The organism is Lysobacter sp. S4-A87, assembly GCF_022637455.1.
Taxonomy (GTDB): domain Bacteria; phylum Pseudomonadota; class Gammaproteobacteria; order Xanthomonadales; family Xanthomonadaceae; genus Lysobacter_J.
On record NZ_CP093341.1, the window covers coordinates 513641 to 569904 of the forward strand.

The 56264-nt window shown below is 64.5% G+C and carries 56 protein-coding genes and 1 pseudogene (2 of these 57 running past the window's edge); 42 read left to right on the forward strand and 15 right to left on the reverse strand.

Features of this window, described 5'->3' with window-relative positions:
• Window positions 1–995 carry the 5' portion of a site-specific integrase gene (locus MNR01_RS02330; RefSeq protein ID WP_241919379.1) on the reverse strand. It extends 121 nt beyond the left edge of the window, so only the first 995 of its 1116 coding nucleotides appear in the window; the start codon lies at window positions 993–995; its stop codon lies beyond the left edge, outside the window.
• A 78-nt stretch (window positions 996–1073) separates the two neighbouring features.
• Between MNR01_RS02330 and MNR01_RS02335 the strand changes: the two genes are divergently transcribed.
• The 10 genes from MNR01_RS02335 to MNR01_RS02380 all read left to right on the forward strand — a co-directional run bounded on the left by MNR01_RS02335 (window position 1074) and on the right by MNR01_RS02380 (window position 9758).
• The gene (locus MNR01_RS02335) at window positions 1074–1934 is read left to right on the forward strand and encodes a DNA-binding protein (RefSeq protein ID WP_241919380.1); all 861 of its coding nucleotides are present in this window, start codon (window positions 1074–1076) and stop codon (window positions 1932–1934) included.
• Window positions 1935–2071: 137 nt separating this feature from the next.
• Entirely contained in the window at window positions 2072–2374 is a 303-nt protein-coding gene (locus MNR01_RS02340; protein ID WP_241919381.1) for a hypothetical protein, read from the forward strand.
• On the forward strand, window positions 2371–3864 hold the full coding sequence (gene hxsB / locus MNR01_RS02345; protein ID WP_241919382.1) for a His-Xaa-Ser system radical SAM maturase HxsB: 1494 nt from the start codon (window positions 2371–2373) through the stop codon (window positions 3862–3864). The genes MNR01_RS02340 and hxsB overlap by 4 nt, the downstream gene beginning before the upstream one ends.
• Window positions 3864–5051, forward strand: coding sequence for a His-Xaa-Ser system radical SAM maturase HxsC (hxsC, locus tag MNR01_RS02350; protein ID WP_241919383.1), 1188 nt, complete (start codon window positions 3864–3866; stop codon window positions 5049–5051). The genes hxsB and hxsC overlap by 1 nt, the downstream gene beginning before the upstream one ends.
• The gene (gene hxsA, locus MNR01_RS02355) at window positions 5048–5632 is read left to right on the forward strand and encodes a His-Xaa-Ser repeat protein HxsA (RefSeq protein ID WP_241919384.1); all 585 of its coding nucleotides are present in this window, start codon (window positions 5048–5050) and stop codon (window positions 5630–5632) included. The genes hxsC and hxsA overlap by 4 nt, the downstream gene beginning before the upstream one ends.
• Window positions 5629–6048 carry a hypothetical protein gene (locus MNR01_RS02360; RefSeq protein ID WP_241919385.1) on the forward strand — a complete coding sequence of 140 codons (420 nt, stop codon included), beginning with the start codon at window positions 5629–5631 and terminating at the stop codon, window positions 6046–6048. The genes hxsA and MNR01_RS02360 overlap by 4 nt, the downstream gene beginning before the upstream one ends.
• 454 nt (window positions 6049–6502) lie before the next feature.
• Window positions 6503–7012 carry a TIR domain-containing protein gene (locus tag MNR01_RS02365; protein WP_241919386.1) on the forward strand — a complete coding sequence of 170 codons (510 nt, stop codon included), beginning with the start codon at window positions 6503–6505 and terminating at the stop codon, window positions 7010–7012.
• A 17-nt stretch (window positions 7013–7029) separates the two neighbouring features.
• Window positions 7030–7884: a macro domain-containing protein gene (locus MNR01_RS02370; protein WP_241919387.1), complete on the forward strand. Its 855-nt coding sequence runs from the start codon at window positions 7030–7032 to the stop codon at window positions 7882–7884.
• A 625-nt stretch (window positions 7885–8509) separates the two neighbouring features.
• Complete coding sequence (locus MNR01_RS02375; RefSeq protein WP_241919388.1) at window positions 8510–9406, forward strand: BRCT domain-containing protein; 897 nt, start codon at window positions 8510–8512, stop codon at window positions 9404–9406.
• Window positions 9407–9491: 85 nt separating this feature from the next.
• Entirely contained in the window at window positions 9492–9758 is a 267-nt protein-coding gene (locus MNR01_RS02380; protein ID WP_241919389.1) for a hypothetical protein, read from the forward strand.
• Window positions 9759–9821: 63 nt separating this feature from the next.
• Here MNR01_RS02380 and MNR01_RS02385 read toward each other — a convergent pair whose 3' ends face one another.
• Window positions 9822–10058: a hypothetical protein gene (locus MNR01_RS02385; protein ID WP_241919390.1), complete on the reverse strand. Its 237-nt coding sequence runs from the start codon at window positions 10056–10058 to the stop codon at window positions 9822–9824.
• Between the two features lie 192 nt (window positions 10059–10250).
• On the opposite strand from MNR01_RS02385, the gene MNR01_RS02390 reads away from it, so the two are divergent.
• From MNR01_RS02390 to MNR01_RS02405, 4 genes are all read left to right on the forward strand, one after another.
• Window positions 10251–10934, forward strand: coding sequence for a hypothetical protein (locus tag MNR01_RS02390; RefSeq protein WP_241919391.1), 684 nt, complete (start codon window positions 10251–10253; stop codon window positions 10932–10934).
• Between the two features lie 296 nt (window positions 10935–11230).
• Window positions 11231–11500 carry a hypothetical protein gene (locus tag MNR01_RS02395; protein ID WP_241919392.1) on the forward strand — a complete coding sequence of 90 codons (270 nt, stop codon included), beginning with the start codon at window positions 11231–11233 and terminating at the stop codon, window positions 11498–11500.
• Window positions 11501–12240: 740 nt separating this feature from the next.
• Window positions 12241–12738, forward strand: coding sequence for a 3'-5' exoribonuclease (locus tag MNR01_RS02400; RefSeq protein WP_241919393.1), 498 nt, complete (start codon window positions 12241–12243; stop codon window positions 12736–12738).
• 256 nt (window positions 12739–12994) lie between these two features.
• Window positions 12995–13324, forward strand: coding sequence for a hypothetical protein (locus MNR01_RS02405; RefSeq protein WP_241919394.1), 330 nt, complete (start codon window positions 12995–12997; stop codon window positions 13322–13324).
• A gap of 998 nt (window positions 13325–14322) precedes the next feature.
• On the opposite strand, the gene MNR01_RS02410 is transcribed toward MNR01_RS02405, so the two are convergent.
• Window positions 14323–14790 (reverse strand): DNA-binding protein, encoded by a 468-nt coding sequence (locus MNR01_RS02410; protein WP_256451861.1) that lies wholly within the window; start codon window positions 14788–14790, stop codon window positions 14323–14325.
• A gap of 620 nt (window positions 14791–15410) precedes the next feature.
• Between MNR01_RS02410 and MNR01_RS02415 the strand changes: the two genes are divergently transcribed.
• Complete coding sequence (locus tag MNR01_RS02415; RefSeq protein WP_241919396.1) at window positions 15411–16526, forward strand: mechanosensitive ion channel domain-containing protein; 1116 nt, start codon at window positions 15411–15413, stop codon at window positions 16524–16526.
• Between the two features lie 2 nt (window positions 16527–16528).
• Here the strand turns inward: MNR01_RS02415 and MNR01_RS02420 are convergent, their stop codons facing one another.
• Together MNR01_RS02420 and MNR01_RS02425 are read right to left on the reverse strand one after the other, a co-directional pair.
• The gene (locus MNR01_RS02420) at window positions 16529–16837 is read right to left on the reverse strand and encodes a hypothetical protein (RefSeq protein WP_241919397.1); all 309 of its coding nucleotides are present in this window, start codon (window positions 16835–16837) and stop codon (window positions 16529–16531) included.
• A 992-nt stretch (window positions 16838–17829) separates the two neighbouring features.
• On the reverse strand, window positions 17830–18219 hold the full coding sequence (locus MNR01_RS02425; RefSeq protein ID WP_241919398.1) for a VOC family protein: 390 nt from the start codon (window positions 18217–18219) through the stop codon (window positions 17830–17832).
• A 276-nt stretch (window positions 18220–18495) separates the two neighbouring features.
• Between MNR01_RS02425 and MNR01_RS02430 the strand changes: the two genes are divergently transcribed.
• Both MNR01_RS02430 and MNR01_RS02435 read left to right on the forward strand, forming a co-directional pair.
• Window positions 18496–18975 (forward strand): EF-hand domain-containing protein, encoded by a 480-nt coding sequence (locus tag MNR01_RS02430; RefSeq protein ID WP_241919399.1) that lies wholly within the window; start codon window positions 18496–18498, stop codon window positions 18973–18975.
• Window positions 18976–19175: 200 nt separating this feature from the next.
• Window positions 19176–19583, forward strand: a complete 408-nt coding sequence (locus MNR01_RS02435) for a cupin domain-containing protein (protein ID WP_241919400.1) — start codon at window positions 19176–19178, stop codon at window positions 19581–19583.
• Window positions 19584–19596: 13 nt separating this feature from the next.
• Here MNR01_RS02435 and MNR01_RS02440 read toward each other — a convergent pair whose 3' ends face one another.
• The 3 genes from MNR01_RS02440 to MNR01_RS02450 all read right to left on the reverse strand — a co-directional run bounded on the left by MNR01_RS02440 (window position 19597) and on the right by MNR01_RS02450 (window position 21686).
• Window positions 19597–20601 (reverse strand): alpha/beta hydrolase, encoded by a 1005-nt coding sequence (locus MNR01_RS02440; RefSeq protein WP_241919401.1) that lies wholly within the window; start codon window positions 20599–20601, stop codon window positions 19597–19599.
• A gap of 180 nt (window positions 20602–20781) precedes the next feature.
• On the reverse strand, window positions 20782–21228 hold the full coding sequence (locus tag MNR01_RS02445; protein ID WP_241919402.1) for a cupin domain-containing protein: 447 nt from the start codon (window positions 21226–21228) through the stop codon (window positions 20782–20784).
• A 17-nt stretch (window positions 21229–21245) separates the two neighbouring features.
• Complete coding sequence (locus MNR01_RS02450) at window positions 21246–21686, reverse strand: carboxymuconolactone decarboxylase family protein (protein ID WP_241919403.1); 441 nt, start codon at window positions 21684–21686, stop codon at window positions 21246–21248.
• A 210-nt stretch (window positions 21687–21896) separates the two neighbouring features.
• On the opposite strand from MNR01_RS02450, the gene MNR01_RS02455 reads away from it, so the two are divergent.
• Window positions 21897–23336, forward strand: coding sequence for a PLP-dependent aminotransferase family protein (locus MNR01_RS02455; RefSeq protein WP_241919404.1), 1440 nt, complete (start codon window positions 21897–21899; stop codon window positions 23334–23336).
• A gap of 40 nt (window positions 23337–23376) precedes the next feature.
• Here the strand turns inward: MNR01_RS02455 and msrB are convergent, their stop codons facing one another.
• Window positions 23377–23826, reverse strand: coding sequence for a peptide-methionine (R)-S-oxide reductase MsrB (msrB, locus tag MNR01_RS02460; RefSeq protein WP_241919405.1), 450 nt, complete (start codon window positions 23824–23826; stop codon window positions 23377–23379).
• A gap of 249 nt (window positions 23827–24075) precedes the next feature.
• Here msrB and MNR01_RS02465 point away from each other — a divergent pair, with 249 nt between their 5' ends.
• Both MNR01_RS02465 and MNR01_RS02470 read left to right on the forward strand, forming a co-directional pair.
• Window positions 24076–24912 (forward strand): AraC family transcriptional regulator, encoded by an 837-nt coding sequence (locus MNR01_RS02465; protein WP_241919406.1) that lies wholly within the window; start codon window positions 24076–24078, stop codon window positions 24910–24912.
• A 122-nt stretch (window positions 24913–25034) separates the two neighbouring features.
• Window positions 25035–25172, forward strand: coding sequence for a hypothetical protein (locus MNR01_RS02470; protein WP_241919407.1), 138 nt, complete (start codon window positions 25035–25037; stop codon window positions 25170–25172).
• A gap of 72 nt (window positions 25173–25244) precedes the next feature.
• Here MNR01_RS02470 and MNR01_RS02475 read toward each other — a convergent pair whose 3' ends face one another.
• Complete coding sequence (locus tag MNR01_RS02475) at window positions 25245–25688, reverse strand: SRPBCC family protein (RefSeq protein ID WP_241919408.1); 444 nt, start codon at window positions 25686–25688, stop codon at window positions 25245–25247.
• A 227-nt stretch (window positions 25689–25915) separates the two neighbouring features.
• Between MNR01_RS02475 and MNR01_RS02480 the strand changes: the two genes are divergently transcribed.
• From MNR01_RS02480 to MNR01_RS02490, 3 genes are all read left to right on the forward strand, one after another.
• Window positions 25916–26221, forward strand: a complete 306-nt coding sequence (locus MNR01_RS02480; protein ID WP_241919409.1) for a hypothetical protein — start codon at window positions 25916–25918, stop codon at window positions 26219–26221.
• A 241-nt stretch (window positions 26222–26462) separates the two neighbouring features.
• A complete protein-coding gene (locus tag MNR01_RS02485; protein WP_241919410.1) occupies window positions 26463–27005 on the forward strand; it encodes a DUF4136 domain-containing protein in 543 nt (180 codons plus the stop codon).
• A 120-nt stretch (window positions 27006–27125) separates the two neighbouring features.
• A complete protein-coding gene (locus tag MNR01_RS02490) occupies window positions 27126–28694 on the forward strand; it encodes a methyltransferase regulatory domain-containing protein (protein WP_241919411.1) in 1569 nt (522 codons plus the stop codon).
• Between the two features lie 3 nt (window positions 28695–28697).
• Here the strand turns inward: MNR01_RS02490 and MNR01_RS02495 are convergent, their stop codons facing one another.
• Window positions 28698–29603: a LysR family transcriptional regulator gene (locus MNR01_RS02495; protein ID WP_241919412.1), complete on the reverse strand. Its 906-nt coding sequence runs from the start codon at window positions 29601–29603 to the stop codon at window positions 28698–28700.
• Between the two features lie 131 nt (window positions 29604–29734).
• Between MNR01_RS02495 and MNR01_RS02500 the strand changes: the two genes are divergently transcribed.
• Together MNR01_RS02500 and MNR01_RS02505 are read left to right on the forward strand one after the other, a co-directional pair.
• A complete protein-coding gene (locus tag MNR01_RS02500) occupies window positions 29735–30472 on the forward strand; it encodes an SDR family oxidoreductase (protein WP_241919413.1) in 738 nt (245 codons plus the stop codon).
• Window positions 30473–30557: 85 nt separating this feature from the next.
• Window positions 30558–31457, forward strand: a complete 900-nt coding sequence (locus MNR01_RS02505; RefSeq protein ID WP_241919414.1) for an SDR family oxidoreductase — start codon at window positions 30558–30560, stop codon at window positions 31455–31457.
• 51 nt (window positions 31458–31508) lie between these two features.
• On the opposite strand, the gene MNR01_RS02510 is transcribed toward MNR01_RS02505, so the two are convergent.
• Window positions 31509–32186, reverse strand: coding sequence for an alpha/beta family hydrolase (locus tag MNR01_RS02510; RefSeq protein ID WP_241919415.1), 678 nt, complete (start codon window positions 32184–32186; stop codon window positions 31509–31511).
• Window positions 32183–32908 (reverse strand): DUF72 domain-containing protein, encoded by a 726-nt coding sequence (locus tag MNR01_RS02515; RefSeq protein WP_241919416.1) that lies wholly within the window; start codon window positions 32906–32908, stop codon window positions 32183–32185. Before MNR01_RS02515 ends, MNR01_RS02510 begins: the two co-directional genes overlap by 4 nt.
• Before the next feature lie 25 nt (window positions 32909–32933).
• On the opposite strand from MNR01_RS02515, the gene ligD (MNR01_RS02520) reads away from it, so the two are divergent.
• The 4 genes from ligD (MNR01_RS02520) (at window position 32934) to MNR01_RS02535 (ending at window position 38345) form a co-directional block, all read left to right on the forward strand.
• A complete protein-coding gene (gene ligD, locus MNR01_RS02520) occupies window positions 32934–35648 on the forward strand; it encodes a DNA ligase D (RefSeq protein ID WP_241919417.1) in 2715 nt (904 codons plus the stop codon).
• Between the two features lie 18 nt (window positions 35649–35666).
• Window positions 35667–36569 carry a Ku protein gene (locus MNR01_RS02525; RefSeq protein ID WP_241919418.1) on the forward strand — a complete coding sequence of 301 codons (903 nt, stop codon included), beginning with the start codon at window positions 35667–35669 and terminating at the stop codon, window positions 36567–36569.
• Between the two features lie 6 nt (window positions 36570–36575).
• Complete coding sequence (locus tag MNR01_RS02530; protein ID WP_241919419.1) at window positions 36576–37391, forward strand: tetratricopeptide repeat protein; 816 nt, start codon at window positions 36576–36578, stop codon at window positions 37389–37391.
• Between the two features lie 129 nt (window positions 37392–37520).
• Complete coding sequence (locus MNR01_RS02535) at window positions 37521–38345, forward strand: alpha/beta hydrolase (protein WP_241919420.1); 825 nt, start codon at window positions 37521–37523, stop codon at window positions 38343–38345.
• Between the two features lie 36 nt (window positions 38346–38381).
• Here the strand turns inward: MNR01_RS02535 and MNR01_RS02540 are convergent, their stop codons facing one another.
• Together MNR01_RS02540 and MNR01_RS02545 are read right to left on the reverse strand one after the other, a co-directional pair.
• A complete protein-coding gene (locus MNR01_RS02540) occupies window positions 38382–38813 on the reverse strand; it encodes a DoxX family protein (protein ID WP_241919421.1) in 432 nt (143 codons plus the stop codon).
• Between the two features lie 161 nt (window positions 38814–38974).
• On the reverse strand, window positions 38975–39895 hold the full coding sequence (locus MNR01_RS02545) for a LysR family transcriptional regulator (protein WP_241919422.1): 921 nt from the start codon (window positions 39893–39895) through the stop codon (window positions 38975–38977).
• A gap of 111 nt (window positions 39896–40006) precedes the next feature.
• On the opposite strand from MNR01_RS02545, the gene MNR01_RS02550 reads away from it, so the two are divergent.
• The 13 genes and pseudogenes from MNR01_RS02550 to MNR01_RS02610 form a co-directional block, all read left to right on the forward strand.
• Entirely contained in the window at window positions 40007–40708 is a 702-nt protein-coding gene (locus tag MNR01_RS02550) for a pirin family protein (protein WP_241919423.1), read from the forward strand.
• 329 nt (window positions 40709–41037) lie between these two features.
• Window positions 41038–41433: a hypothetical protein gene (locus MNR01_RS02555; RefSeq protein WP_241919424.1), complete on the forward strand. Its 396-nt coding sequence runs from the start codon at window positions 41038–41040 to the stop codon at window positions 41431–41433.
• Between the two features lie 119 nt (window positions 41434–41552).
• Window positions 41553–42398: pseudogene (ligD, locus tag MNR01_RS02560) on the forward strand (non-homologous end-joining DNA ligase); the annotation flags it as partial.
• A 20-nt stretch (window positions 42399–42418) separates the two neighbouring features.
• On the forward strand, window positions 42419–42847 hold the full coding sequence (locus tag MNR01_RS02565; RefSeq protein ID WP_241919425.1) for a low molecular weight protein-tyrosine-phosphatase: 429 nt from the start codon (window positions 42419–42421) through the stop codon (window positions 42845–42847).
• A gap of 263 nt (window positions 42848–43110) precedes the next feature.
• Window positions 43111–45519 (forward strand): UDP-N-acetylglucosamine 2-epimerase, encoded by a 2409-nt coding sequence (locus MNR01_RS02570; protein WP_241919426.1) that lies wholly within the window; start codon window positions 43111–43113, stop codon window positions 45517–45519.
• Window positions 45520–45646: 127 nt separating this feature from the next.
• The gene (locus tag MNR01_RS02575; RefSeq protein ID WP_241919427.1) at window positions 45647–47905 is read left to right on the forward strand and encodes a polysaccharide biosynthesis tyrosine autokinase; all 2259 of its coding nucleotides are present in this window, start codon (window positions 45647–45649) and stop codon (window positions 47903–47905) included.
• A gap of 4 nt (window positions 47906–47909) precedes the next feature.
• On the forward strand, window positions 47910–49358 hold the full coding sequence (locus MNR01_RS02580) for an asparagine synthase-related protein (protein WP_241919428.1): 1449 nt from the start codon (window positions 47910–47912) through the stop codon (window positions 49356–49358).
• Complete coding sequence (locus MNR01_RS02585; protein WP_241919429.1) at window positions 49342–50445, forward strand: right-handed parallel beta-helix repeat-containing protein; 1104 nt, start codon at window positions 49342–49344, stop codon at window positions 50443–50445. The genes MNR01_RS02580 and MNR01_RS02585 overlap by 17 nt, the downstream gene beginning before the upstream one ends.
• Before the next feature lie 270 nt (window positions 50446–50715).
• Window positions 50716–51939: a right-handed parallel beta-helix repeat-containing protein gene (locus MNR01_RS02590; protein WP_241919430.1), complete on the forward strand. Its 1224-nt coding sequence runs from the start codon at window positions 50716–50718 to the stop codon at window positions 51937–51939.
• A gap of 275 nt (window positions 51940–52214) precedes the next feature.
• Window positions 52215–53378: a glycosyltransferase family 4 protein gene (locus tag MNR01_RS02595; protein ID WP_241919431.1), complete on the forward strand. Its 1164-nt coding sequence runs from the start codon at window positions 52215–52217 to the stop codon at window positions 53376–53378.
• 5 nt (window positions 53379–53383) lie between these two features.
• Window positions 53384–54688 carry a polysaccharide biosynthesis C-terminal domain-containing protein gene (locus tag MNR01_RS02600; RefSeq protein WP_241919432.1) on the forward strand — a complete coding sequence of 435 codons (1305 nt, stop codon included), beginning with the start codon at window positions 53384–53386 and terminating at the stop codon, window positions 54686–54688.
• A gap of 38 nt (window positions 54689–54726) precedes the next feature.
• Window positions 54727–55896 carry a polysaccharide pyruvyl transferase family protein gene (locus tag MNR01_RS02605; protein ID WP_241919433.1) on the forward strand — a complete coding sequence of 390 codons (1170 nt, stop codon included), beginning with the start codon at window positions 54727–54729 and terminating at the stop codon, window positions 55894–55896.
• Window positions 55893–56264: the 5' end (the start) of a glycosyltransferase family 2 protein gene (locus tag MNR01_RS02610; RefSeq protein ID WP_241919434.1), read on the forward strand. It continues 471 nt past the right edge of the window; 372 of the gene's 843 nt are visible here — the first part of the coding sequence; the start codon lies at window positions 55893–55895; its stop codon lies beyond the right edge, outside the window. The genes MNR01_RS02605 and MNR01_RS02610 overlap by 4 nt, the downstream gene beginning before the upstream one ends.

Here is a 56264-nt window from a genome sequence, read left to right on the forward strand (position 1 = left end):
TGCTCGGTCATGGCCATCACTTCGCCCAGCGGCACGCCCTGGCGCCCGGCCTCGGTCACGAAACCGGAGCGCAGGCTGTGGCCGCCCCAGTCGCCGGCCAGGCCGGCCAGGCGCGCGCGGCGCTGGACGATACGCGCGACCTGGTCGGCGCCAAGTGCGGTCGTGCCGACATGGCCACCACGCTGCAGCCGGCGGAACAGCGGCCCGTCGCGCAACTGCGCCGCGGCCAGCCACGCCGACAGTGCCTGCGCGGCCGGGCCGCGCAGCGGCTTCTCGCGGCGGTCGCCGCTGCTGTCGGTCTTGGTCGCGCCCAGTGCGTAGACCCAGGTGTCGGCGTCGAGCGCGCGCAGGTCGCCGACCTGCAGCGCGACGACTTCGGAACGGCGGCGGCCGCCGCCGCCCCAGGCCAGCGACAGCAGGGCACGGTCGCGCACGCCGCGCAGGCCGTCGTCGTCGCAGGTCGCCAGCAACGCCTGCAGCGGTTCCAGCGCCAACGCGGTCTTCTTACGGGTGCGGACCCCGGCGCGGGCCTGGGCCTTGCGTGCATTGACCAGCAGGGTCTGCAGGACCGCATGGTCGCTGGGGCTGGGCCAGCCGTGCAGGCGGTGCCACTTGCTCAGCACCGCCAGGCGGTGGCCGACCGTGGCCAACGCGAGCGGTCCGCGCCGGGCTTTGGCGCCATGGGCGACCAAGGCCGCATCGACCGCGTCGGGCAGGGCGAAGCTCCCGCGCGGCGGCAGTGCGAGGTGGTCGACGGCGAACTGCACCGCCATCGGCGCCGGCAGTGGCGCCTTGCCCAGCGCCCAGCCGTAACGCAGGGCGCACCAGGCCACCCAGTAGCGCAGGGCAGACGCGTAACTGCGCGCAGTGTGGGCGGCGGTGCCGGCGGCGACGAACGCGGCGACCGCTTCGGTCGCGGCCGCATCGAGTCGGGCCGGGTCGAGTGCGGGCACGCTCGCCAGTGGCCGCAGGGAGGTGGATTCTTTTACGTTCACCGTAGTGATTCCGTCGTTTCCGACCAATCAGGTCGGATAATCTGCCCTTATCGTACCTAATTCAGAGGAACACGCCCGATGCCCGTAGGAGTGCCCGAAACCGAGGTCTTTGCCGCCGCCGACCGGGTCCTGGCCCGCGGCGAACGACCGACCGTGGAACGCGTGCGCCTCGAGCTCGGCCGCGGCAGTCCGGCCCGGGTCGGGCAGTTGCTCGAGGTCTGGTGGGACGCGTTGGCCAAGCGCTTATCCGGGCATGCCTCGTTGCCGGCCTTGCCGGCGACGGTGGCGAGCGCGTTTGCCCAGATCTGGGAGCAGGCCGTCGCCGCCGGCCGCACCGCCGCGGAACAGGAGGTCACGGCCGAGCGCGCCGCACTGGCGGCCGTAATGCAGTCACTGCAGAAGGAGGCCGAGCAGCAGGTTGCCGCGCTCGCGCAGGCCCAGTCCGAAGCGGCCGACGCCCGCGCAGCCGCGGAGCTGGCTGGCCAGCGCTTGGCCGACCTGGAGCGGCTGCTGGCGCAGCAGGCGCAGGAACTGGCCGACGTGCGATCGCAGCGCGACGCGGCGCAGGCGCGGGCGGCAATGCACGAAGCCGGCGTGACGGAATTGCGCGCGGAGCTGGCAGCGCAACTGACCGAGGCCCAGGCCGAGCGGGCAGGGTGGGGCGCCCAGATCCAGGCGCTGGAGGACCGTGCTCACCGCGAGATTGATCGGGCACGGCAGGAGCTCAAGGCGACCAAGCTCGAGGCCGCGACTGCAACGAAGGCCGCGCAACGTAGGGAGCAAGCCTTGCAGCAGGCGCTGGACAAGGCCGAGCGGACCATCGCCACCGTGGAGGCCAAGTTGAGTGCCCTTGCCGCCAAGGCCTCAACGCGGCCGCGATCCGAAGCAAAGAAGCCGACGGCGGCGAGGCGAAAGGGTGGGAAAGCCCGCAACACATAAGCGCGGGCAGTGAACCCCAGCGCCAAGCGAGAACTTTTCTCGGTGTTCGCCTAGCTCAATGTGGCGGATGCTCGTGGGCGTACGGCTTAGTCTTAGACTACCGGGGCTCGAACGCTGCGGCCGGGGGGACGCGGAGCATGGACACAGCCGAATTAGAGATGGATCGGGCGCTGTTTTCAGCCGAGGTGCTGGCGCGAACCGCACACCGTTACACCGACGAGTATTACGTCGATCTGCAGGTCGACGCTGACATCATCCGTGTCCGCTTGACACCCAAGCGAGCCGACATTGAAACACGCGACCTGGCGCTTCGCTTCCGCAACGATGCCCTCGACGATCGGCTGCGTGCGGCCGTGGCCATCCAGACCGGTGATCTTCAGACCGCATTGGTTCGCGCCGCCCTGGCCGAAGCCCGTCCGCGCGGGCAGACCGCGGCGTGAAGTTCCAACCCCCCGAGGCCTTTGTTAGCCCGACGCCGGGCTACCGATTGTTGCCCATGCGCTTCCGAAGACTGCCGTGGGATCCGGAGCGGGTGCTGGTGACGTCGATCGCTGGCGATTGGCTGTTAATGCCCCGCGTGCAACTCGACGATGTCGTGAGCGGGACGCTCGATCCACGCTCGTCGTTGGCCGCCGACCTTGAGGCTCGCCACATCATTAGTTCGGACCCGGCCCGCAGCACGCTCGTGCCGGTGTTGTCTCAGCTGCGTACCCGCAAGCGCTATCTGGACGGTGGGCCAGCCCTGCACATCTTCGTGGTGTCGCTGCGCTGCCATCACACGTGCGCCTACTGCCAGGTCTCGCGCCAGGACCTGACGCAATCGGCCTTCGACATGGCCGAACGCGCCGCAGAACTGGCCGTGGAACGGCTATTCGAATGGCCATCGCCGACCCTGACCGTCGAATTCCAGGGCGGCGAACCACTCCTGCACTTTGCGCGCCTGCGGGCCATAACCGAGCGCATCCAGGCTCGCAACGTTCTCGAGCGGCGTGAGCTGAAGTTCGTCGTCGCCTCGACGCTGCACGACCTGACCGACGAGCAACTGGCGTTTTTCAGCGAGCACAACTTCCAGCTGTCTACGTCGCTCGATGGCCCCGAGTGGTTGCATAACGCGAACCGACCGCGGCCTGGACGCGACAGCTACCGCCGCACGGTGGAGGGCATCGAACGGGCCCGCCGCCACCTAGGCGAAGACTCAGTCTCGGCGTTGACGACGCTTACACAGCGGAGTCTCTCGGCGCCGCGAGAGATCGTGGACGAATACCGCAAGTTTGGATTCCGCTCGATTTTTCTGCGCCCGCTGAGTCCCTACGGCTTCGCACGCAAGACAGGGCCGCGAATCGGCTACACCCTGCCCGAGTTCTTCGCGTTCTATCGCACGGCGTTCGACCACATCCTCGCGACCAATCGCAGCGGCTACGCAATGGAGGAGGTGTACGCCAGCCTGATCTTGTCGCAACTGCTCACACCCTTCAGTCACGGCTATGTCGACCTTCGGTCGCCGACGGGGGTGGGACTCGGTACCGTGGTCTACGATTACGACGGACAGGTCTATCCGTCGGACGAGGCCCGCATGCTCGCGGCGATGGGGGATCACACCTTTGCACTGGGACGAGTCGAGCAGCCGGTTTCCGACTGGCTGGCGTCCCCTGCGATGGCACGCGTGCTCGACGCCGGCGTGGCCGAAGCGCTTCCGAGCTGCAGCGATTGCGCCTTCGTGCCGCTATGCGGTGCCGATCCGGTCGATCACTACGCTCGCCAGGGCGACACGGTCGGACACCGCCCCAGCTCGGACTTCTGCGCCAAGCAGATGGGCTTCTTCGACTTGCTGCTGGAACTTCTGGAAAAGGCACATCCTTCGGAGCGCCGCATCCTGGAAAGCTGGACCTTGCCGCAAGCGGGCAGGGTGCCAGCCGTCGAGGCCGCCTGATGCTCGCGCTCGATGCAAAGGCAGTCTTATCGGGCTGGCAGCCCCGATCGCACCAGCTGAAGGTGGCCGGTCTCGCAGAATTCGCGGCTGGCGCCGTTCCTCTAGAGCGCATGGTCCTGGATCTTCGCCAACAGGCGAGTGGCCCCGATCTGTCGGCGTTGACCGGGATGCCGTGGGCTGGATTTCTGATCGACCATGGAGGGCACGCGCCCGCCGGCCGACCATGGCTCTCTTTGCAGGGCGACCCGCGAACCATGCGCGCGGGCGACGTCGTCGAACTGCAGCCGCTCACCAGCAAGGTGGCGGTTCGCTATCGGCGTGGCGGCAATGGCAACGTCCTTTTCGCCACTGAGCGATGCAACAGCTACTGCCTGATGTGCTCCCAGCCGCCGCGCGCCATCGAAGACGACTGGCGATTGATGCAGCTGTTTGAGCTCGTCGAGCTGATCGACCGCGAGGAAGCCTCTTTAGCCATCAGTGGAGGCGAACCGACGCTAATGGGCGAGGGTTTGCCGCACCTGATCGGCCACTGCGCGCAGCAGCTACCGAAAACGAATCTGCACGTACTATCGAATGGCCGCACGTTCGCGGATGCTCGGTATGCCGAGCGCTTCCGCGTTCTGCATCCGGCACTGAGCTGGGGGATCCCGCTGTACGGCGACCACTTCGCGCTGCACGATTACGTCGTGCAACGCGCAGGTGCATTCGCCGAAACGTTGCGTGGCCTGTATGCCTTGGAAGGATCGGGCCAGCGAATCGAGATCCGAGTGGTGCTGGTGCGTCCGACGGTCGAGCGCCTGGTCGACTTGGCGCGATTCATCTGCCGGAACTTGCCGTTCGTTGAGCACGTCGCCCTGATGGGAATTGAGCCGATCGGCTTTGCCAAGGCCAACCACAAGACACTTTGGATTGATCCGATCGATATGGCAGCTGCTTTGACAGAAGCAGTGGAGTACCTCGCTGATCGAGGCATTCCCGTTTCCATTTACAACCTGCCGCTTTGCACGCTGCCCGAAGCGATTTGGTCGTATGCCCAGCGCAGCATCTCCGACTGGAAGCAAGACTACCTGCCTGCCTGCGCGGGCTGTGCGGTCAAAGATCGATGCGGCGGGTTCTTCTCGTGGGTCAATCAGGATTGGCAGAGCCGGGCGATCGTGCCCATCATGCAGATTGAGGGGGCGGAATGAGCAAAGTACTGACGCTGACCACGGCGGCCTTGAGCAGCCTGCATCCGGGGCAGGATCCGGGGCAGGGTTGGCAGGCCGCACTGATGACTCAGGCGTTTGATGACGCCCGCTTCGCGGTCACGCTGGTCGAACCGCTCAATGCCGATATTCACAACATGTATGCCGGCCATCGCTCGCACAGCTCGCATCGCAGCCACAGCTCGCACCGGTCACATAGCTCGCACTATTCCGGTAGCGGCGGCACCTATCGCTCCTACACGCCGCCGCCGGACCCTTCACCTTACGTACCGATTGCGCCGAGTAGCAACGAAACCCCGGGGTCCTCATTGGCACCTGCACCGAGCGGAAACACCTATGTAAGCCCGACCTCGCGCGCGAGCCAAGATCAGCTACAGCTGATGATCATGCGCGTTCAGGCCGCGCTATTCGCTCGCGGGTACGACCCCGGTGGCATCGATGGCACGCTTGGGCCCCAAACTAGAATGGCGCTGGAGCTCTTCCAAAGTCGTCTTGGCCTCCCGGTCACCGGGACCATGTCGTCTGAGACGTTAAGCGCCCTTGGCATTACGCTATCACCATGAACGGAATGACCGCCTTGGGGGAGAAGGCCAGCATGGCCCAGAGCTTGAGCGGTCGGCGATTGCTTTGCTTAACGACGGCCATCACTGTAATTCTGGCATCCGGATGTCAGCCGCTCGGGATATACACCCAAGGCGACATCGATGAGCAGCAGTCTGAGATCGACGAGAAGGACGAGCGAATTGCCGAGTTGGAGGCCAAGCTGCAATTGGCCAACGAACACGCGGACGAGCTAGAGAGCCGATTGGAGGATCTGCAGAGTGCATCTGACGACCTTCAATCCAATGTCCAACGATTGCAGTATGAGAATTGGCGGGACGTTGTTCCCGACATTGAGGACGCATCCGACACCGTTGCGTCCTTTCAAACAGATGCGGCCTCGGCTGCAGAGGACTTGTCGTCGACCCTGGACCAGTGAACCCAACATTAAGGGGACGCGGGAGGCTTTGATGGCGACGATGCTGTGCGAACAATCGCCAAGTTGGAGGGAGTTGAGTGCACCACCTAATGACCGAACGCGTTCACGTCAGGCAAAAACAAAGCTATCGCGGCGAAGCGATCCGCTGGCAAACCACGCGACAAGTAGGTGCCGGTGCCGGACCGTCAACGTTGAACAAGAACTTTTCTCAGTGTGGCCGATCTCGATGTGGCGGATGCTCGTGAAGGAACCACGGAAGTCGCGAGGTTGCCAGATTTGACGGCCGCGGTCGGGGGGGGGCACGAAGGACCGCTCGGAGGGACTCTCACCAACGTGCCAAGGCGGAGGGAAATGTGGGGTCCACCGTGAGAAATGAGTCATCCGCATCAATTCAATCAAGCCGGTTCTGCATTGAGCAGGATCCACAGCATTCACCCGGGGAGGGGACGGAGTCATGAGTTACAAGAACAAGACCTACATTGCCTTTGCGAGCGAAGACATCAAGCTTTATCGATTGATGGAAGCTTGGCGAGACAACGATAAGATCGAGTTTGATTTCTTCGACGCTCACGACTTGTTCATTTCGCGGGACACGAGCAAACCCGAAACCATCAAGCGTAACTTGCGAGAACGCCTCAAGAACGCCAAGCAGGTCGTTCTACTCGGAAGCTCCTATGCAAAAGGCAAGGGCGGTGACGGAACCTCGTTCCTCGCGCACGAGATCGAAGTAATCCAAGAGTTTGAGCTTCCGGTAGTCGTTGCCAACCTGGACGGTGATCGGACAGTGGACAAGAACTTCATCCCTAGGCCGCTGCTCGATGCCAACTACTACACAATGTCGGTGTCGTTCCAGCCGAAGATCATCAGATATGCTCTAGACAACTACGCGCCAAAGTTCTCGGACTCCCGAACGGCTGGGCCGTATTGCTATAAGCCATCCGTCTACGAAAGCCTCGGCTTGTAATTCTGGATGACGTAGCGATGAATGAGCTTTTTCAAGACATGCGCACATGGCGCTTCTGGCGTCATTACCTGATTAAATCGTTTGCCGCCCTGGGCACAATCGTTGCAATCGTTCGAATTGTTGTTCTCTTCTTTCCAGCGCAAGCGCATCTTCTCGGTGGCCTGGCCTTCACTATCGCTCTGCTGCTGTCTGTGCTGATTGGGCTCGTGATGACTTGGCCTCGCCCAATTGAGTGTGATTACTCCGCTCCTGCGACAAAAATCAAGATCATCAAAGGCGACATCTTCGACCAGCAGACCCATTTGGTCGTAGGTGTGACCAATAGTTTTGACACTGAGACGCCTGACATCATCGAGCGAACCAGCCTTCTCGGCCAAACGATTGACAGGCTCTATGGGGGCTCATGGCAGCGCTTAGACGCTGACCTCCTGAGTGCTTTGCAAGGCAAAACGCCGATCGGGTCGATTGCCAAGGATGGGAAGAGAGATCTCTACAAGCTTGGGACCGTTGCTACGGTGTCTAGTGGGCCGAGAAGGATCTTCTTTTCAGCCTATGCCCAAATGAATGCAGAGAATTCGGCTAGTTCAGAGATCGAGACTCTAACCGAAAGTCTTTTCGCGCTATGGACGGAAGTCATTGCAAAGGGCAACTGTCGGCCTCTGGCAATCACCCCCTGGGGGGGCGGTCCTTCGAGGATCTCTAATGTCTTGCCAGCCCAAGACTCTATCCGATTGATCATACTTTCCTTCATGTTCGCCTCTCGCAAGCAAAAGGTCAGCGACGAACTAACGATCGTCGTGCCCAAGAGCACGTTCAAGAAGCTGGATCGGATGGAGTTGCAGGCTTTTCTGTATTCCCTCAGGAGTTCCTGATGCCTGCCTCGGGCTTGGTACTGCCAGACAACCAACCTTGCGCCTTCTGCGACTACCTAAGCGGAGCTCGACCGTACACGATCCTTCACCGGGACGAGTTGACCGCGACGTTTGTCACGCGGGAGCAGCGGGGAAGGCCACATCTCCTTGTGGTGCCCATTGCCCATCGCCCGACGCTCTTAGACCTTCCGGTTGGCGAGTGCCAGGCTCTAATGCTGGCCGTCCGAGATGCCGCAAGACTCATTGATTGCGTCTATAGAAGGCCCGGTATCGCCGTTTGGCAGAATAACGGCATCGATGCCGATCAGACTATCCGACACCTCCACTTCCATGTCGCTGGAACACTGGATGAGGGAGGAACAAATCGGGGGAATGTGCACGAGAGCTCGCTTGAGCAAACCGAAGCAATAGCCGAGCACCTAAGGCGCGGGCTTCCATTAGGCTTAATCTAGGCGCTTGCTGGCGTACTGCAACTACTCCGTGATGTACATGAACTGAGTGGGCAGGACCACTAGGTGCTGCACGTCCATCGATGGTTGTGTCGATCTTATGTGGTCGACTCCAACCTCAGTCGCGTAAGCTTTCGTTGCTCGCCGCACAACAGCGTTACACAGGGGCGCCCACCATGCATCCGGACCACCGCGACTATTTCAAGTTCACGTCCATGGCGCGTTTGGACAAGTCGATCAATGCGCTCATCGGCATCGTCGAAGGCATCGCCATCGACGGCCACATCAACGACCTCGAAATCGGCTACCTCACGCTGTGGTTGGCGGAGCACGAAGAGCTTCGGGACCAGCACCCGTACAACGAGCTCGTTCCTGTGGTCACCGCTGCGCTGGCCGACGGGATCCTGACGGAAGACGAACGTGAGGACATCGTCTGGCTGTGCGAACGCCTGCGTTCGACCGAGTTCTACGATCGGGTTACGGCCGACCTGCAGCGCCTGCACGCGATCATGGGAGGTATCGTCGCTGACACCCGCATATCCGTGGACGAGTTGCGGGCCCTGTCGGCGTGGATGGACGAGCACGAGCACCTCAAGACATGCTGGCCGTTCGACGAGGTCGGCAGCTTGATCACAGGCGTTCTCGCCGACAAGCAGATCGACGAGAAGGAGCATGCGATGCTCCACGCCTTCTTCTCGGAGTTCACCGTATTACTCGACAGCCGAACCATCACTCGGGCGCCGCTATCCGAAGGCCAGGCCATCGTCGGACTGTGCGCCGTCGATCCCGATATCAGCTTCCTCGACAAGGGTTTTTGCTTCACTGGCGCGTCGTCACGCTTCAGTCGTGCCGAGTTTGAGCAACTGGTCGCGGAGTTGGGCGGATCGGCGCATTCGTCACCCTCCAAGAAGGTCAGTTACCTGGTCATTGGTGCGGAGGGCAACCCATGCTGGGCCTTTGCGTGCTACGGGCGCAAGGTCGAGAAGGCGATCGAGTTGCGCAAGGCGGGCTCACGCGTTGTCATCGTCCATGAACTGGATTTTCATGACGCATTGGCCGATCACGGTCACTAACCATTGCAGCTTCCTCAGGCGGCGGCCGGAGTCGATGAGTTCACGACTCCGAGCCTTCAAGCCAGAATCATCTCGGAGAGGAACGATGCCTACGCGCGCTCTGTTTATTCTCGACAATGACGAGTCGGCGGTCGTGGAGCCGTGGCACGACAGCGGTCCGATGACTCAGTACATTCGGGGCCGCAATGTCTTCGCCGTACGACTCATTTGGAATCGCACGCATGTTCCTACGGACATGACATATGAAATCTACGCCGAGCCCTTCATCGATGAGGGTGTTGCCATTGCGCGTGCTCGACAACGCAATCGTGACTACCCACACGAAGCGGTTCCCCCCGAGGGGTTGTTTTGACTGGTTCGACCATGGACCGGTCGCACGATCAGCCTTGGACACAGTCGTCAAGGCCTTGGCCGTCTAGGTGTCACCTCGCGGGGCGAACAGCAGATCGGCGACAGTGTTCAGACCTTTCAGGAATTCATCGCGAACTGCCGGGCTAAGGTCGCCCTGGCGATAGCGCTCATCGTGTACGGCCACTCCTCGGAGTGCAGTCGCACAGATGGCCTCACGTGAAGGGGAAGCTTCAATGATCGCCAACAGGGCCCATTGCATGGCCGTTAGCTGGCCTTCTAGAAAGGCATCTTTCTCGTCCATTGGAAGTCCTCCGTACGATGGTCATGGCCGCCATTATCCTGCCTTGCGGCGCAGGCCGAGGGGTTGGGGTAAAGCAGTAGAGTGACTACCGGTCGAAGAGTCCAGTGGTCACGCGGGCGTACTCCAATCTTGCGCTGGAGTGGAGGCGTAGTGGTTGGCATCGTAGGATGGAATCTTTGCCTAGGAGGGGCTATGCAAAAGACTCAATCCCGTGTTGGCATCTCAATCACCGCCGCATACTTCGCTCTGCTGATCGCTTGGTACTGGGACCAACCCCGCCTCATAGCGGACCTGAAGCCCAATGAATTGGGCGACTTCCTAGCGGGCGTATTCGGACCCGTCGCCTTCTTTTGGCTCGTTCTCGGCTATTTCCAACAAGGTGAAGAGCTTCGGCAGAACACGAACGCGCTTGAGATGCAAGCCCAGGAGCTCAAGCACTCGGTTGAGCACCAAGGGGAGATGGTTGTAGTAGCAAGGCAGCAGCTTCAAACCCAAATCGACGCGATTAAAGAGGAAGCGGAGAGGCGCGTACGAGCAGCGAAGCCAAAATTCCGCTTCACCAAGGTCGGTCACAGCATCGGCAGCTTCGGAATTCTGCTCAACATCCGTTGCCAGAACGTCGGAAATACGGCAACAGATATCAATCTAGCCTTCACCAACACCGAGCTATCAGGCTCGCCTTCTCCCGTACCACGCCTTGCGACGGGAGACTACTGGGACATTCAATGCAAGGTTCCTGAACGCCTAGTGTTGCCCACGGAGCTTCGCATTCTCTATACGGATGCCCTTGCGGTGGGTGGCGTTGCGGTCTTCCGCATTGACCAGAAGCCCAATGGGGACCGGTTCGACTGGACCTTTCATGAAGAACAGGTTTGACCTGGCTGCGGGATTGGAATCTGCGTTGCAGAGCCGCGGATCCGCCCCGCACGCGCCACCTCCAGCGCTGCACCCAGGCGATGGCCGGCGCTTCACTAGGTGCATTGGCCCTGCGCTCGCGGCTCACGTCCAGATGCCGGTTCACTGTGGTCCGCCATAGGTCGTTATGGAAGGCCACTACCGCCACGGCCACCGAAGCAGGAGGCGAGTCATGCAAAGCATCGTAGTGGCGAGCGTCGCAGCCGGTGAGATTCCGGGCAGCTCTGATGCCAACTCGAATCACGAAGGAGCAGGGCATGGATTTTGAGAAGTGGTACAGGAAGGAAGAGCGCAAGGCCACGGCCCTGCTCTGGAAGGGCAGTGCGATGGTGCTGGCCGCCCCGATGGCATCGGGCATGCTCAAAGGCGTCGCCGCGACTGCGCCGGCACTGATTCAACCGATCCTTAGTGTCTTCCTTTGGGGGCCAACACTCTTCATGGCGGGCGCGATCGTGACGGTCGCCGCGGCTGGCTGGAAAATCTGGCGTCTGCACAGTGATCCATTCTCGCTATATGAGGATCATTAGTTCGCAGAATCCAGCGTAGATCGGCTCGGACGGGCTAGGGCGAGCTGGTCATCGCAAGTAGTAACGAGCGTTAAAACCTTAGACATAAGATGTGTTATGCGAAGTAACATATTGATTTATAATTATAAATTGTCTCGGAAACCCGCGCAACTCCAGCCTGAGCGGCATGGGATGCAGCGGGCGGAGCTATGCTCGAATCTTAGAAAGTAAGACGCCCCCTAATCGGCCACCCTGACTATGAGCAGTTTCCAGGAAGACTTAGCTGCGGCTGACGACGCCAGACGGAAATTCGTTGACCGTTGTCTGGTCGTACTTCAAGGCGTACGGACGATGCGGCCAGATATCTCAGAGTTGGTCGACAGGCTCGGCCTAGGCGAGAACGTTGCCGCGGAGTGGATCTGCACACCAGGGCCGACAGGGGAAACTCCGGCCGACCTGATTGCCGCCGGGCGAACCGAGGAAGTCAGGTCAATGATCCTGAAAACACTGCATGGGTTCTCGGCGTAGCTACCCTCGAAGGACCTCCGGGACGACTCGACTACTTGGGGCCTAATCGCTCCCAGTGAGAAGGGATTGTCGTACGGTGGTGCTCGCTGGAAGCGGGGAGAACCCCATGCCCATTTGGACACTGCCTACGAAACCGGGTTCACATCTTGGTCGAGAGCGCCACTTCTAGGATGCCTGAGCCAACATACCTATTCCTGGATACCGAATGGGCCGACCAGGCAGGCTCCGAGTTGGTGAACATTGCTCTGATCAGCGAAGACGGAAGCCAGGTGTTCTACGCCGAGCGGGATCCTTTACCGGAAGAGCCAACCGATTTCGTTCGGCAGGTGGTCTATCCATTGCTGGATCGTGGCGAGGTAGCCATGCCGGATGCAGTAATGACGACCGCACTGCGGAAGTTCATAGCTGGCACGCGCGAACCTTATGTGCTGGCGGACTATCCAAACGACTTGAAGCTACTGAGGCATGTCATTGCCGGCTTCGACGATCTCGGTGTGGACGCTGCTACGCATGGCCTCATCCCGAACCCCGTTACCACACTGATGTTGAAAGATGGGCTTATGGCGATGCTGGTCGAAGACTGGTTCGCGTCGCACCCTGAGGACGCCGCTCGTCGGCATCACGCGTTAATCGATGCCCAGGCCCTCCGGATGGCTTGGCTGGCAGCAACCCGTCGCATCCAGGCCGACTGGGCGCGACAGGACTACTTGGGGCCCAATCGCAACCAGTGAGAAGGGCTGGTCCTAGGGTGGTGTTCGCTGGAAGCGAGGAGAACCCAATGCCCATATGGTCACTGCCTACAGTTGCGCAGGAACCGATGGTGCATCTGCATCGTTGGCGCGTTTACCGTTTCACGCAGGATGACCAGCATTGGGACGTCCTAAGTGGCCGGGACCTCGAACATGATTGCGGGCGAGCTAGCACCCCCATTTCGTGTTTGACGCGGGCGGTCTCCGGGTTCAAACGCGGAGTGGGCGGGCATACAACTTGGTGGGCCGTCCGGGACTTGATGGCGATGCGCTCTACGTGTTCCAAGCGAAATACGGCACCAAAGCTCCGAAAGGCCGGCAGCTGGACGAAGTCACGGATGAATACTGGAACCAGATGAGGGCTGAGGTCTGGCCGCGCTTTCAGGCCGCAGCTCCTGTGCTGGCTGCAGAGCTTTTGAGCTTATCCATGCCCGAGGACCAACTGTTTGAGTGGCTTTGCGCGCCTACCAGAGAAACGGGGACCACGCCTGTCGAACTGCTGCAGTCTGGACGGGAGCAAGACGTCCACCGGTTGATTCTCTGGCTATCTGCGGGCTTTCTTGGCTAATCACGGGGCTTCAGAACACGCCGGAGGGCTGCAGCTAAAGGAGTTACGTTCTTTGGCTGTTCTCGTCGGAAGTAGCAACTATGGTTGACGGGGCGTAACAGGAATGCTTGGTTCGACTCCGAGCCAGTGCATCAAGTTCGGATGGCTTCATGATTCTTTCCTTTCGCCCAACACGGATCAGGAGGACATGAGAAATGACGGTACCTAGCGAACGCTCTTGGGCGGTGATCGAAGCGCGCAACTTCCTTGAAAGGGTCCGCGCTGACGAAACGCTCCCCGAGTCCATCAGAGCCGAAGCGAATCGACTCCTCAGACACTATCCGTCAAAGTCGGACGTGATACGGGCGGGGCTCCAGGAATTGGCCCAGCCTAGGTTGGTCATTGAGCCTGTGTTTGCCAGCGACACAGACTAGGTCTCCAGACTGAGATCTGGTGGACTGAAGGCCGCTCGGCGCTCAGATTTCGCGATGTTGGCCGCAGAGCGGCCCCACGAGCATCGTTCGGGCCCTAAACAGAAGCATCGGGTCTGCATCGGCTAATAGGCCGCAAGCGGCCTCAGCCGGCGTACTGGTGTAGAGCCAAAGAGTGGACCATTCCACCATTTTTATTCCGCAAAAGCATGATCCTAAAGGGTTTTTCTGCCCCTATGTGCCAGTTTTACACGTATCTCGGCCGTACCCCAGAATGGATCAGCGATGCGAACATCACGCGCCCGAAGCACTCGTTTAATAGCGGCCCTGATCTCGACCGGTTTCGTCAGAATGCATGCCATGACAGCTCGGTACCTGAGGCGAACCGCTTGGTCTGACCAATTGGGGCTGGAGGCTCCATCCACCACAAGTTCTTGTCATCACTTCAAGATTTCCACATCGCATCAATACGTAGCGCGATCTTTTGGCGTAAGGACGGCATCAGGCATCCGGCGACACCGAGCTCGAAGCACTCCTTTGATTGCGGCTCGGATCTCGACGCACAACGCTACTCATTATTCGACGGCTTTAGTCGCGTGAGGTTCTAAATTGCTCGAGCTCTTGCGACAGGCGAGTTAGCCGGATATCCAATTGGTTCATCCGGTCTGATAGGTTCTGCCCACGGTGGTCTCTCAGTGCGTCTCCCAGTTCGTCAATGGGCCGCTGATCATCCTGAGCTTCGACACGCAGTTTCCTCCAAAGGACGACGAGGGCTTCTGGCACCGCGCAGCCATCCTGATTGCCTAGGCGGCGTTGAAGAGGTCCATAAAAGAAGCTTCGTAAGGCCGGATGGATCACGTTGGGGGAACCTCGCCCAAGAACCATCCGGATGTGCTCGACGGTGGGCTGGACTTTATGCTCGATCAGCACCATCGCGACCTCATGGACGAGGTCCTCATTGACCCGGCCGTTGTCGGGGCTGATCCGAACGCGGCGCCTCCAAGCCTCAGTGACTGGGCCTCTGATCAGCTCGTGTATATGACTTGCAGTGAGCATGGCTGTGGGGGTAAGGGACTGATATTCAACGCTGGTTGGGGCGCCTGGTCCGGACCTTTCCGGATTTATTGCGGTGGTAGTTCGGCTGACTGCTTTCTATCCGGAGGTTTGGAGTAGAGCGAGAGCCAACGCGCCAGCTTGCGCATGGTGGTTGACATAATATGCATTATGCGAAATAGGATGCGCAGGATGCTGCGCGGGTTATTCAGGCCCGTAGGCCATAACCGGGCTCAGTAAAGCTGTGACATTTGTAGGCTCGCTCGGCCGTTTCACAGCGACGAGAGTGTCGAACAACCACAGAGCAACGTGACTGCGACGAACGACACCATTTTTGCTTGTGCCATGCCTCCCCCTTTAGGCAACGCGAAGCGAACTTCCGCTCCTGGCTGGAGTCGGACATTAGCACCAGTCTGGCCGTCCCGACCGCCCCGGGCGGAATGTCCGCTCCGGATAGGAAGTGGTCACCCTCCCCCGCTCGATTGCGCGACCGCCCAGCTTTGACTGATCCGCTTTGATCGCGTGCAGCGGCCTGGATTAGCGAGCCCCCGATGCGAACGCACCGTGAAGATTCTGACCTCTGGGGTGAGCGCAGAATGTCCACCCCCGCGGAGTCTTGTCCAGTGGAAATCCAGGTCAGTGTTGCTTCCATAGCGGCCCACGTTGCACCGCCTGGCGGTGCCGACAAACTTCGCAAGCTGTTCGCTTACGAGCCGCTCGATACATTCGGCTGGGGTGTTTCGATTGGCAATGCCGAATCCGCGATCGTCGCGGCCGTGGCCGTCCTCGCGCTGTCGGCGCTACTGCAAGCGTTGATGAAGCGCTACGCCGCGGGCCACGAAGATGTGAACAAGGCGTCTCTGTATACGCTTTCGCGCCTGCTTCACTACACGTTTATCGTGATCGCCGCCCTGGTGGCCCTTCACCTGGCTGGAATTCCACTGAACCAGCTCGCGTTGTTTTGTGGTGCACTTGGCGTTGGCCTTGGTTTCGGGCTGCAGGCCATCTTCAGCAACTTCATCTCCGGACTGATCCTGCTGTTCGACCGCTCCCTCAAGGTCGGCGACTTCGTTGCACTTGAAGGCGACATACGCGGCATCGTGCGCTCTATCAACATCCGGGCGACACGCATCACGACGAACGACAACATCGACGTGCTCGTCCCCAACTCGGAGTTCGTCACCAAGCGCCTCGTCAACTGGACGCATGGTTCGGAGAACCGGCGCATCCGCGTTCCGTTCTCGGTCGCGCCCGACGTCGACAAGGAGCTGGTCAAGAAGGCGGCCCTTGAGGCTGCGTCGAACGTTCCATTCACCTTGGCGATGGAAGGACACAAGCAACCCCAAGTGTGGCTGGAGAAGTTTGGCGACAGTTCTTCCGATTTCACTCTGGCGGTCTGGTTGACGGAGGCTGCTGCGCGCCGCAACGCCGCGATCCGGGCTGCCTATCTGTGGGAACTGGATACCGCGTTGCGGAAGTACGGGATCGCCAATTCGTTGCCTCAGCTGGAAGTACACCTGCGGAGCATGTTCGACTTGAAGGGGGGCGCCGCCGTGGAGGCGATGCACGGAAAGCTCAACGGTACCGCCTCCCCTCCCGCCGAGGCGCCGGCGACTTTGGCGTCGTACGAGCGGGCGAACCTTTCTCGCAACGACGCCCAGGAGGACGCGCAACGGCAGATCCAGGAAGAGGCGCAGCGATCGGACAAGGACGGTGCCATGTCACCGTCGCGGGAATAGCGCTATGGCCCCATTTCCGCTTGCTCGAGCACCAGTCGCTTGCGGTGTGCGAGGAACCGGTTCTCCATCCAGGTGAGCTCTGCAGCGGAGTACTTCGACTCGAGATCATAGAAGTACTCGGTGTCTGCAAACATGACAGCTCCAATCCTGGCGCCGATTCTGAGCACGTGCTTGTGCCCACCAATTTCCTTCTTGAACTCGGTCCCTTGTTCCAGTAGCACTTCGTTTTGCATGGTCGCCCCTCGCTTCTTGGGTTTGATTTCCGGATCGTCGGAGATGGAGCCTCGCTCCACGGTGACCTCACCAGCCATTCAGGGCCAACACCACCAGAGCCGTAGCACCCGTAATCGCTGTCAACCAGTAGGCAGCCAGCATCATGGTTCTGCCTTGGCCGCAGTAGTGCATCCCTTCCCTGTCCAAGCTGGAAAGGTACTCCCGGTATGGGAGGTACAACATCGTGCTTCTTGCACTCAGCGCAGTCCTGCCCTGCCAGGGAGCAGGTTGCGTGGCGTGCGCCCACTGGCGGGGATGACGGACCCTCAGGCGCCGCAGAAAGGTCAGCCAGACTGCCGTCTCCATGGCGATGGCCAATGCGAACGCAATGCACGCGATGGTCGTGATCCTGTTCATGGCAACTTGCCAATACACAGGGACTGGGCCGATCGATGCCGGACGATCCTGTGATGCTTTGCAGGGTGCATGGATGGTCTCGACGTGAGGGCGCACCACCCCGCTACGTGAGCGGAACATGGTGTGCCGAAAGGAGGATGGGGGGCGTGGTAGAAGACGACACTGGCGCAGCGAATGCTTCGCCAATGCCGGCCTCCGTTCGACGCGAATCGTCATGGCTTGGTCGCTTCTACGACCTTCTGGCGCAAGAACCGGCGCCTTGCCGATCAGTGATCCGGTCAGGAGGAACTGTTCTGAAATTCGCCCACAACCGCAAGCAGGGCCTGTTCACGGCGGCCCCAAAGGCCGTCCGCTTCGACAACGCGGTGTAGTTGTCAATGTAGCACCTTTACCCCTTCAGCACCGATCGACGTGAGCCAGGCTGCAAGGCAGGTCATTGCGGTGGCGCATACTTCCCACTTCCTCGGGAGGCCGCGTCGGGGAGATCAACGTGACTGATGATCGACCAGCAACGACGGAGAAGGGCTCCACCAGTTCGGGCGGTGCCGGGTCGAACCGGCATCCGGCGATGGCTTCGCCGCTGCACTGCGCGGCTTCGGGCAGGCTCGAATATCAGCGGCGCTGCCGATGCTGCCCGTTGCTGTATGGGCGATGCTCGTGGCCAGCTACCAAGTCAGGCCTGGCCCAGTGCACTTATGGAGACGAAGTAACCGTCCGGATCCCGCAGCGAGAACTCCAGCGTTTGCGTGCCCGGGTTGAGATGGGGTTCCTCTTCCAGCTGGAGCTTGAGCTCCCTTGCCCTTGACAGGGCCTCGTCAAAATCGTCGACGCGAAGGAACAGCAGCAGTCCATTGCCCGGTTCTGCGTTTCCGGGGCTGGATAGGGATGGGTGTTCGTGGTCACCCCACCGGTGAAGGCACAGGAGAACTGTGCCGTCCGTGTCCAGGACCTGGCCGAAGTAGTCGTGCGCGGGGTCGTGCTGGGGCAATCCCAGGAGACTCTGATACCACCTGAGGCTGATGCACACGTCGCGTACCGCGATGATCGTCCACGTGCGTCTCATGAACTGTCTCCTGGCGCTGCAACCGGGCAAAGCGTACGCCTCCTCCCCCTTGAGTGCCCCCGTCCGGTGCACCGGGAGCCAGCCACCAGCTGAGTGACCGGCTTTGTATCGAAACGTACCTGGCGCCAGATCAGCCAAGCACCGTTACACAGTGGCTGCGGCGGCGACACACACCCGATACCTGGCGGGACTTAACTGCTCCCTGTCCGCGAAACGTGACTGACAGCGCGACAGAAAACATTGCGGCGGTGCCGCGTCCCTATCGGAGTACTTCCAATGTCCAAGAACAACTCACGCAGCCCGGCCGGAATGCTCGGCGTCGCCCTGGCCGGTCTCGTCCTCAGCGGCAGCGCATTCGCTATGCAGCCGCTATCACAGGGCTACATGCTGGCCGCCAGTCATGCCGCCGCTGAAGGCAAGTGCGGCGAAGGCAAGTGTGGTGAAGGCAAGTGCGGTGCAGATTCCGCTTCCAAGTCCACCACTAGCGCAGCCGCCAAGAAGACGGCCGAGGGCAAGTGCGGTGAGGGCCAGTGCGGTGACGCGCGTTTCGCCGTCGCCGACACCAACCATGACGAGCTGGTCTCCCGTGCGGAGTTCGTCGCCGTGGTTCCGGGTGGCGAGGCGATCTTCAAGTCGAAGGACCCCAATGGCGACGGCTTCATCTCCGAGCTGGAGGCGTACAACAACGTCAAGTCGGTCTATGACGCCAACGGCAGGAAGATGCCGCGCGGCCTGTTCGCCGACATCCCCGAGTAACGAATCGCTCGCTTCCGCGCCCCCTCGCCTCCCTCCCCCTTTGGAGGGGGCGCACTTTTCCCGGTCCCCGGGCCCACCGCAAGCGCCTGCAGACGCCCTGCCCCGTGCGAAGGGCCCGAAGTTGACCCGCAGCGAACGAAGGCGCGCGTATTGCTGGTGCTGACGATGCGACGCATGGTCCAGCCCCACAGGAGAACGACATGAAACAGATTCACGTTGCCACGTTGCTGGCAGCGCTCTTGACGGGCGCCAGCGTGGCGATTGGCCACGCCGAGAACTCCGGGATCAGCCGCCATGAGGCATTGCGCCATGATCTGGACACGCCTGGGCGCGAACTCGTCCAGGTGCGCGTGGATTTTGCCCCGGGTTCTGCCTTCGGCATGCACACGCATCCGGGCGTCGAGGTGGCCTACGTACTGGAAGGCACGCTCGAGTATTCGTTCGAAGGCAAGCCACCGGTGACCCTGAAGGCCGGCCAATCGCTGTACATCCCGGCTGGTGAGGCGCATGCCGCACGCAACGTCGGCAAGGACAATGGCGCGGAACTGGCCACCTACCTGGTCGAGAAAGGCAAGCCGATCGTGGTCCCCAGGCCCGCCAGGCCCTGAAGGCTGTGGCCGGTCAACCGCGACTGGCCATGTCCTCGCGAAGTATCCGCAGCACCTCCGCCACCACCTCGGGTTTGTCGTAGAGGTTGTGGCCGGCCCGTACCACCAGCGTCGACGCCGCACCCGCCAGCAGTGCGCTGCTCAGCGGCACCACGCCGTCGCCAGGGGGAACCGTGCCTGGCACCGTGCCGGCAATGGTGTGGTACGGAATTCCCGCGTGCGGCAGCAGCGCCTCGCTGGCGCGTCGCACCGGCTGTGAGGCCCGCAGGGTGAAGACGCTGTTGACCCTGGCGCGCTGGTAAGTCTCACGCAGTTCATCGTGGACGATGTCCGGACGATCTTGCACCAGGGTGCGCAACTCCTGGATTTCCGCCGTGCGCCCTCCCAGCAATGTGCCCACCAGTCGCCCGAGCCAGCGGTCGGCGTTCGGGCTGCCCTTGTGTGGCGCTGCGAGGAAGATCGCGCGCCCCACTCCGGGATACGGCTGGAAGCGGAACACCGCGGCGACCTTCGCCGCTACCTCGTCATCCTGCACCGCATGGTGGTGCACGGAGAATGCCGCCGACCACAGGGCATTGCCGCTGTCGACGCACAGCATCCGCGCAACCACGCCGCCAAGGCTGTGTCCGACCAGCACGATGCCTGTCCGCGCCTGCGCATGGCCGCCCGGGTCCAGTCGCTCCCAGGCCTCGTCGAGATAGCCCTCTGCGCGTCGGCGCACCACCAGGAACGGGGCATTGCTGTTGTAGACGAGATGCCAGACCTGGAAGCATGCGTGCAGCTCCGCGCTGCGTTCGATCGCCTGCGTGAGGTGCGCCCATGCGACGGCGTCGCCGCCGAGCCCATGGATCATCACGACCGTGCGCCGGTCCGGGTCGAAGGGCTCGCACATGTACAGGCCCGCCCCGCGGTCGCCGTCGCGAACCCCCAGCAGGCGCAGGGCCGCGCCAAAGCGGCGCAGGTACAGTCGCGCTGCGCCGTGGGGCCGGGTGGAATGCAGGGACGCGCGCATCTTCATGGCCGGTCGTTGCTGCGGCCGAACGGAATTCGGGACACATCGCGTTCGTTGCGGCACATGGGGGTGGCCGGTCCGCGTACAGGCGTCGCCCGCGATTCTAGTGCCTGTCGTGTCAAGCCAGCATCGCGCACAGGGGCCGACACGAGATGCGCCGGCCCCTGCCCTGCTGCTTGCGGGCGGCTACGCGCCGCCTGGCCTGGTGCCAGGCTTGCCTGCGGGCAGCGGAGTAAGCACCGGGCTGTCGCCGTCGTTGAGGATCCAGACCAGCAGCTTGGCCGGCCTGGTCTTGCTGGCGTTGCGCGACACGAGGTGGTCGATGCGTGGCGTTTCGTACCAGGACTGGCCAGCGAGGTAGGTCACCGGCTCCCCGCCCTCCAGCTGCGAGACCACGGCGCCTTCCAGGACGTACGCGATCGCGGAACCGGCATGGACATGGGGAATCGACTGCTGCCCCGGCGCGTACTCGACGGTGAAGAACAGGGCCTTCTTGCCCGGGGCATCCGCCAGGGCGTGCTGCTGCAGCATCGTGATCTTCTCCTTGCCGTCGCCAGGGCCATGTGCCGAGGCGACGGGCGCGGCACCAGCGAACGCCGCCAGCAGGAGCAAGGTGGGGGTACGGATGTTCATTGGAGTGTCGCCCTGGATCAGGTGGCAGAGACGGAACGGAAACCGATGGCGAGGCGGTTCCAGCCGTTGATGGCGTTGATCGCCACCGTCAGGTTCACGCGCTCGCGCTCGTCGAACTGGCTGCTGAGCCACTCGTAGTCGGCGTCCGGTGCGCGCGTATCGGCGATCCGGGTCAAGGATTCGGTCCAGGCCAATGCCGCGCGTTCACGCTCACTGAAGAACGGCGCCTCTTGCCAGACGGCAACGGCATGCAGGCGGCGCTCGCTCTCGCCGTGCTTGCGCGCATCGCTGCTGTGCAGGTCCACGCAGTAGGCGCAGCCATTGATCTGTGAGGCACGCAGCTTCACCAGCTCCAGCAGCGACGGTTCCAGGCCCAGCTTGTTGACGGCGGCCTCCAGGGCAATCATGGCCTTGGCGGCATCGGGTGAGGCTTTGTAGAAGTCGAGACGGGGTTGCATTGCAGGAGTTCCTTGGTGGGGTGTCGCCATCCTAGGGCCCGGCAGGAACGATCAGGGGCGCCAATTTCCGGTTTCTTTGGAGGCCACTCCGGCCCTGGTCGCCGGAGCCCTGGCACGGCGAATTGACCGTGGACGAACGCCTGCACGGATACAGTCGCAACAACGGTCATCGCGTACGATCCGCCTCCCCCACCTGCGACCGCATTCGCCATGGAACTGCACGTCGTCATCGAAGGCACGCGTGGCCTGGCGGACCAGATCCACAGCCAGTTGCGCGAAGCGATCCGGGCTGGCCGCCTGGCGTCCGGGCAGCAGCTCCCGCCTTCCCGCCTGCTCGCAGAGCAGCTCGGCGTTTCGCGCAAGACGGTCGCCCAGGCCTACGCGAAGCTCACGTTCGATCGCCTGATCGTCACTCAGGTGGGAGCCGGCACGTTTGTTGCGGCGCGCTTGCCGCAACGGTCGCGCCCGTTCGCCCAGGATGACCTGGCCGGAAGCGCGGTCGCCCGGCAATGGCAAGGCGTGGAGACGCCACTGCGCCATCCCGTGCCCGAGGCACGCCTGCGCCATGAGTTCATCGCCGGCGCGGCGTCACAACGTCTGTTCCCCGAAGCGGAGTGGCGCCAGTGCGCGCTTCATGGCCTGCGACGCAGTGCCGCGCAACGCGGGTTCTATGCCGAACCCGAGGGGCTGATCGAACTGCGCGAGGCCGTCAGCCGGCACATCGGCTTCAGCCGCGGCGTCAATTGCCGCCACGATGACCTGGTGATCACCAGTGGCGCCCAGCAGGCGCTGGACCTGATCGCGCGCGTGCTGATCGTGCCTGGCTGCGTCGTCGCGATGGAGGAGCCGGGATACCCGCTCGCACGGATGCTGCTCGAAGCCCAGCAGGCCCGGGTCGTGCCGGTGGCGGTCGATGCCGAGGGGATCCGCGTCGACCAGATCCCGGATGGAACGCGGTTGATCTACACCACGCCGACGCATCAGTTTCCACTGGGGATGCCGATGAGCCTGCCGCGTCGCCATGCACTGCTGGCACGGGCGCGTGAGCTGGGAGCGATCATCGTTGAAGACGACTACGACAGCGAGTTCCGCTACGAGGGAAGTGCACTCGAACCGTTGCAGACCCTGGATCAGTGGGGGCTGGTGGCGTACATCGGCACGTTCTCAAAATCCCTGTCGCCCGAGCTGCGGCTGGGGTACGCGATCGCACCGCCGGCGTTGCGCAGCGCCCTGGTGAACGCCAAGCATCTTTGCGACTGGCACACGCCGACGATGCTGCAATGGTCGCTGGCACGCTTCATGGCCGACGGGCACCTGCTCAGGCACATCCGCCGCTGCCATGACGTCTTCAGCGAGCGCAGGGAGCGCCTGCTCTCGCGTCTGACCGGCGATCTTTCGCCATGGCTGGAGCCGCTGCCTGCGGTCGCCGGTTACCACATGGCCGTGTTGCTGCGCCAACCGCAGATGCAGGCGTTGCAGCTATGTCAGCTGGCGCGTCGCGTAGAGGTTGGCCTGTATCCGCTCGACGATTGCTACCGGCAGCCTGCCAGTCGGCCAGGACTGCTGGTGGGCTTTGGCGCCATCGAAGCCGACGACATCGACCCGGCGCTGGATCGAGTCCGTTCGGTACTCGAACAGCTGACCGGGTGATGGGTGGCGAAGATCGCGCCGGCGCGATCGGGCAACTTGGTCAGGGCACGTCTTCAACCTGGTCGATCCAGGGGCCGTAGCCGGCCGCCTCCATTTCTTCGCGCGGAACAAAGCGCAGCGACGCCGAGTTGATGCAGTAACGCAGCCCACCGCGATCGCGAGGACCGTCGGTGAAGACGTGCCCCAGGTGGCTGTCGCCACTGGCCGAGCGCACTTCGGTGCGGATCATCCCGTGCGAGGTGTCGCGAATCTCCTTGATGTTGGCCGGACCGATGGGCTTGGTGAAGCTGGGCCAGCCGCAGCCGGACTCGAACTTGGCCGACGAGGCAAACAGGGGCTCACCGGAGACGATGTCGACGTAGATGCCAGCTCGATCGTTGTGCAGATACTCGCCGGTGCCGGGTCGCTCGGTGGCGCCCTCCTGGGTGACGCGGTACTGCTCGGGAGTCAGCTTGGCGATGGCTTCGGGGCTCTTGCGGTAGTCGCTCATGGGGATCTCCTGGGCGGACGGGACGTGCCTATGAGATGGGGACAACGGGACGGAGTCCAATGCACCGGAATCTGCGCCATCGGGATGCAGATTTCCACCGGCCACGCGGCTTTGTATCCGAACGTATCCGCCACTACGGGCCAGGCAGTCCGCAGGGCGTGTGAAGGCCCAAAGTTGACGTCGGGCAAACACCGCGACCACCGGCATTGGTTAGGCTGGTGCCTCCACCTGCCGGCTGGTTTGTTGCCGATGCCCGAATTCCAGGTCAGCCGTCTGCTCGACGCCGCCACGGTGGTGGTGACGAACGTGCGCTGCGCGGGCACCTGCCGTCATCGCAGCGCGGAGGAATGTGCGCGCGCCACCCATCTGGTGTTTCCGTACCGCGGCATCTACCTGCGCCACGTCGGCAGCGACCAGGCCGTGGCCGACGCCAACCACGTGCTGTTCTTCAATGCAGGCGAGAGCTACCAGGTCAGCCACCCGGTGTCGGGCGGCGACGACAGCCTGGTGCTGGACGTATCGCAGCCGCTGCTGCGCGAGCTGGCACCGGCCGCGCTGGTCGCCAGGCGTGACGAGTTCGGATTCCGCAGCCAGTCCCTGCACATTGATCCGCGCGCGCAGGCGCTGGTCGCGCTGCTGCGGCACAGCCTTCGCAGCGGCACCATCGAACCGCTGGAAGCCGAAAGCCTTGCGCTGACCCTGGTCTGCCGAAGCCTCGGACCGAGAACCACGCGTGAGACCGGCGCGACGCATGCACGGCGACGGCTGGTGGATCGGGTCAAGGTGTTGCTGGCCAGCGACCTGACCCGACGCTGGAGCCTGGCGGAGATTGCCGATGAGATCGGTGGCTCGGCTGTCTATCTGACCCAGAGTTTCCAGCAGGTCGAAGGCCTGCCCCTGTACCGCTACCATCTGCGGCTGCGGCTGGCACGTGCGCTAGATCTGGTCGCCGATTACCACGACATGTCGGCACTGGCGCAGGACCTGGGCTTCTCCAGCCACAGCCACTTCGCGGCGGCGTTCAAGCAGGCCTATGGGCGCTCGCCGACTGCCTTCAGGCAGGCGGCATTGAGCAAGAGCGCCTAGCGCCCTGCCCCTTCGCCTGTCGCTCCGCGGCGACCAGAGGACTAAAGATTCCGACAGCCGCCGTCCTGCCTCGGTGGTCTCCTGTGGCTGCCCGGATTGCGGGCAACTTCGGGAGATGTGCGATGAGCGAGAAGACCTGCGCCGCCTGCGATTACGAACTCGACGAAAACGCGATCAAGGTGACGATCGGCGGACGGACCGTCGAGGTGTGCTGCGAGGAATGCGCGGAAAAGCTGCGCGAAGCCGAAGCGCAATCCTGACCACAGCTTGCGCGGCAGCCGGACGTGACGGGAGCCTGGCGGATCGAACGCCAGGCTCTCGCGCGGCATGCCTCACTCGGGAATCGTCGGCTCCACCAGCCGCTTGAGCAGCGTCAGCGATTCCTGCCAGCCCAAATAGCACTGCTCGGTCGGGATGACGTCGGGGATGCCTTCCTGGACGACCTGCAGCTCGGTGCCACAGGAGACTGCACGCAGGGTGATCGTGGTGACCATGGTCCCTGGCAGGTTGGGATCGTCGAAGCGGTCGTCGTGGACGATGCGTTCGTCCGGGACCAGCTCCAGGTAGGTTCCACCGAAGCTGTGGCCATTGCCGGTCGAGAAGTTGGTGAACGACATCCGGTATTTGCCACCGACCCGCGCATCCAGTTCGTGCACCGTGCAGGTGAAACCGTCCGGCGGCAGCCACTTGGCGATGGCGGCGCCATCCAGGAAGGCGCGGTACACGCGTCCGGGCGGGGCGGTCAGGATGCGGTGCAAACGTACGGTACCGGTCATGGGTGATCTCCGTTGAGAGGTGAAGTCCTCGCTTGTATGACGAACGGACCGCCTGCAGATCGACATGCGCCGATCACCGCCGTGGCGGCCTCGAGGCCCACGCCAACCGGATGGGCCTTCCCCGCCGCGTACAAAGATATACAAATCGCCGCCTGCGCGAACACACGCCCGATACGGGCCGCCGCTTCAATGGACGTCGATCCGGATATCCCGGACGAGGAGTCCTCATGAACGCAGTTCGACTGTTGACCGCCCTGTTCGTCGGGGCCCTTGTCATCCCTGCCGCGCATGCGCAGCAATCCGCCGGCCGCAATGCCGGGGTGGTTACCGAGGCGACCGTCGCCGCCGGCGACAACTTCCTGGCTGCACGCACGCAAGGCGTCCCGCAGCAGCTTCCGTGGACCACCAGGGACGCCGCAGCGGATCCGGCCTTCGGCAGCAGCGCTGCGCGGGTGGACCTGAAGTTCGCCGACCAGACCCCACTCAAGCCCGGCATGTTCGACTCCGCCACGGCCTGGGAAGACGAACCCTGATCGCAGCGTGATACCGCCCCGCTACGGCGTGGCGAGCGCGCTTTGCACGAATCCGTGATCAGGCGCGTGAACAACGCTGCGGTGCTTCGATTCGCCTCGTCACGCCTGGCGTCGGGAATGTGCCGTCAATAAGCCAACGGGCCGACGCATCCGCCGTCGACCCCTGGCCCAGGCCCCTTCACGTCTGGATGACGCCAACTGGCGCCTGATCTGCGCTGCCTGCAACTGCCGAGAAAATCCCATGAAAGTCCTGGTCCTGTCTCTTGCGCTTGTCTCGTTCGCCGCCGTCGCGGCCACGCCGAAGGTGACCACCGACTCTGATCCGTCGGCCAACTTCTCCTCGTACAAGACCTACTACTGGGCGATGAAACCCGAGGGCGGTTCGCCGCTGATGCAGCAGCGCATTGTGGAAGGCATCGATGCGCGACTGAAGGCCAAGGGCTGGAGCCAGGCGGAAGGCGGAGACGTCGCGGTTGCCGCCCACGTCTCTACTTCGCAGAAGCAGTCCCTCGATACCTTCTACACCGGCACCGGCATGGGCGGCTGGGGTTGGCGCGGTGGCTGGGGCGGTGCCATGGCGATGGGCAACGCGTCGACCACGGTGCATACCTACGACGTCGGAACGCTGGTCGTGGACATGTTCGATGCCAAGTCCAAGCAGGCCGTGTGGCGCGGCACTGCAACGGGCACTGTGCCGTCGAACCCGGACAAGGTCGAGGCCGGCCTCGACAAGGGACTGGACAAGATGTTCGCGAGTTTCCCACCGACGCCGAAGACGAAGTAACCCGTCCGACGGTGAGAAACATTCGCAGCAAGCCGAGCAATTTTCGCATTCCGCGCAGACACTGCGTTCAATGACCGTTGCCTAGACTGGACGGCCACAACCAGCCTGCCACCACGGACGATGACCACGCTGACAGAACGGATTGGCAAGACCTACGACAAGCTCCCCTATCTTTCCGCAGCATTTCCGGTAACCGCTCCGGAGCACCTGCGCACCGTGGCCTACCTGTTCGGCCTGGATGCGCCAGAGCCGGAGTGGGCCCGCGTGCTGGAACTGGGCTGCGCCGCCGGCGGCAACGTGATCCCGTTCGCGGCGCGCTACCCCAACGCGCAAGTGACCGGCGTCGATCTGTCGCAGGTGCAGGTGGAGGCTGGACAGCGTGCCATCGCGGAGATGGGCCTGGACAACCTCCGCCTGGTCCAGGCCAGCATTTCCGACCTGGGATCGAGCCTGGGCGAGTTTGACTACATCATCTGTCACGGCGTCTACAGCTGGGTGCCGCCGGAAGTGCAGGACGCGATCCTGGGGGTTTCGCGCCAGTGCCTGTCCGCGAATGGCATCGCCCATGTCAGCTACAACACCTATCCAGGCTGGAAGGCGAAGGAAGTGGTTCGTGACGCGATGCTGCTGCGGGCCGACGGTCGCTCCGACGCCGAGCGGCTTGACTATGCACGCGGCATGATCGACTTCCTGCATGAGATGGCGCCGGCGGACAGCGTGCTGGCGAAGATCATGGAGGACAACAGCCAGACGATCCGCCATGGACGCGAGTACTACCTGGCCCACGAGTTCCTGGAACTTTGCAATTCGCCGTGCTACTTCCGCGACTTCCTGGCATCGGCACGGCGGCATGGGCTGGAGTACCTGGCGGAGGCGCTTCCCAGCGCGATGTTCGCGTCCAACTACGGCGCACAGCAGGCACAGATGCTGCTCGCCGAATGCGAGGGTGACCAGGTCCGTCTGGAGCAGCTGATCGACTTCCTCAGCAATCGAACGTTCCGGCAGACGCTGCTGGTCCACCCGGCGAACACGGACGGCATCCGCTACCAGCTCGATGCCACGCGTATCTCGCGATTGCACGTCGCAGCGATTTTCAAGCCGGCATCGGACGATGGCACGACCTGGTCGACGAGCAAGGGACAGACGATAACCGCAGCCAGTCCGATGGCGCAGGCTGCCGTTGCCGCACTCAACAAGGCCTGGCCTGGAAGCGTGCCGGTGGCAACGCTGGTCAACGTTGCGCAGACCGTTGCTGGTGACCAGGACCTGGGCAAGGATCAGCTGATCTCGTTCCTGAGCGCGCTGATCGTGGCCAACGCGGTGCATTTCCGCCTCGACCCGATGCAGCTGGATCCCGAAGTGGAAGCGCGGCCGAAGGTCCGCCCTGCCCTTCGCAAGCTGGCGGGCATGGGCAGTTCGGCACCGGTCCAGCTGTTCAACGAGTGGCACCAGTCGATCGAACCCAGCCTGACTGCCGCCTTCGTGCTGTCGTTGCTGGACGGACGACGTGACCGCGCCGCGCTGACCGCAGCGCTGGTGGCTGCCGTGGCCGACCAGCAATTCACCTTCAAGCGCGACGACAAAGTGCTCGACGACCCGCAGGAGATCGCCCGGTCTGCGGAGGACGCGGTGACCGAAGCGCTGGAGTGGCTCTCGAACAACGCGATGCTGGTAGGCAAGACGCCCTGAGATTCAGTCGGCATCCGCCGCCAGGCGGAGCGCGAACTCGCGTGCGGCCCAGTCCAGGAACACCCTCACGCGTGGCGACAGCTGCCGGGTGCGCGAGTACAGCAGCGATACCGGCGCCGACGGCGGCGGCGTGTCCGCGAGGATCTGCATCAGCGCCCCGCTGCGCAGCTCGCCTTCGATGTGGAAGCGCGGCACCTGGGCCATGCCCAGTCCTAGCCGGATGCCGGCAAGGTAACTCTCCGTGCCGGTGACCGACAGGATGCAGGGCAGCGAGACGATCCTTGCTTCGCCCTGCTGGTCGAACTCCATCGGTGTGATGTGGCCGCTGGAGATCGAGCGCAGGCCGACCACGCGGTGACCGTCGAGATCGTCGATCCGCAACGGTGTACCGAAGCGCGCCAGATACTCCGGAGTCGCAACGGTCAGGCGCTCCAGCACGCCCACCTGTCGCGCCACCAGGTCGCTGTCGCGCAGCTGCCCATAGCGCAGCGCGCAGTCCACACCTTCCTGGACCAGGTCGACCCACCGTTCGCTTTCGCTGATGGACAGCTCGATGTCCGGATAGCGCTCGAAGAATCCAGGTAGCGCCGGCATCAGGAAGTGGCGTGCGATCGTGCCCTGCACTTCGACGCGCAGCAGGCCCTTGGGCATCGCGTTGCGGAACACGCCATCGGCGTCCTCCACGTCATCGAGGATCCCCAGGCAACGCCGGTAGTAGGCCTCGCCGTCGAGGGTCGGTCGCACCACCCGCGTGGTCCGCTGCAGCAGGCGCGCGCCCAGCCGTTCCTCGAGGTCGTGGATGACCTTGGTGCAGGTCGAGCGTGGCACGTCCATGTCGTGCGCGGCCTGGGTGAAGCTGCGGCGCTCGACCACCCTGACGAACAACCGCATGGCATCGAAGCGGTCCACGGTTGGCAGCTCCTATTGTTCGCCTGGGGGAAACAGTAATACCAGCTCCAGGGGGATTATCTCCAGAATCGGGCTCGGCAGACTGTCCCCACGCCGCCGATCCCCGGCGCGCAGCCCCCAGGAGTCTCCCCATGAACACCACCCCCAAGACCGCCCTCGTCACCGGCGCCTCGCGCGGCATCGGCGCCGCCATTGCCGAACGCCTGGCCGCCGACGGCTTCACGGTCGTCATCAACTACGCCGGATCGCCGGACGAGGCCGAAGCCCTGGTCGGCAAGATCGAGCACGCCGGTGGCAGGGCCATCAGCGCCCAGGCCGACGTCGCCGACCCGGCCGCAGTGGCGCGCATGTTCGAGGCGGCGGAAGCTGCCTTCGGTGGCGTCGACGTGCTGGTCAACAACGCGGGCATCATGCGCCTGGCCTCGCTGGCCGAGAGCGACGATGCGCTGTTCGACAGCCAGATCTCGGTAAACCTCAAGGGCACCTTCAACACCTTGCGCGAAGCCGCCCGTCGCCTTCGCGATGGCGGCCGCATCATCAACCTGTCGAGCAGCGTGGTCGGCCTGACGCCAGCGACCTACGGCGTCTATGCCGCGACCAAGGCCGCCGTCGAAGCGATGAGCCACGTGCTCACCAAGGAACTGCGCGGCCGCAGCATCACCGTCAACTCGGTGGCGCCGGGCCCGACCGCCACGCGTCTGTTCCTCGAAGGCAAGCCGCAGGAAGTGATCGACCGCCTGGCCAGGCAGGCACCGCTGGAACGCCTTGGCGAGCCGACCGACATCGCGGCCGCCGTCGCCTTCCTCGCCGGTCCGGACGGTGCATGGATCAACGGTCAGGTCCTTCGCGCCAACGGCGGAATCATCTGATCGCCTGGCCACCCACCCTGCCACACACATTCGCGGTGCAATGCGGCGACGCGCCCGACGCGCCCGACGCACCCGGGAGAACCTCATGAACAACGTCATCGTCATCACCGGCGCCTCCAGCGGTTTCGGCCGCCTCACCGCCGAAGCACTCGCCCGGGCCGGCCACACGGTCTATGCCTCGATGCGCAACACCACCGGCCGCAATGCCACGGTCGTCGAACAGATGAAGGCCTTCTCGCAGGAACACGTTCTCGACCTGCGCACGGTGGAGATGGACGTGCAGTCGCAGGAGTCGGTCGACCAGGCCATCGAACAGGTCATCGCCGAAGCCGGCCGCATCGATGTGCTGATCCACAACGCCGGGCACATGGCCTTCGGTCCGGCCGAAGCGTTCACGGCCGAACAGTACGCTCAGCTTTACGACATCAACGTGCTCAGCACGCAGCGGGTGAATCGGGCCGTGCTTCCCCACCTGCGCGGGCAGCGAAAGGGCCTGGTGGTCTGGGTGTCGAGCAGCAGCGTCGCAGGTGGCACGCCGCCGTACCTGGCCCCCTACTTCGGCGCCAAGGCGGCGATGGACGCCATTGCGGTGCAGTACGCGCGCGAACTGTCGCGATGGGGCATCGAGACCTCGATCATCGTCCCGGGCGCCTTCACCAGCGGCACCAACCACTTTGACCACAGCGGCGAGCCTGCCGATGCGGCGCGTGCCGCCGAATACGATGCCGGCCCGTATGCGGGTTTCGGCGGACAGGTGCAGCAGGCCTTCGCCGAGATCGTGCCGGCCGATGCCGACGCCTCGCTCGTGGCCGAGGCGATCGTGGAAGCCGTGGGGGCACCCGCCGGCAGGCGCCCGTTCCGCGTGCATGTCGACCCGGCCGCGGATGGTGCCGATGTCGGCTTCACGGTGACCGATCGCTTGCGCGCGGAGATGCTGCACCGCGTGGGGCTGTCGGACCTGCTGGTGCCTCGCGCCACGAACTGACCATCGCTGCAATGGACCGGCGGAGCGGGTTCGCACCCGCTCCACCGCCTTTCAGGCCTCGACCAGCGACCCGATCCACTTCGCCAGCACGTCGAGCAGTTCCACCATCACCTGCGAATCCTTGCGGCCGGTCCGTGCCGGCACATGGAAGGAATGATCGGCGTCGGCGAACAGCTGCAATGTGGCCAGTGCCTGCAGGCGATCCACGACCGGCCGCAGCAGCTCGAGGCTGGCCAGTTCGTCGCGTGTGCCTTGCAGGAACAGCATCGGCACGTCGATCTGCGCCAGATGCGCGGCGCGTTCGTCCGAGGGCTTGCCGGCCGGATGCAGCGGGAACCCGATGAATGCCAGGCCGCGCACGCCCGGCAACGGCGAGGCTGCCTGCGCCTGCGATGTCATGCGCCCGCCGAACGATTTGCCGCCGGCGATCAGCGGCATTGCCGACAGCCGCTCGGACGCTTCGGCCACCGCCGCCCGCACGGTGGCCTGTGCAAGCTTGGGCGTGTCGGTCCTGCGGGAACCGCGCTCCATGTACGGGAACTGGTAGCGCAGCGTGGCCACCGAGCGCTCGGCCAAGCCTTCGGCGACGGCCGCCATGAACGGATGCGTCATGCCGGCACCGGCCCCATGCGCCAGCACGTAGCAGGCAATGGCATCGCCAGGCGCCAGCAGCAGGCCTGAAACACGCTCACCCGATTCGACATCGATACTCACCGCTTGGGACGTCATGGCTCCCTGCCCTCCTGGATCGCTCCGAGTTCCATCAGCGTCCTTGCGTACTCCGGCGCCGTCGGCTCGTGCATGAAATAGACATAGACATCGTCCCACGCGGTGGCATTGAACCGTTCCACCCAGCGCGCCAGGTCGTGTCCGGTGTAGTGCTCCAGCCGCAACCGCACGTACCCCCAGGTCGAGGTTTCCAGCAGCGGCGGCGGTGTCGCGTCTTCGCGCTCGCTCAGGCACAAGGTGGCGCCGGCGCCTCGCAGAGCGTCGTAGACATCGTCGTCGAACCAGCTGTCGTTGCGGAACTCGAACACGGCCCGATGGTCGTCGGGAAGCAGCTGCAGGAAGTCGACCAGGCGCGGCAGGTCCTTTCTCAGGAACGGGGGCAGCTGGAACAGCACCGGGCCGCGCTTGCCGCCCAGTGCTTGCAGGTGGCTGTACAGATAGGCCAGCGGTTCGCTGGACCCGTCGGCCTTCAGTCGCGCCTCGTGGGTGATGTGGCGCGATGCCTTGATGGCGAAGCGGAACTGCTCCGGGGTGGTCTCGACCCAGTGTTCGAGCATCGACACCCTGGGCATCCGGTAGAAGGTATTGTTGATCTCGACCGTCGGCAGGCGCTGCGCGTACCAGGCTAGCATGGCGTCGGGTTTGATGGTCCCGGGATAGAAGTCGCCCTTCCATTCCTTGTAGGAATAGCCGCTCGCACCCACCAGCAGTCGTGCAGTCATGGTCCGAACCCTCCGGTGACCCGACATGGCAAAGCTCAGCGAATATTCCGCCAAGCGCCGCTTCGAAGCCACCCCGGAGCCGCCGCCGGTTGCCGCCGAGGGCGGCAGCGGGCCACTGCTGTTCGTCGTCCAGCAGCACCTGGCGCGGGCGCTGCATTACGATTTCCGACTCGAATGCGACGGCGTGCTGAAGTCCTGGGCCGTCCCGAAAGGGCCTTCGCTCGACCCTGCCGCGAAGCGCCTGGCGGTGTTCGTCGAGGACCATCCGTACGATTACGCCTCGTTCGAGGGGGTGATCCCGCCGGGGCAATACGGCTCTGGTGAGGTGATCGTGTGGGACTGTGGCGTGTACAGCCCGGACGAGGGCGGCACCGCGTTCCATGACCGGGCCGAGGCCGAGCGGCGGGTCCGTGAGGGCATTGCCGCGGGCAAGCTGAGCATCCAGCTGCGCGGCGAGAAGCTGAAGGGGTCGTTTGCGCTGGTGCGCACGAAAGACCAGAAGACATGGCTGCTGATCAAGCACAAGGATCGATTCGTCTCCACGGCTGATGTCACTGCGCAGGACCGCTCCGTCCTCTCTGGTTTCGCAGTGAAGGACCTCAAGGTCGCGCCGGTGCACCGTATTCCGGCCGGGCGCCTGGCGCCCAACGGGACGCTGAGCGCAATGCCGGCCAAGTTGTCGCCGATGCTCGCCGAGATCGGCGACGCACCGCTGCTTCATCCGGACTGGCTGTGGGAACCGAAGCTGGACGGCTATCGCGCCCTCGCCTTTGTCGACAGCAACGGCGTGCGCCTGCGCTCGCGGCGCGGCCTGGAACTGGCCAACACGTTCCCGCGCCTGATCGCCGAACTTCGCGAACAGGCGCGGTCGGGGCTGATCCTCGACGGCGAGCTGGTGGCCTTCGATGCGTCCGGCAAGCCATCGTTCAACGCCCTGCAGAATCGCTTCCAGCTCAAGGGGGAACGCGAGATCGCTGCCGCAGACCGCGCCAGCCCCACCCTCTTCTACGCCTTCGACCTGCTGTACTTCGAAGGAATCGACCTGCGCCAGACGCCGTATCGCGACCGACGCCGCTATCTCGCGCAATGCCTGCTGCCCTCCCCGCTGATCCACCTGGTGCACGCGACCGACGATGGCATCGCATTGCAGGCCGCAGCACTGGCGAGCGGCTTCGAGGGCGTGGTCGGCAAGCACAAGGACAGCGTCTACGAAGCCGGGCGGCGCTCACCGTCCTGGTTGAAGATCAAGCCGACCCACAGCGCCGAGTTCGTCATCGGTGGCTACACCAGCGGCAAGGGCGCCCGCGGCAAGCTCGGTGCGCTGCTGGTGGGCTACTGGGACAAGGGCAAGCTGCGACATGCCTCGCACGTCGGCTCCGGGTTCGACGAACGCGCGCTCAAGCAGGTGCTGGCACGGCTGGAGCCATTGCAGATCGACACCTGCCCCTTTGCCGAAACGCCCGTGGTCAATGGCCCCGTCACCTGGGTGAAGCCGGAACTGGTGGCCGAGCTGAACTACCACCAATGGACCGAAGACGGCTCGCTGCGTGCGCCGACGTTCGTCCGCCTGCGCGATGACATCGATGCGCGAACAGTCAAGCGCGTCGTACCGCCGGCGGCCACGAAAGCGGCCAGGCAGCAGCGTGCGGGCAAGTCGCGGGCGACAGCCGGTGAAGGCGACACCCTCCTGGCCGCACTGGAGAGCCCGAAGAACGCCTTTGAACTCGCAGTCGGTGACGAGCGCATCCGCCTGACCCACCTCGACCGCGTCTACTGGCCCGCAGTCGAAGCCTTGCAGCAACCGGCGCTGACCAAGCGCGACCTGCTGCGCTACCTCGTCCACGTCGCCCCGCTGATGCTTCCGCACCTGGCCGACCGGCCGCTGACGATGATCCGCATGCCCGATGGCATCGGTGGCCAGCGCTTTTTCCAGAAGCACTGGACCCAGGAGCGGCCGGACTTTGTCGAAACGGTGAATGTTTATTCCGCGCACAAGGACGAGGACCACGAGTACCTGCTGTGCAACAACCTGCCGACGCTGCTGTGGCTGGCACAGTCGGGCACGCTGGAGTTCCATGTCTGGCACTCGCGGGCGCGCCCGGGGCCGGATGCCATTTCGTCGTCGACCGACTACGACAGCTCGCTGGAAGCGATGGAGTCGTCGGTGCTGAACTATCCCGACTATGTCGTGTTCGACATCGACCCCTACATCTACTCCGGCAAGGAGGCGGCCGGCGCCGAGCCCGAGCTCAACACCGTCGCCTTCGAGAAGGGCAAGCAGGTCGCATTCTGGTTGCGCGAGCTGCTGCAGGGCATGTCGCTGCAACCGATCGTGAAGACCTCGGGCAAGACCGGCCTGCACGTGTTCGTGCCGATCCGCCGCACGCTCGACTTCGATGCCACCAGGCATGTGTCCGAACTGGTCAGCCGCCACCTCATGCGCCAGCACCCCAAGGACATCACCATGGAGTGGAGCGTCCCCAAGCGCACCGGCAAGATCTTCATGGACCACAACATGAACGTGCGCGGCAAGACCTTGAACGTCGCCTACTCGCCACGCGGCGAGCCCGGCGCCCCCGTGTCGATGCCGCTGACCTGGGATGAACTGGCGCAGGCGCACCCGCTCGACTTCCGGATCCCGGATGTGGTAAAGCGTCTGTCCCGCACGGGCGATCGCTGGAGCGATGCCCTGGAACGCAAGCAGGACCTGGCGAGCGCCCTGGCGGGCGGCCCCGCCTGACGATCCCCGGAGGCAGTCATGGCTGCACGTTCGATTGCGTCGCTGACCGTTTCATTCGGTCTGGTATCCATTCCTGTGAAGCTGTACTCGGCCACCGAGTCCAGTCACTCGATTTCATTCAACCTGCTGCACAAGGGCTGCGGATCGCGCCTGAAGCAGCAGTACATCTGCGCACGCGAGGAGATTCCGGTCGCGCGTAACGACATCGTGAAGGGCTACGAGTTCGCCAAGGACCAGTACGTCATGTTCACGCCGGAGGAACTCAAGCAGCTCGAGGAGGCCGGCACGCACAGCGCCGACATCGCCGAGTTCGTGCCGATTTCCTCGATCGACCCGGTCTACTTCGACAAGGCCTACTACCTGGCCCCCGACAAGGGCGGCGCCAAGCCCTATGCCCTGTTCGCCAAGGCCCTGCGCGAGTCCAAGCGCTGCGCGGTCGGCACCTGGGCGTCGCACGGCAAGCAGCACATCGTGATGATCCGGCCGGTGGACGATGGCCTGGTCATGCAGCAGTTGCTGTACGCCAACGAGGTCCGCTCGATCAGCGACCTCGACATCCCCAAGACCGACGTCCGCGACGCCGAGCTCAAGCTCGCGCAGCAGCTGATCGACCAGCAGGCCTCAAGCCGCTTCGATCCCGGTGCCTACAAGGATGAAGTCAGCGAGCGCGTCGAAGCGGCGATCCAGCGCAAGGTCGAGGGCGAGCAGATCACCGTGGCCGAGGAACCCGGCGGCGGCGCGCAGATCATCGACCTCATGGAAGCCCTGCGCGCGAGCCTGGAGAAGAAGGGGGCGGCACCTGCCAAGGGCAAGGCGGCGGCACCGGCTGCCAGCCGTGCGCGCAAGCCGCCCAAGCAGGCTGCCGAAGCCGAAGCCGAAGCGGTGCCTGCCAAGCGCAAGGCAGCCAAGAGGGCGAAGTAACCGCACATGCACCACTACGGCATGCGCGACGTCGAAAAGCTGCTCCGCCTGCCCCGCAGTGCCATCCGATCGCTGGTCACGGCCGGGTTTGTCACGCCCACCCGGGGCCCGCGCAATGCCTGGCTGTTCTCGTTCCAGGACCTGATCGTGCTGCGCACCGCGCAGGCACTGGCGGCGGCCAACGTGCCGCAGCGACGGATCCTGCGCTCGCTCAAGGAACTGCGCAGCCGCCTGCCCGAGCAGATGCCGCTGTCGGGGCTGAGCATCGGTGCCATCGCCGACCACGTCGTCGTGCGCGAAGGTGGCAGCCGCTGGCACGCCGAGTCGGGCCAGTACCTGCTCGCCTTCGAAGGCGATCCGGCAAAGGGTGCATTGCGGGTGATCGAGCCGGTGGCCACGGTGCCGCCACTGGAAGCCGACGTCGGGGAAGACAGCCAAACCTCCGAGGCGAGCGGTGTCGAGGCTTCGGTCCGCGCCTATCAGCGCGCCATCGCCGCCGACCCCGCCCGGCAGGATGCGCGGATCAACCTGGGACGGCTGCTGCATGAGCTGGGTCGGTTCGACGAAGCCGAACAGGTCTACCGTGACGCGGTCGCCACCGGTGGCAGCGATCCGCTGCTGTTCTACAACCTGGGCGTGCTGCTCGATGACATGGACCGCAAGCACGAAGCGATCCAGGCCTACGAAGCCGCGCTGCAGGAAGATCCGGCCCTGGCCGACTGCCACTACAACCTGGCCCTGCTCCACGAAGCACTCGAGCAGCCAAGGCAGGCCATCCGCCACATGTCGCAGTACCGTCGCCTGACGTCCTCCCGCGACTAGCGGCCCGCGTCGCGCATCGCAGGGACCGTGCCAGCGGGTCTACACATTTCGTCGGCGTGCCCGCCCCTAAGGTGCAGGCGTGTTGCGCGTGCCGCCCCTACCCATCCCCCACCCGGAGCGAGCAGGACCATGGCCATCTTCACCACGAAAGAGAACGTCGAGCTCTATTACAAGGATTGGGGCAGCGGCCCGGTCGTCGTCTTCTGTCACGGCTGGCCGCTCAACGCCGACAGCTGGGAATCGCAGATGTACCACCTGGCCAACAACGGCTTTCGCTGCATCGCCCACGATCGTCGCGGCCATGGACGCTCCAGCCAGCCGTGGGATGGCAACGACATGGACCACTACGCCGATGACCTGGCGCAGCTGCTCGACCATCTAGACGTCAAGGGCATCACGATCTTCGGCTTCTCCACCGGCGGCGGCGAAGTGGCGCGGTACATCGGCCGTCACGGCACCAAGCGCGTTAAGAAGGCTGGCCTGATCTCGGCCGTGCCGCCGCTGATGGTCAAGACAGACGCCAATCCCGGCGGCCTGCCGGTCAGCGTGTTCGACGGCATCCGTGCCGGCCTGATCGCCAACCGCTCGCAGTTGTTCATCGACATCCCCAGCGGTCCGTTCTTCGGCTACAACCGTCCGGGCGCGACGCCGTCACAGGGTGTCATCAACGCCTGGTGGATGCAGGGAATGATGGGCGGCCACAAGAATACGCACGACTCGATCAAGGCCTTCTCGGAGACCGACTTCACCGAAGACCTGAAGAAGTTCGACGTGCCCACGATCATCATCCACGGAGACGACGACCAGATCGTTCCGATCGACGCCGCGGCGCGCGCATCGGCCAAGCTGGTCAAGGACGCCAAACTGGTCGTCTATCCAGGTGCGCCGCATGGCATCACCGACACGCACAAGGAGCAACTGAACGCGGATCTGCTTGCGTTCGTGAAGTCCTGACGGGTACAGGCAGGCGCGGCTGCGGCCGTGCCTGCCTCACTCCTCCTCTTCTTCTTCCTCTTCTTCCTCGTCCCCGCCAACGCCGCCCTTGTGCAGGGCCTGCGCGGCAACCAGGACGAAGCCGCCGACCAGTCCGGCGTGCTCGAGGAAGGCATTGAACGTGTGCACGCGCTGCATGCCCGACATCGCCCAGTAGGAGTGGCCGATGATCGTGGCGATGATGGTGAACAACGCCAGCGTGATCGCACCGCCTGCGCGCCAGCGGCCGCGGCAGAACAGCACCAGCAGGCAACCGCCGAGCTGCACGATGATCACGCCCGCGGCATACAGCATCGGCGGCAGCAGACCGTAGTGCGCCTGTTCGGCCACCGCGCCCGGGAAGTCCAGCAGTTTCGTCACGCCGCTCCAGGCGAACGGCAGGCACAGGCCTGCACGGCCCAGCCACCACCAGCCCTTGGCAACGTGCATGCGGTGCTCCTTCGACAGCAGCTACACGGCAAGGTCGCCAGCCCGTGGTGCGGACGACACTGCTTCCTGTCAGCTCCAACGCCGAAGTCCGGCAATACCGGGCGTGCGTTGCCATCCCCGACCGGCGATCACGCAGGCTTAACGAAACCTGCGACGCACCCTCATTCGCCGCGATCCGCCCACGGCGCCTTCTCGAACTTGCGCACGAGGTGGTCGATCAGCACCTGCACCCGCGCCGGGCGAACGCGGCCGGGCGGCGTCACGACGTGCAGGGCGATCGGCGGCGGCGACCAGTCCGGCATCACCACTTCGAGTTTTCCGGCCTTGATCTCGCGCCAGACGAGGAATTCCGGCTGCAGCGCCAGCCCCTGCCCTGCCAGCAGCGCCGGGTTGATCGCCTCTGCATTGTTCACACGCAGCGGTGCCTGCACGCTGATCGAGAAGTCGCCGTGGCGGCGATGCTGGAAGCGCCAGGCATTGCCGAAGCGCGACAGCGTGTAGAACAGCGCGCTGTGCTCGCCCAGCTCACGCGGATGGTGTGGCCGGCCGTGCGTGTCGAGGTACTCGGGGGTGGCCACGAGCAGCACGCGCACGCCGCAGAGCCGGCGCGCCAGCAGGCTGGAATCGGCCAGCGCGGAAATTCGCAGCGCCAGGTCGAAGCCACCACCGACCAGATCGGCAAAGCCATCATCGAAGTCGACCTCCAGGGCGATCTCGGGATAACGCCGCATGAACTCCGGCAGCACCGGCGACAGGTGCGCCACGCCGAACGACATCGGCACGGCCATTCGCACCAGCCCACGCGGGCTGCTGGCCTGGGCCGTCACTTCCGCCTCCACCGCCTCGCCTTCGGCGAGGATGCGGCTGGCCCGCTCGAGCGCGCCACGGCCGCTTTCCGTCAGCGACATCCGCCGCGAGGTCCGGTGGAACAGCACGGTCTTCAGCCGTGTCTCCAGGCGGGTGATGGCCTTCGATACGGTGGCCTGCGACAACCCCAGGTCGGCCGCCGTGCGGGCGAACGATCCAGTCTCCGCGACCTTGGCGAAGATCGCCCAGGCTTCCAGGTCTGGCAGCTTCTGCATGTCGATTATGGAAACGATCCTTTTCGATCCGTTCCATTCTAACCCTGTTCCGGGAGGCCTATCTTGTCGGTCATCCAATCCCCACCGGCAAATCGCCACTGGAGCCGCACCATGATCGAGCATCGCCCCTTCAACGGCCTGGGTGGAGCCAACCACGGTTGGCTCGACGCCAAGCACCACTTCTCCTTTGCCAACTACCACGACGCCCAGCGCATGGGCTGGGGCGCGCTGCGGGTCTGGAACGACGACACCATCGCGGCCAATACCGGTTTCCCGCCTCATCCGCATTCGGACATGGAGATCATCACCTACGTCCGAGAGGGCGCGATCACGCACCAGGACAACCTGGGCAACCGTGGCCGCACCGAGGCCGGCGACGTCCAGGTGATGAGCGCAGGCACCGGCATCCAGCACGCCGAGTACAACCTCGAGCCGGGTACCACCCGGATCTTCCAGATCTGGATCATCCCCGACCAGCGCGGCGGCGCGCCCACCTGGGGCGCCAAGCCCTTCCCGAAGGGTGACCGCGCCGGGCGCTTCGTGGTCCTGGCCAGCGGTGCAAGCGGTGACGAGGACGCGCTGCCGATCCGGGCCAACGCTCGTGTCCTCGGCCTGACCCTGGCCGCCGGCGAAACGGCGCAGTACGAGCTCGGCGAAGATCGTTACGGCTACCTGGTGCCCGCCACCGGCGTCGCCGACGTCAACGGCGTGCGGCTCGAGGCCCGCGACGGCGCCGCCATCCGCAACGAGCGCACCATCACGGTGACCGCGCTGGAAGACGTCGAACTGGTACTGGTCGACACAGCCGCCTGAGATGGCCGCGAGCGATGACGGCAAGCAGGCCGTCGTCGCTCGTCCCGTCAGCGCATTGCCCGGTATGCTGGAGCAACCGGGATGCTCTGGGCCGCCCCACGCGGACGGCAGACACGCCCCCGGCAACACCTGTTTTTGCGTTCAAGCAGAAGGACCGCTGCCAACAGCGGGCAATCCACGCACGTGGTTCCAAGCCTTCCCATTCGCAAACTTCGGACAAGGGTGTCTGCATGCTCAACATCACTCCTCTTGGTTGGTTTCATACCGTCCTTGGTCTGATCGCCGTGGTCGCCGGATTCGCCGCCCTCATCGGGCATCGGCAGATCGACATGGCTTCGCTTCCGGGCCGGATGTTCTTCTGGTTCACCGTCGCCACTGCAGTGACGGGATTGTTCATCTTCCGCCACGGCGGTTTCGGTGTTCCGCACGTGCTGAGCCTGCTGACCCTGGCGGTGCTGGCCATCGGCTGGTTCGGCGATCGTCGCGGCACTCGCGGCGGGTTCTGGCGTCATGTCGCGGTGGTGTCGTACCTGCTTGCCCTGTTCTTCCATTTCATTCCCGGTTTCACCGAAACCCTGATCCGCCTGCCGCTGGGCCGCCCGTGGGCGAGCGGCATCGAGGACCCGCGCTTGCGGCAGCCGATCGGTGCCGCGTTCGTCGTGTTCCTGGTCGCCGCGGTGTGGCAGGTGCTGCGCGTGCGCGCGTTGTCACGACGCCGAAGCTGAATCGCCATCAGCGGCTTTCACCGCTTGCCAACATCGGCCCATGGACAGTCGATGGCGCTGTCGGTCCCGGCAGCGTGTCCGCTGCGGGTGGAAGGTCGCATGCAATGACTCCGCGCAGGTTGACCAGCCCCGAGCGCATCGTCTTCGAGGATGCAGGCCTCACCAAGGGCGATGTCGCCGCGTACTACGCCGTAGTGGCGCGCTGGCTGCTGCCCGGACTGGTGGGACGGCCGCTGTCGCTGTTGCGATGCCCCGACGGAGCCGACGCCAGCTGCTTCTTCCAGAAGCACCACGCCGATTCGCTTGGGGCAGGCGTCCACGCGATCACTCTGATCGAATCCTCTGGCACCGGGGAGTACCTCTTCATTGACGATGTAGACGGCCTGCTCGATCTGGTGCAGATGAACACGCTTGAGTTTCACCCGTGGGGCGCACGCACCGACGACATCGAGCATCCCGATCGACTCGTCTTCGACCTCGACCCCGACGAGGGAATCGCCTGGACGGAACTCAAGTCCGCCGCACGCGACATCCGCGACCGCCTCGCCGATCTCGGCCTGCGAAGCTGGGTGCGCCTGTCCGGCGGCAAGGGACTGCACGTCGTGGTGCCGGTGCGGCCCAAGGTCGACTGGGCGCACGCCAAGGCGTTCTGCGAAGGATTCGCTGATGCACTGGTCGCCGACGCGCCCAAACGCTACGTCGCCACGGCATCCAAGGCCGCCCGGGAAGGCCGCATCTTCATCGACTGGCTGCGCAATGCACGCGGAGCCACCAGCGTGGCCAGCTGGTCGCTGCGTGCACGACCGGGAGCGCCGGTGTGCATGCCGCTGACCTGGGACGAGCTGTCACGCGTCCGCCAGCCCGCATCCTTCGACCTGCGCAAGGCGACGCGGCGCGCGGATGCGCTCAAGGCCGACCCCTGGGACGGATTCACGCGGGTGCGCCAGACAGTGCCGTCGGCTTGAGCGCTTGCAGGCAAGCCGCGATGCCGCGCCGGATCCTCATCGTCTGCAAGGGCAACATCTGCCGAAGTCCCATGGCAGTGGCCATGCTGCGACCGCATCTGACCGATGCACATATCGATTCGGCAGGTCTGGCGGCAATGCAGGGGTATCGTGTCGACCCTGCGGCGGAACGCACCCTGCGCGCCCACGGCCTGAGCGCAGGCGATCACGTTGCACGCCAGTTGAGCAGTGCCGACCTGGACAACGCAGAGCTGGTGCTTGCCATGGAGAAACGCCAGGTCACCGCCCTGCTCGCCCTGTCGCCGGCGCTTCGTGGCCGCGTGTACCTGCTGTCGCGCTGGTCGGGAGATCGCGACATCCGCGATCCGTACGGTCGCACGCAGGAAAATTTTGACATCGCCTACGGCCAGATCGATGCAGCTATCGGCGAATGGCGGTCGCGTCTGTGATCGAGTCGAAAGAACGTCCTTCATCGTTGTCGAGATGGAGTGAACCATTCATCGAACTGAACCTTCGCAAAAATTCATGAGCGCAATTCCGCTGCTTTCATCTGCCCGTCAACAACGCGCACCTAGATTCGTGCCGGTACCTGGCGCGGCGAAACGGCATTGATGCCAACACGCACGAAGTAACTTCCCGCGCCGGCAATGTGGTTGTTGTGGGTGCACATGCACACGGAATCAACACCCGAGGCTCTTTTCGAGGTGCGTGCATGAAGGATCCAAAGTTAGTAGCAGCCAGTGCCATCGCCCTGGCCGTCACCCTCTTCGCGATCTTCTCCATGCGCCCCTGGGCGCGCCGGATGGGGCTTGTCGACAAGCCCAACGGCAGAAAGCACCACCGCGGCCATATTCCGCTGATTGGCGGCCTGTGCTTCTTCATCGGCACCGTGGTCGGCCTGAGTTACCTGGGCTATTTCGACGGCTTCGTGACCAGCCTGATGGCGGCGTCGGCGCTGATCGTCGTCGCCGGCGCGCTCGATGACGCCAGCGATCTGAGCGTTCGTGCGCGCCTGATCGTGGAAGCCGGCGCTGCCGGGCTCGTCATCGCCATGTCGGGCTACTACGTCCACGACCTCGGGCATCTGATCGGCGATGACCGCCTCGGCCTGGGCATGCTCGGCATCCCGTTCACGATCATTGCCGTCATCGGCCTGATCAACGCATTCAACATGCTCGACGGCATCGACGGCCTCGCCGCGACCGTCGCCATGGTGAGCATCGGCGCGATCATGCTCTTCGACGACAGCCCGTGGTCGATGCCTGGCGTGGTGTTCCTGCTGCAGGTGCTGTTCTTCGCACTGATCCCCTATCTGTTCGTCAATCTTGGCTGGCCGGACGGTCGCAAGATCTTCATGGGCGACGCCGGCAGCACCCTGATCGGATTCCTGCTGGCCTGGAGCCTGATCTACATGAGCCACGAGCGGATCGAACGCCTGGCAGCGGTGGACGTGCTGTGGTGCGTGGCCCTGCCGGTTCTCGATACCGCCGCAGTCATGTACCGGCGCATGCGCATGGGGCGCTCCCCTTTCCGCGCCGATCGCCAGCATCTGCATCATCTGCTGCTCGATGCCGGCTTGCGGCCGCGCGAAGCATTGCTGGCGATGCTCGCCCTCAGCGGCTTGCTGGTATTCGTCGGCTATGCCCTGCGCAACGCTCCGGAAGCACTCAGCCTGGCGGCCTTCTTCGCTGTGCTCGCCGCACACGTGTGGGGCACGCCGGTGGCGCTGAAGCGGATTCGCCTGATGTGGCCCTCGTCGCTGCCGGGCAATGGCGTTGGCCTGGTCATGGCGTTCAGCGGCAGCGATCACGAGCCGACGTTCATCACTGAACTGGCGCGGTTCGAAGACGGCCTGCTGGACGATCATCCGCGCGATCCCGACCAGGCGCATGCAGATCGCGGCAGGGTCGCACCGGAGCGCGAGAGTCCAGTCCAGGCCGCCCCTGGCATGGCGCCGGTGAAGACGCTCTGCGTTCTTGCCGACTCCCCCGACGCCGTGCATATCGCGCCGATCGCGCAAACACTGGCGCGCGACGATCGATTCGACTCGACCGTGTGCGTGACGTCCGTACCCGAGCGCAATCCGACCCAGGTCATGAGCCTGTTCGATCTGGTGGCCGATGTGGAACTGGATGTGCCGCACGGCGAAGATCCCGCCGAAACCACGTCGAACGCGCTGGGTAGCCTGCAACGGGTGATGAGCGACCTGCAACCCGACCTGGTGCTGGTGCCCGGCGACACCCCGGCAACCCTGGCGGCGACGCTCGCGGCGCACTACCGCCACGTGCCGGTGGTGTGCGTGGATAGCGGGCTGGCCGGCACGGGCATCGTCGCCAATGACGATCCGGGCCGACGGATCGCGCGTTCGCTGGCGGCTCTGCATGTTGCGCCGAGCACGACCACCGGCCGACAGCTCGTCGCCGAGGGCGTGCCGGCCGAGCGCGTGCTGGTCGCGGGCAACACGGCGATCGATACCTTGCGCGCCGCCCTGTCCCACCTTCGCTGGGATGGCGATCGTCGCACTGACCTGCGGCAACGCTATGCCTTCCTGCGCCGTGGCCACCCGTTGCTGCTGATGCTGGGCGGCAGTGTTTCTGCCGACCAGGCCGGGATGGTCGCTGCAGCCCTCCAGGACGTTGCGCAGGAGCGTCCGGACGTCGACGTCGTTTGCGCCGACCTCTCGTGCATGGAGGTGGCGTCGGACCTGGCGCTGCCGAACATGCACTGGATCGAGCAGCCCGATTACCTGGCATCGGTCTACCTGCTCGAGCGTGCACACCTGGCATTCGTGCACCGCGATATCGAGGTCGAGGCCATGGCCATGGCCGTTCCGCTGCTGGCGTTGCAGGCCTGTCGCGACGTCCAGGGCAATGGTCGCGTCCATCTGCTCGGTACCGACCCGGAGTCCATCTGCAACAACCTGCTGCACCTGCTCAGCCGGGAGCAGCCCCTTGTCGCACCGGCCGTTGCGGCCGGCGGACTGGATGAAGGCGATGCGTGCCTGCGCATCGCCGATGCCTTGGCGGTCCTGCGTCCTGCAGCTCCCATTACAAGAATCCTGTCGCAGGACGCAGGTTCGCCAAACCATGCAGGCATGAGCGGTGCCTGGGAGGCGTCATGACGAAGGCAACCGACCGCGCCGATCGCATTGCGCCCCGCAAGGCAGCGACGCCGACGGCGCCCAACGCGCGACGTCGCCTTCGCAGCGATGCCGCTGTTCCCCCTTTCCCCTCCAACGGTGACGACACATGGCTACCCATCTGATTACCAGGGCGGAAGCTGCCCATCCGGTGCCTGCCACCACGATCCGGGAAGACGACATCGACATCCCGACCCTGCTGACCACGCTCGGCGATCACAAGTGGTCGATCCTGTTCGGCACGATGCTGTTCTTCGCCGTCAGCGCGATCTACGTCCTGCTGGCCACGCCACAGTACGAAGCCAACGCCGTGGTGCAGGTCGAAAGCCGGCCGCCGACGGTGCCCGGCCTGAACGCCGGCAACGCCCCGCAGGCACCGCCGTCCATCGACGCCCCTGCCGCAACCGAGTCTCAGTTGCTGACGTCGCGGCGTGTGCTTGGCGAAGCCATGGAACGCCTCGACCTCGATCTGTCGGCCAAGCCGTCGCGTCTGCCGGTGATCGGCGATCTGGCAGCCCGTGCGCAGCAGCTGATGCAGCCCGACGCGCTGGCACCTCCGCTGTTCGGCCTTGACCAGTACGGCTGGGGTGGCGAGAAGCTCGATCTGGGCCGGCTCGACCTGCCCGATACCTTGATCGACGTGCCGCTGCAGCTCATCGCCGGCGAGCGCGGGCGCTTCGCCCTGCTCGATCCAGACGGCAAGGCCCTGCTGCAAGGACGCGCCGGACAAGGCCCGGTCACCGGCGGTGGCGTCACCATCGACGTCAAGTCGATCAGGGCGAACCCCGGCATGCGGTTCGAGGTGAAGCGCCTCAATCCGATGGCGATCATGGCCGACCTCAAGAGCAAGATCACCGTCACCGAGCAGGGCCGCAATTCCGGCGTGATCGCCCTGACCTACTCCAACTCCGACCCGGTGCGTGCCAAGCAGGTGCTGGAGCAGATCACCCAGGCCTACTCGCGCCAGAACGTCGCCCGCAACTCCGCCGAGGCGGCCAAGCGCCTGCAGTTCGTCACCGAGCAGCTGCCGAACGTACGCCGTGAACTGGCCGATGCGCAGGCCGCGCTGAACCAGTTCCAGAGCCGCACCGGAACGCTAGATGTCGCCGTCCAGAACAAGGCCCTGCTTGACCAGAGCATTGCCCTGGATGCCAGCATCCAGCAGCTGCTGGTGCAACGTGCCGACATCGCCAGCCGCTTCACCACCGCCCATCCGGTCTACGAATCGCTGCAGCGCCAGATCGGCCAGTTCCAGGCCGAGAAGTCCAGGCTGATGTCGCGCCTGAGCCAGTTGCCCGACACCCAGCAGGGCCTGTTCCGCCTCAATCGCGATGTCGAGGTCACCAACCAGACCTACGCCAACCTGCTCGACCAGGCGCAGCAACTGAACATCGCCCGCGCCAGTGCGATCGGCAATGCCCGCGTGATCGATCCGGCCGACGTCAACATGGACAGCCCGGCCTGGCCGAAGCCGCTGCTGGTCGTCGCCGGTGGCACCGTGCTCGGCGCGATGCTGATGGTCGCCTTTGTGCTGCTGCGGCAGATGTTCAAGCGCGGCGTCGAGGACCCGGTCGACATCGAGCTGCTGGGCCTGCCGGTGTACGCCTCGATTCCGTTCAGCGCCAAGGGCCACCAGATCGCCACGCGATCGCGCCGGTTCAGTCGCGACAGGCAGCGCCTGCTGGCGCTGCGCTCGCCCACCGACCTGGCGATGGAAGCCCTGCGCACCCTGCGCACGAGCCTCCATTTCGCCCGACTGGAGATGAAGAACAACATGCTGATGATCGCCGCCCCGAGTCCAGGGGTCGGCAAGACCTTCGTCTGCGCCAACCTCGCAGTGACGATCGCCCAGGCCGGCCAGACGGTGCTGCTGATCGACGCCGACATGCGTCGCGGAACCCTGCACCACGCCATCGGCGTGCGCTCGGAAGGCGGCCTTTCGGAACTGATCTCGGGCCAGATCGACCTCGAGCAGGCCCTGCGCAAGGTCCCGGGCACCGACAACATGACGTTCATCTCGCGCGGCGCGGTTCCGCCGAATCCGTCGGAACTGCTGATGCACCCGCGCTTCGGCACGATGCTGGCGGAGCTGGCCAGGCTCTATGACGTCGTCATCATCGATACGCCGCCGGTGCTGGCAGTGACCGATGCAGCCGTGATCGGGCACCACGTCGGCACCTGCCTGATGGTGGTGCGCTGGGGCCACAACCAGCAGCGCGAGATCGCGATGGCCAAGCAGCGGCTGGAGCAGAACGGCGTCGATGTCCGCGGCGCGATCTTCAACGCCGTGCAGAAGCATGGTTCCGGCCAGTACACCTACAGCTATTACGACTACCAGCCGCTGCGCAACCCGTCGGCGGCGAGGTGACCTGATGACCACGCAGATCACGATGTCTCCGTACTACGGCACTCCCGACTTCTCGCCGCTCACGTCGCAGGCGACGACCGCCCCCGTCGACCTGGTCTCGGTCGCGGACCTGCTCCGCAATGCCTTCGTGTACCCCCCGTTCTCGATCCTGCAGGGCGTGCGCCTGGTGACGTTCGGCTTCTGTCCGCGCGACGACATGCACCAAGCACCGGAGTTCCGTTTCAAGTTCCGCAATGCCGGTGAAGTCCCCGAGGTGGCCAGCTCCGAGCAGGACTGGGTCGCCGGCTACCATCGCCTGCTGTGCGATTCGATCCGCCGCAGCTGCGCCGGCATGCACGCCCCCTGGCTGCTGCAAAGCGGCGGCAAGGATTCGACGACGCTGGCCATCGCCATCGCCGAGGCCCGGCCCGACACGACCTGCATCACCTACCTGGGTGGCCGCGAGGAGAACGAAGTGGATTCGGCCGCGAAGGTCGCGCGTACGCTCGGCCTTCGCCACGAGACGCTGGTGTGCGACCCGGGCCGCGCCTACGACCGCTACCTCGCGGTGGTCGACCGGATGCCGCTGTTGACCGCCGACTTCGCACTGCTGTCCTGCGTCGACCTGGGCACGGAAGTGGCGGCCACGGGCGGCGACGGGATCATTGATGGGCTCGGCGCCGACAGCTACTTCGGTACCCCGATGAGTCGACGCCAGCACCTGCTGGCGCGGCTCGCCCAGGATATCAACCTTTCGCCGCGGATTGCCGAACTGCCATTGGTCGACCGCAGCTTCCGGCTCTGCTATCTGCTCAGCACCCTGCAGATGAACCCCATCGAACGCGTCTTCCCGGGGTCGCGCTTCAGCGACGAAGAAGTCGACGAGCTGTTCGGAAGGAAGATCGCCACGCATTCGCGACAGCGCCTGGAGCTGTTCCTGGACGAAATCGGCTCGGCCACCACACCGGCCGAATGGCGCGACATGTCGACATCGATCGCCGGCTCGGCCGGTGCCTTCGCCAAGGGCCTGTACACCGCCAGCGCGCTATCGCTGCAGGCGGCGTATCCGTTCTGCGACCTGACACTTCGGGAGTGGATCCACCGCGAGGTCCCGCGTTACGAAAAGGTCGATCCGAAGACGCAGATGAACAAGCTGCTGATCCGGCAGCACATCGCCACGCGTTTTGGTGACCTGCCCTACGTCCAGAGCAAGGGCAGCTTCCGTTTCGACCTGCGTGGTCTGGCACAGCAACGATTCGACCATGTCCTCGACCTTGCACGGCGATCGAGCGACCTGCTCCCCGGCGCCGGCACCTGGCTGGAACGCAATCGACAGCGCCTGGACAACAAGTACCATGCGTCCAAGTTCTATCTGCTGGCGATCGTGCTGCCCTGGCTGGAATCGCGGCGGCAGGCGGCGTTGCAAAGTGTTGACGGCATTCACCCGGGCGTAGCCAATGTCGCACAGCACTGATCCCGACCACGGCCGCAGGGCGCTGCTGCGAGGCTGCGTACTGTCGGTGCTGTTCGTTCCCTTCGCCACCCTGGCGGTGGACATCGCGGCGCGAGGACGTGGCCCGACCCGCATCGACGTACGTGCCCGGGGTGCGTCCGGCGACGGCAGCCAGGACGACACGGCAGCGTTCCAGTCCGCGATCGATGCACTGCCCGCAGCCGGCGGAACGGTGCATGTGCCTGCGGGCGACTACCTGATCGACCCGGTGCGCAGTGTGCGGTTACGCTCCAGCATGCATCTGGAACTGGCGCCAGGTGCGCGCCTGCTGGCCAGGGCCAACGCCGCCGATCGCGCTTACGTGCTGACCGTCCAGGGCGTCAACGATGTGGAGATCTCCGGCGGCCGCATCATCGGCGAGCGCGACGCCCATCTTGGAACCACCGGCGAATGGGGCCACGGGATCATGATCCGCGGTGCCTCCGCAGTGACCGTTCGCGACGTGCACGTCTCGCATTGCTGGGGCGACGGCATCTCTATCGGCGGCTTGAAGTCCGCAGGCACCGTGACCCCCAGCCGTGATGTCGTGATCGCACGGGTGCAGTGCGTCGGCAACCGGCGCCAGGGCCTCACCATCGGTCGCTCCCGTCAGGTCCGGGTCCACGACTCCAGCTTCACCGACACGGGCGGCACGCTCCCCGGTTGTGGCATCGACATCGAGCCCGATGCCGGCGACATCGCCAGCGACGTGGTGATCGCCAACTGCCAGGTGATGCGGAACAAGGGCGCCGGCATCCAGTTGTTCAAGCGCGTGACGAACGTGACCATCCGCGACTGCACGATCGAAGGCAATCGTGGCCACGGCGTGCTGGCGGTCGCGGCGGCCGATTGCCAGATCATGGGTAACCAGATCCAGCAGAACGGACTGGGCGGCATCGGCCTGCGCCCCGGAACGCAGGACGTGACGGTCAGCCGCAACGAGTTCGCCGACAACGGACCGGCCTACAGCACGAAGACGAAGGAGGCGTTGCCGCGCAACCGGCATGTCTCCGTCGCCGAGCGCACGCAATCGATCCGCGTCGACAGCGACAACCGCTACCGCAACTGATGTGCCTTGCTTACGAATCCCGCGCATTCGCCCCGACAGGTTCATGAACGAATCCGCAGTCATCAACTTGAACGCGGATCAACATGAACGAATGGACCGGATTTCCTTGCGCAAGCGCACAGATACGGCATCCCGCAAGTGCAGTTAAGCAACCCTGCGCTAGATTCGCGCAAGTCACGGAAATGATCGTGGCGTGACGAATCGGGGACTTGTCGTCTTCGACCACTCATCGAACTAGGCCGGACAGGGGCTGGCCCAGGAACCCCATACGTGAACGACAGACGATTCAAGCGCGCTGCGCGCGTCACCACCGAACATGGCCTCAATGGCCGTCGCGACTTTCTGCGCCGTTCCCTCTTTGCTGCAGTGCCGGGCGTCCTGACCGCCACCGGAATCTCGCGCGCGTTCGCCGCGACCGGCAGCACCGTGGACGCAACCTACGTGCCGCCGGTACGTGCCCGCGGCTCGGCGATTCTCAACGTCCGCAACCGCGGCGCGTACGGCGATGGCATCCACGATGACACCACCGCCATCCAGGCGGCGATCGATGCCCTGCCCTCTGACGGCGGCACGATCCTGATCCCGGCCGGCACCTATGTCATCGACCCGACCCGCAACCTGCGCCTGCGAAGCCGCATGCACCTGCAACTGGCCGACGGCGCCAAGCTTGCCGCCAAGCGCAACAGCGCCGAGCGCGCGTATGTCGTCATGGTCTACAAGGTCAGTGACGTCGAGATCTCCGGCGGCCAGATCATCGGCGACCGCGACAACCACCTCGGCACCACCGGCGAGTGGGGCCACGCGATCATGGTGCGCGGCTCATCGCGCGTCACCATCCGCGACATCCACCTTTCCAAGTGCTGGGGCGATGGCATCTCCATCGGTGGCGCCATGGTCACCAACCAACCGGCCGTACCGTCGCAGGGCGTGGTCATCGCCAACGTGGTCTCCACCGGCAACCGCCGCCAGGGGCTGTCGATTGGCCGCTCCAGCGAGGTCAAGGTCTACGACTCGGAGTTCAGCAACAACACCGGTATCGATCCGGGTTGCGGCATCGATATCGAGCCCGATGCCGACGACATGGGCACCACCACGACGGTGCACATCGAGAACTGCCTGATCCGCAAGAACCAGGGCAACGGCATCCAGGTCTACAAGCGCGTCAACGGCGTCACCATCAAGCGCTGCACGGTCGAGTACAACGGCGGTTACGGCGTGCTGACGATCGCGCCCATCAGCGGCTACATCTCCCAGAACAAGTTCCAGCACAACTACCTGATGGGCGTGATGCTGCGTTCGGCCACGACGTCCTACCAGGTCAGTGGCAACACGTTCCGCAACAACCACACGCGCATGCACGGCGTGAACACGGCGACCAACCCGCTGGTCTCGATGACCGGACTTGTCGGCGGAAACAACGGCAACGGCGCGCACATCCAGGCGACCACCGACTGCGTCGACCTGCGAGTGACCACGAACCAGTACGCAAAGTAACTGCGCTGCAACACGCGACACCTGCACGGCCGGCGAATTGCCGGCCGTGTTCGTTCTGGACTTCTCCATTGTGTCCTGAGGAACCGGATGCGCCTTGAACGCTGTGTCACAGCGGTTTTGTTCAGGCGGCGATGTGGAAAGTGATTGCATCGTTTACAGCCGGGTAAGGCGGCATCGATACAATTCCCGTCCCTCCATCGAACAGTGCCATCGGCATCGCAGATCGAGTTCAACACTTCGAGGCAGCACTGCGATGCACGGCACTCCGCTTGCCGATGCGTATAGCGTTCTTCGCCAACACCGACTGGTATCTGTACAACTTCCGGTTGCCTACCGCGCTGCAGCTCAAGGCGCACGGCGCTGAAGTCGTGATGATCTCGCCGCCCGGCGAGTTTGGCGAACGGTTCAAAGGTCATGGCATCCGCTGGTGCCAGCTGCCGATGGACCGGGCAAGTCTCAATCCGCTGCTTGAGCTGCAGACGCTGCGCGAGATGGTGCGGCTGTTGAGGGCCCTGCAACCCGACCTGCTGCACAACTTCACGGTCAAGTGCGCGGTCTACGGCGCACTGGCGGCACGGCTGGCGCGCGTACCCGCAGTAGTCAATGCGGTGGCAGGCATGGGTTACGTGTTTGCCAGCGACAGTCCCAAGGCGCGGATGCTTCGCCCCATCGTCAGCACACTGATGCGCGCAACCCTTGGGCACGGCCACTCGCGCGTGATCCTGCAGAACCCGGACGATGCCCAGGCGCTGACCGACGCCAGGCTCGTCCCAGGCAGCAAGATCCGCCTGATCAGAAGCTCCGGCGTCGACACCGAGCGCTTCCAGCCAGGCATCGGTGCAGACGGCCCCCGGCGCTTGCGTGTGCTGCTGGCCGCGCGCCTGTTGCGCGAGAAGGGCGTGGCCGAGTTCGCTGAAGCCTCCCGGCTGCTGCGCGAACAGGGTCGCGAGATCGAGTTCCTGCTGGCCGGAACACCGGACCCCGGCAACCCCAGTTCGATCACGCGTGAAGAAGCCCAGGCCTGGCACGACCTGGGGCTGCTGCAGTGGCTGGGTCACGTCGAGGACATGCCGGGCCTGCTTTCAACCGTCGACGTCATGGCACTGCCGAGCTATTACCGCGAAGGCGTGCCGCGGTGCCTGATCGAGGGCGCCGCGGCGGGCCTGGCGTTGATCACCACCGACCTTCCGGGTTGCCGCGAGGTCGTCACCCGCCATGGCGATGACGGTCTGCACGTGGCACCTCGCGACGCCGCCTCCCTGGCGGGGCAGCTTGCCCGGCTCGATGACGACCGCGATCTTCTGGCAATGCTCGGCACCCGTGCGCGCGAGCGCGCCCTGCGGCACTTCGATGAGCGGCTGGTCATCCGTCGCACGCTGGATGTGTACGAAGAACTGCTGACCGTGCCGCTGCAGGCACAGACGTCCGTGGCAGGATGAAGGCGATGGTCGCGCAAGGTTGGCGCCCTGCTGCCGTGGCGATCTCCCTGCTCTGGCTGGCGACGCTGGCCGGGGCGCTGATGGTGTTCGCCGCCCAGGTAGTCCTCGCGCGCCGGCTTGGACCGGCCGAGTACGGTCTGTTTGCCTCGTCGCTGGCCACGGTCACGATGATCGCGCCTTTGGCGGGCTTCGGCCTCTCGCAGTTCCGGCTCAAGGCCTACGGCAGCGAGGGCTGGGACGCGGACCGCTGGTTGCGGCCGGCATTGCGCTTCTCACTGGTGACCACCTTGCTGGCGATTGCCGGCGTGGCGGCATGGGCGCTTTGGGGCGCGCCGGTCGATGCCGACACGCGCGCAACGCTGCTGCTGCTGACCCCGGTCATCGTCGGCGTGCTCGCCGTGGACCTGGTAGGCAGCAAGTTGCGTCTCGAGGAGCGCCACCGCGCCCTCGCCGGCTGGCAGCTGCTGATGCCGTCGGGCCGCCTGGCGGTCGCACTGCTGGCGGTCGGGATCGCCACCATCGATGCGCGCGATGTCGCCCTCGGATACGGACTGGTCGCGCTGCTGATCGCAGCCACGGCGCTGCCGCAACTGGCAGCGATGAAGCGCGGCGAGATGAAGCTGATGGGCCATGGACCGCGCCAGTCGAAGCCACATCGGGCTGACGTGCCCGGCACGTGGCAACTGTGGTCGCAAGCGTGGGCCTATGGCGTCGCGGCCGCACTGTATCCGGTGTTCTTCCAGGTCGGCACGGTGCTCCTGAAGTACCTCGGCGGCAACGCGGAAGCCGGACATTACGGCGTGGCGCTGGCGGTGATGACGGCGCTGTACCTGTTTCCGGCAACCGTCTACCAGAAGTTCCTGCTGTCGCGACTGCACCGCTGGGCGGTGCACGACCAGCCCCGCTTCTGGCGCGTGTACCGCCTGGGCAACCTGGCCATGCTCGCCAGTGGCCTGCTGACGGGACTGGCGCTGTGGCTGCTCGCGCCCTGGCTGATTCCGATCGCGTTCGGCAGCGCCTACGCCGATGTCACGGCGCTGCTGGGGGTGCTGGCGATCTGCGTGCCCATCCGCTTTCTCTCGACCTCGGTCGGCTCGGCCCTGCTGACTGCCAACCACATGCGCTACCGCGTGCTGGCCATGCTGGCGGCGACGGTAGTGGCTGTCGCGGTCACCTGCGTGCTGATGCCACGATTCGGCGCAGTGGGCGCGGCGTGGGCAACGGTCGTGGCCGAGGCCACGCTGCTGCTGCTCATGTACCTGGGCGTTCTTCGTATCCGGCAACCCGCAGCGGAGGCAGCATCACCATGACGGACGCGCTTCGGGTTGGATTTACCGGCTACTACGGCATGCGCAACTTCGGCGACGACCTGTTCGGCGTCCTGTGCACGACGGCGTCGCGACTGTACTGGCATGCGGAACCGACCCTGGTCGGCCCACCCCTGGCCGACATCGAGGGCGGCAGTACGTGGCCGAAGTCGTTCCCGCTCGACCTCTACGGGGCCGCTGGCGTCGCGGGAAAGTGCAGCCGCCTGCTGAGCTTCGTTCGCGGCATGCATGGCAACGACGTGCTGGTCATGGGCGGGGGCTCGGTCATCACCGCACGCGAGTCCTTCCGCAAGCCGCTGATGCTGTGGGCCAACCGCCGGCGCCGACTGCAGCTCGCTGCCGTGGGTGTTTCCATCGGTCCGTTCGTCGATGAAGCCGACGAGGCGGTCGTTGCCGATTATGCGCGGCACTTCTCGTACCTCTCGGTACGAGATCGCCGTTCCTACGAGCTGGCCCTTCGCCTTGGGCTCGATCACGTCACCCATCACGGTCGCGACCTCGCGGGCCTGCTGTCCCTGCTGATGCCCACCGGCTCGGCGCGTGGCGGCATGCGCCTGGAGCATGGCGGACCGCTGCACGTCGGCATCGCCCCGTGCCGCTATACCCCTCGCAGCGACCATCCCGCTCCGACGATGGATGCATGGCGGGACGCAGCGATCGAGGCGCTCGCGGCGATCGCCGTCCGCACGCCGCTCCAGGTCGAGGTATTCAGTCTCAACGGCCATCACCGGCACGGTGACGAGGTATTGGCCGAGGCGATGCAATCGCGGCTGCGCGAACGCGGCATCAATGCCGGGCTTCGCCTTTACCGCGGTCACGATCCGCTCGCGACCGTGCGCGACATCTGCCGTTGCGACGCATTCATCAGTGCACGCCTGCATGGCGCGATCGTCGCCTATCTGTGCGGCGTGCCGTTCACGATCATCGATTACCACCCGAAGTGCCGTGACTTCGCCGATGACATCGGCTTGCCCGCATCACTGCGCATATCCGGCGGCCAGGGCGCTGACGATCTCGTCACGGCGATCACCACGATGCTGAACGATCCCGATGCACGACCGGGCCTTTCACCGTCCGTATACGCGCAACAGGCCCAGGACATATTCCAATGTGCGCCATGGTCGAGCCGGCAGCGATCAGATCTGAATCCGGGAAACCTTCATCCGGGAAACTACGGGACGGTGCCATGAACCGCGAAGTCGCCTCGCCTTCCATTGCACCCATCTGCGTGATCGTTCCCTGCTATCGCTGCAAGGACACCATCGCCCAGGCCGTGGCATCCATTGCCGCGCAGACGGTCGCCCCCGCCCAGGTGTTGCTCGTGGACGACTTCAGCAATGACGGAACGCTCGAGATGCTGCACTTCATCAGTGCAAGCTACCCGCGCGGCTGGATCGAGGTCATCGCCCTGCCCGACAACGGCGGCCCGTCACGTGCACGCAACGCCGGCTGGCATCGCGCGCGGCAGGAATACCTGGCGTTCCTGGACTCCGACGACACCTGGGTACCGACCAAGATCGAGTTGCAGATGCAAGCCCTGCATGACGACCCGGAAATC

Bases quoted from the DNA above. Each gene is read 5' to 3' on its own strand.
- MNR01_RS02335 (WP_241919380.1), top strand. From the start codon at position 1,074: ATGCCCGTAGGAGTGCCCGAAACCGAGGTCTTTGCCGCCGCCGACCGG.
- MNR01_RS02340 (WP_241919381.1), top strand. From the start codon at position 2,072: ATGGACACAGCCGAATTAGAGATGGATCGGGCGCTGTTTTCAGCCGAG.
- hxsC (WP_241919383.1), top strand. From the start codon at position 3,864: ATGCTCGCGCTCGATGCAAAGGCAGTCTTATCGGGCTGGCAGCCCCGA.
- hxsA (WP_241919384.1), top strand. From the start codon at position 5,048: ATGAGCAAAGTACTGACGCTGACCACGGCGGCCTTGAGCAGCCTGCAT.
- MNR01_RS02360 (WP_241919385.1), top strand. From the start codon at position 5,629: ATGAACGGAATGACCGCCTTGGGGGAGAAGGCCAGCATGGCCCAGAGC.
- MNR01_RS02365 (WP_241919386.1), top strand. From the start codon at position 6,503: ATGAGTTACAAGAACAAGACCTACATTGCCTTTGCGAGCGAAGACATC.
- MNR01_RS02370 (WP_241919387.1), top strand. From the start codon at position 7,030: ATGAATGAGCTTTTTCAAGACATGCGCACATGGCGCTTCTGGCGTCAT.
- MNR01_RS02375 (WP_241919388.1), top strand. From the start codon at position 8,510: ATGCATCCGGACCACCGCGACTATTTCAAGTTCACGTCCATGGCGCGT.
- MNR01_RS02380 (WP_241919389.1), top strand. From the start codon at position 9,492: ATGCCTACGCGCGCTCTGTTTATTCTCGACAATGACGAGTCGGCGGTC.
- MNR01_RS02385 (WP_241919390.1), bottom strand. From the start codon at position 10,058: ATGGACGAGAAAGATGCCTTTCTAGAAGGCCAGCTAACGGCCATGCAA.
- MNR01_RS02390 (WP_241919391.1), top strand. From the start codon at position 10,251: ATGCAAAAGACTCAATCCCGTGTTGGCATCTCAATCACCGCCGCATAC.
- MNR01_RS02395 (WP_241919392.1), top strand. From the start codon at position 11,231: ATGGATTTTGAGAAGTGGTACAGGAAGGAAGAGCGCAAGGCCACGGCC.
- MNR01_RS02410 (WP_256451861.1), bottom strand. From the start codon at position 14,790: ATGCTCACTGCAAGTCATATACACGAGCTGATCAGAGGCCCAGTCACT.
- MNR01_RS02420 (WP_241919397.1), bottom strand. From the start codon at position 16,837: ATGGCTGGTGAGGTCACCGTGGAGCGAGGCTCCATCTCCGACGATCCG.
- MNR01_RS02425 (WP_241919398.1), bottom strand. From the start codon at position 18,219: ATGAGACGCACGTGGACGATCATCGCGGTACGCGACGTGTGCATCAGC.
- MNR01_RS02430 (WP_241919399.1), top strand. From the start codon at position 18,496: ATGTCCAAGAACAACTCACGCAGCCCGGCCGGAATGCTCGGCGTCGCC.
- MNR01_RS02435 (WP_241919400.1), top strand. From the start codon at position 19,176: ATGAAACAGATTCACGTTGCCACGTTGCTGGCAGCGCTCTTGACGGGC.
- MNR01_RS02440 (WP_241919401.1), bottom strand. From the start codon at position 20,601: ATGAAGATGCGCGCGTCCCTGCATTCCACCCGGCCCCACGGCGCAGCG.
- MNR01_RS02445 (WP_241919402.1), bottom strand. From the start codon at position 21,228: ATGAACATCCGTACCCCCACCTTGCTCCTGCTGGCGGCGTTCGCTGGT.
- MNR01_RS02450 (WP_241919403.1), bottom strand. From the start codon at position 21,686: ATGCAACCCCGTCTCGACTTCTACAAAGCCTCACCCGATGCCGCCAAG.
- MNR01_RS02455 (WP_241919404.1), top strand. From the start codon at position 21,897: ATGGAACTGCACGTCGTCATCGAAGGCACGCGTGGCCTGGCGGACCAG.
- msrB (WP_241919405.1), bottom strand. From the start codon at position 23,826: ATGAGCGACTACCGCAAGAGCCCCGAAGCCATCGCCAAGCTGACTCCC.
- MNR01_RS02465 (WP_241919406.1), top strand. From the start codon at position 24,076: ATGCCCGAATTCCAGGTCAGCCGTCTGCTCGACGCCGCCACGGTGGTG.
- MNR01_RS02470 (WP_241919407.1), top strand. From the start codon at position 25,035: ATGAGCGAGAAGACCTGCGCCGCCTGCGATTACGAACTCGACGAAAAC.
- MNR01_RS02475 (WP_241919408.1), bottom strand. From the start codon at position 25,688: ATGACCGGTACCGTACGTTTGCACCGCATCCTGACCGCCCCGCCCGGA.
- MNR01_RS02480 (WP_241919409.1), top strand. From the start codon at position 25,916: ATGAACGCAGTTCGACTGTTGACCGCCCTGTTCGTCGGGGCCCTTGTC.
- MNR01_RS02485 (WP_241919410.1), top strand. From the start codon at position 26,463: ATGAAAGTCCTGGTCCTGTCTCTTGCGCTTGTCTCGTTCGCCGCCGTC.
- MNR01_RS02490 (WP_241919411.1), top strand. From the start codon at position 27,126: ATGACCACGCTGACAGAACGGATTGGCAAGACCTACGACAAGCTCCCC.
- MNR01_RS02500 (WP_241919413.1), top strand. From the start codon at position 29,735: ATGAACACCACCCCCAAGACCGCCCTCGTCACCGGCGCCTCGCGCGGC.
- MNR01_RS02505 (WP_241919414.1), top strand. From the start codon at position 30,558: ATGAACAACGTCATCGTCATCACCGGCGCCTCCAGCGGTTTCGGCCGC.
- MNR01_RS02510 (WP_241919415.1), bottom strand. From the start codon at position 32,186: ATGACGTCCCAAGCGGTGAGTATCGATGTCGAATCGGGTGAGCGTGTT.
- MNR01_RS02515 (WP_241919416.1), bottom strand. From the start codon at position 32,908: ATGACTGCACGACTGCTGGTGGGTGCGAGCGGCTATTCCTACAAGGAA.
- ligD (WP_241919417.1), top strand. From the start codon at position 32,934: ATGGCAAAGCTCAGCGAATATTCCGCCAAGCGCCGCTTCGAAGCCACC.
- MNR01_RS02525 (WP_241919418.1), top strand. From the start codon at position 35,667: ATGGCTGCACGTTCGATTGCGTCGCTGACCGTTTCATTCGGTCTGGTA.
- MNR01_RS02530 (WP_241919419.1), top strand. From the start codon at position 36,576: ATGCACCACTACGGCATGCGCGACGTCGAAAAGCTGCTCCGCCTGCCC.
- MNR01_RS02535 (WP_241919420.1), top strand. From the start codon at position 37,521: ATGGCCATCTTCACCACGAAAGAGAACGTCGAGCTCTATTACAAGGAT.
- MNR01_RS02540 (WP_241919421.1), bottom strand. From the start codon at position 38,813: ATGCACGTTGCCAAGGGCTGGTGGTGGCTGGGCCGTGCAGGCCTGTGC.
- MNR01_RS02545 (WP_241919422.1), bottom strand. From the start codon at position 39,895: ATGCAGAAGCTGCCAGACCTGGAAGCCTGGGCGATCTTCGCCAAGGTC.
- MNR01_RS02550 (WP_241919423.1), top strand. From the start codon at position 40,007: ATGATCGAGCATCGCCCCTTCAACGGCCTGGGTGGAGCCAACCACGGT.
- MNR01_RS02555 (WP_241919424.1), top strand. From the start codon at position 41,038: ATGGCTTCGCTTCCGGGCCGGATGTTCTTCTGGTTCACCGTCGCCACT.
- MNR01_RS02565 (WP_241919425.1), top strand. From the start codon at position 42,419: ATGCCGCGCCGGATCCTCATCGTCTGCAAGGGCAACATCTGCCGAAGT.
- MNR01_RS02570 (WP_241919426.1), top strand. From the start codon at position 43,111: ATGAAGGATCCAAAGTTAGTAGCAGCCAGTGCCATCGCCCTGGCCGTC.
- MNR01_RS02575 (WP_241919427.1), top strand. From the start codon at position 45,647: ATGGCTACCCATCTGATTACCAGGGCGGAAGCTGCCCATCCGGTGCCT.
- MNR01_RS02580 (WP_241919428.1), top strand. From the start codon at position 47,910: ATGACCACGCAGATCACGATGTCTCCGTACTACGGCACTCCCGACTTC.
- MNR01_RS02585 (WP_241919429.1), top strand. From the start codon at position 49,342: ATGTCGCACAGCACTGATCCCGACCACGGCCGCAGGGCGCTGCTGCGA.
- MNR01_RS02595 (WP_241919431.1), top strand. From the start codon at position 52,215: ATGCGTATAGCGTTCTTCGCCAACACCGACTGGTATCTGTACAACTTC.
- MNR01_RS02600 (WP_241919432.1), top strand. From the start codon at position 53,384: ATGGTCGCGCAAGGTTGGCGCCCTGCTGCCGTGGCGATCTCCCTGCTC.
- MNR01_RS02605 (WP_241919433.1), top strand. From the start codon at position 54,727: ATGCGCAACTTCGGCGACGACCTGTTCGGCGTCCTGTGCACGACGGCG.